Source organism: Fibrella forsythiae (assembly GCF_017353175.1).
Lineage (GTDB): Bacteria > Bacteroidota > Bacteroidia > Cytophagales > Spirosomataceae > Fibrella > Fibrella forsythiae.
Map to the genome: position 1 here is coordinate 57,672 of NZ_JAFMYW010000011.1, position 57,671 is coordinate 115,342.

General features: G+C 53.9%; 44 protein-coding genes (2 of these 44 cut by a window edge). 22 read left to right on the forward strand and 22 right to left on the reverse strand.

What is annotated here, in order from left to right; all coding sequences use genetic code 11:
• Positions 1-130, reverse strand: the start of a protein-coding gene (locus tag J2I46_RS27340) for a tyrosine-protein phosphatase (RefSeq protein WP_207332283.1). 632 nt of this gene lie to the left of the window's left edge; the window shows 130 of its 762 coding nt (coding positions 1-130); it begins with the start codon at positions 128-130; its stop codon lies beyond the left edge, outside the window.
• A 76-nt stretch (positions 131-206) separates the two neighbouring features.
• On the opposite strand from J2I46_RS27340, the gene J2I46_RS27345 reads away from it, so the two are divergent.
• The 4 genes from J2I46_RS27345 (at position 207) to J2I46_RS27360 (ending at position 3,170) form a co-directional block, all read left to right on the forward strand.
• Complete coding sequence (locus tag J2I46_RS27345; RefSeq protein WP_207332284.1) at positions 207-1,157, forward strand: CPBP family intramembrane glutamic endopeptidase; 951 nt, start codon at positions 207-209, stop codon at positions 1,155-1,157.
• An 82-nt stretch (positions 1,158-1,239) separates the two neighbouring features.
• Positions 1,240-1,455, forward strand: a complete 216-nt coding sequence (locus J2I46_RS27350) for a putative signal transducing protein (protein ID WP_207332285.1) — start codon at positions 1,240-1,242, stop codon at positions 1,453-1,455.
• Positions 1,436-2,269: a phosphatidate cytidylyltransferase gene (locus tag J2I46_RS27355; protein WP_207332286.1), complete on the forward strand. Its 834-nt coding sequence runs from the start codon at positions 1,436-1,438 to the stop codon at positions 2,267-2,269. Before J2I46_RS27350 ends, J2I46_RS27355 begins: the two co-directional genes overlap by 20 nt.
• Positions 2,270-2,444: 175 nt before the next feature.
• Positions 2,445-3,170 (forward strand): carboxypeptidase-like regulatory domain-containing protein, encoded by a 726-nt coding sequence (locus tag J2I46_RS27360; RefSeq protein WP_207332287.1) that lies wholly within the window; start codon positions 2,445-2,447, stop codon positions 3,168-3,170.
• Between the two features lie 67 nt (positions 3,171-3,237).
• On the opposite strand, the gene J2I46_RS27365 is transcribed toward J2I46_RS27360, so the two are convergent.
• Entirely contained in the window at positions 3,238-4,491 is a 1,254-nt protein-coding gene (locus tag J2I46_RS27365; RefSeq protein WP_207332288.1) for an MFS transporter, read from the reverse strand.
• Positions 4,492-4,665: 174 nt separating this feature from the next.
• Between J2I46_RS27365 and J2I46_RS27370 the strand changes: the two genes are divergently transcribed.
• The 7 genes from J2I46_RS27370 (at position 4,666) to xrtN (ending at position 12,104) form a co-directional block, all read left to right on the forward strand.
• Positions 4,666-5,769 (forward strand): L-dopachrome tautomerase-related protein, encoded by a 1,104-nt coding sequence (locus J2I46_RS27370; RefSeq protein ID WP_207332289.1) that lies wholly within the window; start codon positions 4,666-4,668, stop codon positions 5,767-5,769.
• A gap of 270 nt (positions 5,770-6,039) precedes the next feature.
• A complete protein-coding gene (locus J2I46_RS27375) occupies positions 6,040-6,750 on the forward strand; it encodes a DUF1361 domain-containing protein (RefSeq protein ID WP_207332290.1) in 711 nt (236 codons plus the stop codon).
• A 3-nt stretch (positions 6,751-6,753) separates the two neighbouring features.
• Positions 6,754-7,125, forward strand: a complete 372-nt coding sequence (locus tag J2I46_RS27380; RefSeq protein ID WP_207332291.1) for a diacylglycerol kinase family protein — start codon at positions 6,754-6,756, stop codon at positions 7,123-7,125.
• 91 nt (positions 7,126-7,216) lie between these two features.
• Complete coding sequence (locus J2I46_RS27385) at positions 7,217-7,897, forward strand: hypothetical protein (RefSeq protein ID WP_207332292.1); 681 nt, start codon at positions 7,217-7,219, stop codon at positions 7,895-7,897.
• An 8-nt stretch (positions 7,898-7,905) separates the two neighbouring features.
• Positions 7,906-8,208 (forward strand): winged helix-turn-helix domain-containing protein, encoded by a 303-nt coding sequence (locus J2I46_RS27390; RefSeq protein WP_207332293.1) that lies wholly within the window; start codon positions 7,906-7,908, stop codon positions 8,206-8,208.
• 93 nt (positions 8,209-8,301) lie between these two features.
• A complete protein-coding gene (locus tag J2I46_RS27395; protein WP_207332294.1) occupies positions 8,302-10,932 on the forward strand; it encodes an XrtN-dependent VIT domain-containing protein in 2,631 nt (876 codons plus the stop codon).
• Between the two features lie 74 nt (positions 10,933-11,006).
• The gene (gene xrtN / locus J2I46_RS27400) at positions 11,007-12,104 is read left to right on the forward strand and encodes an exosortase N (RefSeq protein ID WP_374758107.1); all 1,098 of its coding nucleotides are present in this window, start codon (positions 11,007-11,009) and stop codon (positions 12,102-12,104) included.
• 19 nt (positions 12,105-12,123) lie between these two features.
• Here the strand turns inward: xrtN and J2I46_RS27405 are convergent, their stop codons facing one another.
• On the reverse strand, positions 12,124-16,104 hold the full coding sequence (locus J2I46_RS27405) for an AAA domain-containing protein (protein WP_207332296.1): 3,981 nt from the start codon (positions 16,102-16,104) through the stop codon (positions 12,124-12,126).
• 107 nt (positions 16,105-16,211) lie between these two features.
• Positions 16,212-17,279, reverse strand: coding sequence for a TerC/Alx family metal homeostasis membrane protein (locus tag J2I46_RS27410; RefSeq protein WP_207332297.1), 1,068 nt, complete (start codon positions 17,277-17,279; stop codon positions 16,212-16,214).
• Positions 17,280-17,423: 144 nt separating this feature from the next.
• On the opposite strand from J2I46_RS27410, the gene J2I46_RS27415 reads away from it, so the two are divergent.
• Positions 17,424-18,164 (forward strand): glycosyltransferase family 2 protein, encoded by a 741-nt coding sequence (locus J2I46_RS27415; protein WP_207332298.1) that lies wholly within the window; start codon positions 17,424-17,426, stop codon positions 18,162-18,164.
• Positions 18,165-18,228: 64 nt separating this feature from the next.
• Here the strand turns inward: J2I46_RS27415 and J2I46_RS27420 are convergent, their stop codons facing one another.
• From J2I46_RS27420 to J2I46_RS27430, 3 genes are all read right to left on the reverse strand, one after another.
• Complete coding sequence (locus J2I46_RS27420; RefSeq protein ID WP_207332299.1) at positions 18,229-18,900, reverse strand: alpha/beta fold hydrolase; 672 nt, start codon at positions 18,898-18,900, stop codon at positions 18,229-18,231.
• Positions 18,901-19,399: 499 nt separating this feature from the next.
• The gene (locus J2I46_RS27425) at positions 19,400-19,978 is read right to left on the reverse strand and encodes a Crp/Fnr family transcriptional regulator (protein ID WP_207332300.1); all 579 of its coding nucleotides are present in this window, start codon (positions 19,976-19,978) and stop codon (positions 19,400-19,402) included.
• Positions 19,979-20,017: 39 nt separating this feature from the next.
• Complete coding sequence (locus J2I46_RS27430) at positions 20,018-21,208, reverse strand: type III polyketide synthase (RefSeq protein WP_207332301.1); 1,191 nt, start codon at positions 21,206-21,208, stop codon at positions 20,018-20,020.
• 118 nt (positions 21,209-21,326) lie between these two features.
• Between J2I46_RS27430 and J2I46_RS27435 the strand changes: the two genes are divergently transcribed.
• A complete protein-coding gene (locus J2I46_RS27435; RefSeq protein WP_207332302.1) occupies positions 21,327-22,202 on the forward strand; it encodes a UbiA family prenyltransferase in 876 nt (291 codons plus the stop codon).
• An 88-nt stretch (positions 22,203-22,290) separates the two neighbouring features.
• Here the strand turns inward: J2I46_RS27435 and J2I46_RS27440 are convergent, their stop codons facing one another.
• The 4 genes from J2I46_RS27440 to J2I46_RS27455 form a co-directional block, all read right to left on the reverse strand.
• Entirely contained in the window at positions 22,291-23,625 is a 1,335-nt protein-coding gene (locus J2I46_RS27440; RefSeq protein WP_229379977.1) for an APC family permease, read from the reverse strand.
• A gap of 45 nt (positions 23,626-23,670) precedes the next feature.
• Complete coding sequence (locus tag J2I46_RS27445; protein ID WP_207332304.1) at positions 23,671-24,591, reverse strand: heme-dependent oxidative N-demethylase family protein; 921 nt, start codon at positions 24,589-24,591, stop codon at positions 23,671-23,673.
• A 265-nt stretch (positions 24,592-24,856) separates the two neighbouring features.
• Positions 24,857-25,927, reverse strand: a complete 1,071-nt coding sequence (locus J2I46_RS27450; RefSeq protein WP_207332305.1) for a mandelate racemase/muconate lactonizing enzyme family protein — start codon at positions 25,925-25,927, stop codon at positions 24,857-24,859.
• Positions 25,917-26,981: an N-acetyltransferase DgcN family protein gene (locus J2I46_RS27455; protein WP_207332306.1), complete on the reverse strand. Its 1,065-nt coding sequence runs from the start codon at positions 26,979-26,981 to the stop codon at positions 25,917-25,919. Before J2I46_RS27455 ends, J2I46_RS27450 begins: the two co-directional genes overlap by 11 nt.
• Positions 26,982-27,169: 188 nt before the next feature.
• On the opposite strand from J2I46_RS27455, the gene J2I46_RS27460 reads away from it, so the two are divergent.
• Together J2I46_RS27460 and J2I46_RS27465 are read left to right on the forward strand one after the other, a co-directional pair.
• Positions 27,170-29,608 carry a serine hydrolase gene (locus tag J2I46_RS27460; protein ID WP_229379978.1) on the forward strand — a complete coding sequence of 813 codons (2,439 nt, stop codon included), beginning with the start codon at positions 27,170-27,172 and terminating at the stop codon, positions 29,606-29,608.
• 205 nt (positions 29,609-29,813) lie between these two features.
• The gene (locus J2I46_RS27465; protein WP_207332307.1) at positions 29,814-30,431 is read left to right on the forward strand and encodes a DinB family protein; all 618 of its coding nucleotides are present in this window, start codon (positions 29,814-29,816) and stop codon (positions 30,429-30,431) included.
• An 18-nt stretch (positions 30,432-30,449) separates the two neighbouring features.
• On the opposite strand, the gene J2I46_RS27470 is transcribed toward J2I46_RS27465, so the two are convergent.
• Positions 30,450-31,589, reverse strand: coding sequence for an acetamidase/formamidase family protein (locus J2I46_RS27470; RefSeq protein ID WP_207332308.1), 1,140 nt, complete (start codon positions 31,587-31,589; stop codon positions 30,450-30,452).
• Positions 31,590-31,788: 199 nt separating this feature from the next.
• On the opposite strand from J2I46_RS27470, the gene J2I46_RS27475 reads away from it, so the two are divergent.
• Entirely contained in the window at positions 31,789-33,081 is a 1,293-nt protein-coding gene (locus J2I46_RS27475; RefSeq protein ID WP_207332309.1) for an aminotransferase class V-fold PLP-dependent enzyme, read from the forward strand.
• Between the two features lie 82 nt (positions 33,082-33,163).
• Here the strand turns inward: J2I46_RS27475 and J2I46_RS27480 are convergent, their stop codons facing one another.
• The 3 genes from J2I46_RS27480 to J2I46_RS27490 form a co-directional block, all read right to left on the reverse strand.
• Entirely contained in the window at positions 33,164-37,282 is a 4,119-nt protein-coding gene (locus J2I46_RS27480) for a beta strand repeat-containing protein (protein ID WP_207332310.1), read from the reverse strand.
• Between the two features lie 401 nt (positions 37,283-37,683).
• Positions 37,684-38,250 carry a toxin-antitoxin system YwqK family antitoxin gene (locus J2I46_RS27485; protein WP_229379979.1) on the reverse strand — a complete coding sequence of 189 codons (567 nt, stop codon included), beginning with the start codon at positions 38,248-38,250 and terminating at the stop codon, positions 37,684-37,686.
• An 8-nt stretch (positions 38,251-38,258) separates the two neighbouring features.
• A complete protein-coding gene (locus J2I46_RS27490; protein WP_207332311.1) occupies positions 38,259-39,737 on the reverse strand; it encodes a multicopper oxidase family protein in 1,479 nt (492 codons plus the stop codon).
• Between the two features lie 244 nt (positions 39,738-39,981).
• On the opposite strand from J2I46_RS27490, the gene J2I46_RS27495 reads away from it, so the two are divergent.
• The gene (locus tag J2I46_RS27495; RefSeq protein ID WP_207332312.1) at positions 39,982-41,571 is read left to right on the forward strand and encodes a vanadium-dependent haloperoxidase; all 1,590 of its coding nucleotides are present in this window, start codon (positions 39,982-39,984) and stop codon (positions 41,569-41,571) included.
• Between the two features lie 98 nt (positions 41,572-41,669).
• On the opposite strand, the gene J2I46_RS27500 is transcribed toward J2I46_RS27495, so the two are convergent.
• Positions 41,670-42,074 carry a MaoC family dehydratase gene (locus J2I46_RS27500; RefSeq protein ID WP_207332313.1) on the reverse strand — a complete coding sequence of 135 codons (405 nt, stop codon included), beginning with the start codon at positions 42,072-42,074 and terminating at the stop codon, positions 41,670-41,672.
• A gap of 11 nt (positions 42,075-42,085) precedes the next feature.
• The gene (locus J2I46_RS27505; RefSeq protein WP_207332314.1) at positions 42,086-42,832 is read right to left on the reverse strand and encodes a lysophospholipid acyltransferase family protein; all 747 of its coding nucleotides are present in this window, start codon (positions 42,830-42,832) and stop codon (positions 42,086-42,088) included.
• A gap of 148 nt (positions 42,833-42,980) precedes the next feature.
• Between J2I46_RS27505 and J2I46_RS27510 the strand changes: the two genes are divergently transcribed.
• Positions 42,981-43,946 carry an acyl-ACP desaturase gene (locus tag J2I46_RS27510; RefSeq protein ID WP_229379980.1) on the forward strand — a complete coding sequence of 322 codons (966 nt, stop codon included), beginning with the start codon at positions 42,981-42,983 and terminating at the stop codon, positions 43,944-43,946.
• Between the two features lie 90 nt (positions 43,947-44,036).
• Here J2I46_RS27510 and J2I46_RS27515 read toward each other — a convergent pair whose 3' ends face one another.
• Positions 44,037-44,870: an SDR family NAD(P)-dependent oxidoreductase gene (locus tag J2I46_RS27515; RefSeq protein WP_207332315.1), complete on the reverse strand. Its 834-nt coding sequence runs from the start codon at positions 44,868-44,870 to the stop codon at positions 44,037-44,039.
• Positions 44,871-44,975: 105 nt separating this feature from the next.
• On the reverse strand, positions 44,976-46,559 hold the full coding sequence (locus J2I46_RS27520) for a putative maltokinase (RefSeq protein WP_207332316.1): 1,584 nt from the start codon (positions 46,557-46,559) through the stop codon (positions 44,976-44,978).
• Positions 46,560-46,767: 208 nt separating this feature from the next.
• On the opposite strand from J2I46_RS27520, the gene moaA reads away from it, so the two are divergent.
• Complete coding sequence (moaA, locus tag J2I46_RS27525; RefSeq protein WP_207332317.1) at positions 46,768-47,748, forward strand: GTP 3',8-cyclase MoaA; 981 nt, start codon at positions 46,768-46,770, stop codon at positions 47,746-47,748.
• A 6-nt stretch (positions 47,749-47,754) separates the two neighbouring features.
• On the opposite strand, the gene J2I46_RS27530 is transcribed toward moaA, so the two are convergent.
• The 3 genes from J2I46_RS27530 to ade all read right to left on the reverse strand — a co-directional run bounded on the left by J2I46_RS27530 (position 47,755) and on the right by ade (position 51,303).
• The gene (locus J2I46_RS27530; RefSeq protein WP_207332318.1) at positions 47,755-48,594 is read right to left on the reverse strand and encodes an alpha/beta fold hydrolase; all 840 of its coding nucleotides are present in this window, start codon (positions 48,592-48,594) and stop codon (positions 47,755-47,757) included.
• A gap of 291 nt (positions 48,595-48,885) precedes the next feature.
• Positions 48,886-49,473 carry an RNA polymerase sigma factor gene (locus tag J2I46_RS27535; RefSeq protein ID WP_207332319.1) on the reverse strand — a complete coding sequence of 196 codons (588 nt, stop codon included), beginning with the start codon at positions 49,471-49,473 and terminating at the stop codon, positions 48,886-48,888.
• A 168-nt stretch (positions 49,474-49,641) separates the two neighbouring features.
• Positions 49,642-51,303 (reverse strand): adenine deaminase, encoded by a 1,662-nt coding sequence (gene ade, locus J2I46_RS27540; protein ID WP_207332320.1) that lies wholly within the window; start codon positions 51,301-51,303, stop codon positions 49,642-49,644.
• Between the two features lie 169 nt (positions 51,304-51,472).
• On the opposite strand from ade, the gene J2I46_RS27545 reads away from it, so the two are divergent.
• The 3 genes from J2I46_RS27545 to J2I46_RS27555 form a co-directional block, all read left to right on the forward strand.
• A complete protein-coding gene (locus tag J2I46_RS27545) occupies positions 51,473-53,155 on the forward strand; it encodes a UxaA family hydrolase (RefSeq protein WP_207332321.1) in 1,683 nt (560 codons plus the stop codon).
• A gap of 136 nt (positions 53,156-53,291) precedes the next feature.
• Positions 53,292-54,065 (forward strand): SDR family NAD(P)-dependent oxidoreductase, encoded by a 774-nt coding sequence (locus J2I46_RS27550; RefSeq protein ID WP_207332322.1) that lies wholly within the window; start codon positions 53,292-53,294, stop codon positions 54,063-54,065.
• A 109-nt stretch (positions 54,066-54,174) separates the two neighbouring features.
• Positions 54,175-57,671, forward strand: partial view of a carboxypeptidase regulatory-like domain-containing protein gene (locus J2I46_RS27555; protein ID WP_207332323.1) — the 5' portion only. The gene runs 58 nt beyond the window's last position; the window shows 3,497 of its 3,555 coding nt (coding positions 1-3,497); the start codon lies at positions 54,175-54,177; the stop codon falls past the right edge of the window.

Below are 57,671 nucleotides of genomic sequence, written 5' to 3' on the forward strand. Positions count from 1 at the left end.
TGCGGATGCCATCATCAACATCGGGAAGCAGGTGGCTATGCATGTCTACAACGTATCCGGCCCTGACAGGTTGCGGGGAAGAGGAGCCCGGTTTGAGCCGGTTTGTCAATGTTTGCCAGAAAGATGCCAAGGGTGTGAATGTGTGTCGATGATAGCGCAAATTTGGACCAAATGTCTGGGAAAGCTACCCTATTTTTGTGAAAACTATGAGAGAGCTACAATCGTCTTACCCACTGACACCCGAGCCGCAGCCGCTGCGTTCCATGTTCCTGCTATTTGGCTTTATTATGCTGGGAATGACGGTAGGCGCTCTTGCCGCTGCGCTGGTTGTGGGAGCCGGTGCTCTGGCATCGGGTGGTACGATCAAAAGCGTCACGGAGTTGCTTCAGCATCCGTCGGCAACGCCAAACGGCTGGTGGTGGCTGATGCTTGTTCAGTCGTTGAGTCACGTTTGTACGTTTTTGCTGCCGTCGCTGGTTTACTGGTTTACCGTCGACAAACGAAGGCTGGCTGATTTCAACGGTCAGGCTATTTCTCAGGTTGCGGGGCTGGTGTTGGTAGTGTTTCTGACAACTGCATTTATGCCAGTCAATGGCCTTATTATTGAACTGAACCAGTCGTTAAAATTACCGGAGTCGCTGGCTCCGCTCGAGCGGTGGATGCGGGCTAAGGAAGACGAGATGGCTGAACTTACCAAGTTTCTGACTACATTTCAAACAGTGCCGCAGTTGCTAATGGCCATCCTGACGATCGGGCTGCTGCCTGCCATTGGCGAAGAGGTGTTGTTCAGAGGCATTCTGCAACGAAAATTTATTGTCTGGACGGGTAACATCCATGTAGGTATCTGGCTGTCGGCAGCTCTGTTTAGCGCTATTCACTTCCAGTTCTACGGCTTCTTTCCGCGGATGTTGTTGGGGGCTATGTTTGGCTACCTCTACGTCTGGTCGGGAAATATATGGGTGCCAATTCTGGCCCATTTTGTCAACAATGGCCTACAGGTGCTGCTGATTTTCCTATACCAGCGGCAGTTAACTACGATCGATGTTGACAGTACAGAGTCGGTGCCGCTCCCGGCAGCGTTTTTTGGCGCGGTTGTGTCGGTAGGTGCGCTGTTACTCTTCAAACGAATGAACAAAACAGGGAACAGTTATTCATGAACCGTTATCAGCATTGCTCAGGTACGTTCCTTCTGCAAAGCTGATAACGGTTCATGAATAACTGCTCACTGATAACTGAGATATGACAACAGATTGGGAAAAAGTGCTGGTGACAAAACAGCCGTATCAGGCCGAGCTGGCGAAGGCGCAACTGGTAGAAAATGACATTGACGCCGTTATTATTAACAAGCAAAGTAGCTCCTACCCCGAACTGTTCGGTAACTATGAAGTGTACGTCCCGACGAAAGATGCTATTATTGCCCGTATAATCTTAGATAATGAGACAACGATTAGCTGAGCTGTCGAACCTACAACAGCGCGTTATTGCGGCCATTTTCGGCGTAGCCGTCATCCTTTTTTGCATCAGCTACAGCGTTTACACGTTTGCTCTGTTGTTTCTGGTTATCAGCGCGTTGGCGCAGATTGAATTTTATCGGCTGCTGGGGCTGGATGGCAACCAGCCATTGACCTACTACGGTACGGTGGTGGGTTGCCTGGTGAGTGTACTGACTTTTCTGGTCGAAACGGGAATCGTTGCTGAATCGGCCTATTACCTGATCAGCCCGGCTTCGTCGATGATCTTTCTGATCAAATTGTACAAGAAGAAAGACATGAAACCCTTTACCAACATCGGCTTCACGTTTCTCGGGATCATTTACGTGGGTATTCCCTTCGCGCTGCTGAATGTGCTGGCCCTGCGTACGGGTACGTACCAGCCCAATGTTATTCTGGGTTGCCTCTTCCTGCTGTGGGCCTCTGACATTGGCGCCTACTTTGCCGGTACCAAATTCGGTCGGCGGAAGCTGTTCGAGCGGGTGTCGCCCAAAAAGTCGTGGGAGGGGAGTATCGGCGGAGCAATCGCGGCGGGGCTGGTGGCGTTGGCACTAACCTGGTATGCACCTGAGCTGACGCCCTGGCAGTGGTACTGTATTGGTGCTATTATCGTGGTGACAGGTACGTATGGTGATCTGGTCGAATCGCTGTTCAAACGGAGTATTGCCATCAAAGATTCGGGGACGAGTATTCCCGGTCATGGTGGCTTCCTGGATCGGTTCGACGGTCTGTTGCTGGCGGCTCCGTTTATCCTGACATTCCTGAAGTTGTTTGCCTGATCAACGGCTCATTAATATTCGTTAAATTCTGGGGTTGATCAGCCTGTTGCAACCGCATGGACCATTACTTTGTTAGTAGTTGCAACAACCCCTGCTCGCAATTAGGGGTCTCTTTGCCAACCGCCCGCTGGCAAACTGATTGTTTTGTTGGGTAGGTTGTCTTTTTTCGTCCGATATGACTCGATTGATCAAACGATATAGTGCGTGGCTTGGCCTACTGGCAATACTGTTCAGCCTGACCACTGATGGCCTGGCGCAGGGGCAGGATTCCCAGATTACGTTTACCGGAATTATCACGGGCGGCAAAAGCAATGAACCACTTCCGCTGGCCCGTATCTTCATTCCCCGCGCTGGTAAAGGTGTGCTGTCGGCCACGAACGGGTATTTCGCGCTGCCCGTATTTCCCGGCGATAGTGTGATCTTCAGCTACGTAGGGTACAAAACGCAGTATCATATCATTCCCCGCCGTCTGACTGAGCCAACCTATTCGGCTGTGGTGGCACTGCAGGAAGACGTGAAACTGCTGTCGGAAGTAAAGGTGTATCCGTATCCAACGGAAGAACTCTTCAAGCAGGCGCTGATCAACATGAAACTGCCCGATCAGCGGGATCGTGATGCATTGGCCAGAAATACCGATCCGCAGGCACTGTTAAGAGCTATGGCTGCCACGCCGATGGGGGCAATGTCGAATCACCAGTATTTCATGAATCAGCAGTTCCTGGGTCGCGAGGCCGTTACGAGCCGTGGTTCTGTCACGACGTTTCCTTTCCTAAACCCCTTTGCCTGGGCCAACTTCATCAAATCGGTGAAGCGGGGTGATTTTAAAACGAAGGAATACCGGCAGGGCCTGAACAACGCCCCCCCCGAGAACATCCGCCGCGATCAGATCCTGAACAATTAATAGTTAGGCGTTAAGAATGGCTCCGCTAACAGCACCGTACGCCTGTTAGCGGAGCCATTCTTAACGTTTACCCTTCCACATAATCCAGTTCCTTCCCGTAGGTCTCGCCGATGGCACTTAGTGACCAGGCTCCGAGAGCGAAGAAGATAAGCCCGATAACCGACGCCGCCCCGATTATACCGAGCGAGGGAATGGTTTTCAGGTATTGGTAGGCAGGGATGCTCAGGAGTGTGGTGGCCCGCACATTATTGGCAACTGAGGTTGTGGCCGTAGCGCGCAGGTTGGTACCGAAACTCTCGGCCGTAATGGTCAGGAACATCGCGATGTAGCCGATGCCAAACCCCATACAGCCGCAAACTAGATAGAATACCGGCGCCGAGTTCACTGCACCCGACAGGAAGAGCACGACAAAGACTGCCGTAAAGCTCATCATCCACCCAATGGCAGCTTTGCGAGACTGTAACCACTGACTGAAAAGCCCGCTGAACAAGTCGCCCGCTGCCATGCCAATGTAGGTGTACAGCACGCATTTCCCCGGTACAATGGCCGTTTCGATACCCAGCGCTTTCCCGAATTCATTGCCAAAGGTGGCCAGCATGCCAATGACGAAATACGTTGGGAGCGAGATACCCATACAACGGAGATAGCGCATAAACCGGTCGCGGTTGGTGAAGAAGACGCCGAAGTTCCCCCGCTTTACGGCCTGCTGCGCCACGTCTTTATACAGACCTGATTCCAGCACCCCAATACGTAGCAGTAGCAGGGCTAACCCAAGTCCTCCGCCAATCAGGTACGTCAGCCGCCAGTTGCCTGTGATCTGTACCGTGAGGAAAGCCGCCACAGCACCCAGAAGTCCAACGCTGGCTACTACCGACGAACCATAGCCCCGCAGGTGTTTGGGTAATACTTCGCTCACCAGCGTAATACCAGCGCCCAGTTCACCCGCCAGGCCCAGACCAGCCATGAAGCGCAGCCAGGCGTAGGTTTCTGTTGAGTGTACCATGCCGCAGGCCAGATTAGCCAGTGAGTAGGTAATGATGCTGCCAAACAAAACCGATAGCCGTCCCTGTTTGTCGCCCAGGATTCCCCAAAGCACGCCACCCAGTAGTAGACCGGCCTGCTGAAAATTGTAGATACGCCCGCCAACCAGCGAGATTTCTTTCTCCGATAACCCGAGTTCGGTAAGGCTGGGTACCCGGACAATGTTGAACAGAAGCAGGTCGTATACGTCGACAAAATACCCGAGCGCGGCCACCAGTACGGGCAGCGTAAGGGTAGCGCGAAGAGCAGCAGCGGTTGATAGCGGGGGCGAAGATTGCATGCAGGAAATATAAGAAATAAGTCAGTAGTCATAAGTCAATAGTCGATAGTGGTGTTGCTCTTTTACCTGGGCCAGATAAGCGTAGCTCTTACGACTTACCTAGTTGCCTATTCCCTAACCTTCCCAAACCTTCAACGTACCTGACCCGTTTTGACCTAAACATCTCAACGACTAATGAAAAAGTGGTTTATACATATGGGGCTCGGTCTGGCATTCGCCGGTATAGCCCAAATGGCAACTGCCCAGGCCAAACTGGAACCTGTATTCAAAGACAATACCTATCAGCTGACGGGCGTGGCCGTCTCGAAAAGCGGGCGGATATTCATTAATTACCCCCTCTGGTCTGACACATACAAGTACGCACTGGTTGAAGTAATGAAAGACGGGTCGGTGAAACCATATCCTGACGCGGCCTGGAACAGCTGGAAGATGGGGCAGGACCCAACCAATCGATGGGTGTGCGTTCAATCAGAATTTGTTGATGCCAAAGACCGGTTGTGGGTTATCGATCCGGCCAGCCCTAAACAGACGGGAGTCTATCGGGATGCGCACAAGCTGGTTTGCTTCGATCTGGCGACCAATAAAGTGATCCGGCAATATTCCTTCAAGAACATTGTTGGGCCAGACAGCTACCTCAACGATATCCGGGTCGATACGCAGCGAGAGGTGGTATATGTAACCGAATCGAAGAATGGGGGCGTTGCTGTGATCGACATCAACAGCGGCAAGATCACGATGAAATTACAGGGCGATAAGTCGATGAAAGCAGACCCGTTGTTCAAATTTGTGATTGATGGTCGGGAATTGCGGGACGATAAAGGGCCGGTAAAATTCAATTCGGATGGCCTGGCACTAACGCCTGATGGCGACATGCTGTATTATAAGCCATTGAGTGATAATAGACTTTATCGAATCTCGACGGCGGCCCTGCGCGATGCCAGTTTGAGCGATGCTGATCTAAAGGCAAAAGTAGAGGATATGGGCAACTACACCACCACCGATGGTATGATCATCGACGAAGCCGGAAATCTATATCTGGGTGATATTCAGGGGTATGAGCTCTATAGCCTGCAAACCAGCGGAAACCCGAAGCCACCGCTCAAGCGGACGAATCTGGTAAAAGACATGACCCTTCTGCAATGGCCAGATAGCTACGCCATACACGATGGGTATCTGTACGTGACAACGTCGCAGATTGACCACATGGCCAAAAACAACGGTGGCAAAGACACTCGCAAACGCCCGTATGAATTGTTCCGGGTTAAAATCAGGAATTGATTGGTGGGTCGGTGGATTGGTTGGCTGGTGGATTGGTTAACTGGTTGACTAGTTGGCTGGTGAATTGGTCATCCGGAACTGTAACGCTTTACCAATCAACCAGTTAACCAATTAACTAGCCAACTAGTCAACCAGTTAACCAATCAACTAACCAACCAATCCACCAATCTGCCAGACACCGTTTAATCAATCCTGAAAATTTATTTTCATTTCACTTTGAATTACAAAGTGAAATCGATTTGCTTTGTAATTCAAAGTACTTTCAGCACAATGCTTTATCCGACTAAGTTATTGGTAGAGCGTACTCTACCCACCGTAACGCCATCAAAGGGGAAAGGGCTAACTGCCCTGACCCTGCTGACGGGCGTCTGTTTTATCCTGGTAACCGTCCGTGGGGCACTTACCGGCAATTGGTGGTTCTTCATGTTTCTGATGTGGAACCTGTTTCTGGCCTGGTTTCCGCTGGGTGTCATGCTTGTCCTCCGCGACCTTCGGGTCTCGGGCGTTCTGGGGCGGGGCCGGCGCGATCAAACTGTTTCGTGGCTGATGGTTGGCCTGTGGCTGCTATTCATGCCCAATGCGCCATACATCATCACCGACCTGTTCCATCTTCGCATGACCGATGGGCAGATGGTCTGGTTCGATACGCTGATGATCTTTGTTGGGGCCGTAACAGGCTTGCTGGCGGGACTTTATAGTACCCTGCTTGCTCACCGCACCGTACGAACCCTCACCGGATCGCTGCCATCCTGGGTGTTCATTATGGCGTGTCAGGGGCTGGCGGGCTTTGGTATCTACCTGGGGCGGTACATTCGCTGGAACAGCTGGAGCATTCTGACACAGCCTATGATTCTGACGCGCAGTTTATGGACGTCGCTTCATGATCCGTTGGCGCAAAAAGTAGCGTTAACGTATGGCTTCGGGCTGGCAACACTGTATGTTGCCTTCTACATTTACGTCGAAAAAGAATTGACGAGCTGATACATGATCAACATCCCCAAGTTTCTCCGAAGTTTTCAGTTTGCCGCACGGGGAATTGTTGATCTGTTCCGGTTCGAAAACAACGCCAAAATACATTTGCTGGCGGCCATACTGGTGATAGGAGCGGGGTTCTGGCTACACCTTTCAACCACAGAATGGGTGCTGATCATTACCCAGATTGGGCTTGTCATGGCTACCGAGAGCGTCAATACGGCCCTCGAAAAACTAGCCGATCGGGTTACTACCCAACACGATCCACTGATTGGGGCTGCCAAAGATTTATCGTCAGGGGCGGTACTGATCGTTGCTGTTGTGGCGCTGCTGGTCGGGTTGCTTATCTTCGCGCCCAAGCTACTTGCCCTAATTTCCCTCTAACCGTTTTGTTTCGAACATCCCACCAGTTCACTACTCAACGTTCCATGTCAATTGGCTTATTCCCTACATCAGCGTACCCCTTTTCAACAATATGACCGAATCTCGCGAACATCTACAAACTCTGACCGAGATCCGTGGGCTCATGGAACGGTCGACCAAGTTTCTGTCGTTGAGCGGCCTCTCAGGCGTATCGGCAGGGCTGATTGCGATGGGCGGCGCTTTGGCGGCTTACCTACGGCTGCGTAAGGGCTGGTTCACATTTTTCGATTCCGCTCATTATGACACGTTTACGCCTATGTCGCGCCGGCAGTTGATGGAATTCCTGTTTATCGACGCCAGTATCGTCTTAACGCTGGCACTACTTGCGGCCTGGTATTTTACCTCGCGAAAGGCCCGGCGGCAGGGACTCAGCGTATGGACATCAGCCTCTCGCCGACTGATTGGTGCCCTGGCGGTGCCGTTACTGGCGGCCGGTATCTTCTGCCTGGGGCTGGTTTATCACCAGTTGCTCTGGCTTGTTTGCCCCACCATGCTCACGTTTTACGGCCTCACCTTGCTAAACGCCAGCCGCTACACCTACCGCGATCTGGAGTACCTTGGCCTGTGCGAAATTGTGTTGGGGCTGCTGTCGCTTTTCCTGACGGGCTACAGCCTGCTTGCCTGGACCATTGGTTTTGGTGTATTGCACGTGGTATATGGCACGGTGATGTGGCTTAAGTATGATCGCCCCACGCATGGGCGCCCCACGAACGGGCTGCTCACGAATGATTGACTCACCGCATGACAAACGACGTACTGTCCCGCTTCAATAAGGCCTTTGAAAGCAAGGCTCGCCTCAGCATCATGTCGGTGCTGATGGTAAACGATGCGGTCAGTTTTAACGAATTGAAAGAACTGCTCAATCTCACCGATGGGAACCTGGCCACGCACCTCCGGGCGCTGGAAGAGCAGCGTTATGTGCTGGTTCAGAAACAGTTTGTTGGCCGAAAACCCAATACAACGTACCTGGCTACCGACACCGGCAAGCAGGCATTTACCGACCACCTCAATGCGCTGGAGGCATTTATCCGAGGCGCTATTTAAAGATTATCACCCCGTTACTGCACTTCTTTTAAGCTGATCTTTCCGTTTATCCACACCGTTTTTATCTTTTCACTTTGAAAAACAAAGTACTTTATGTTAGCGAACCGTGTCGTTGAGAACGTACCCGAAGCGCAGGCGCGACCTGCGCTGTTGAGCCCCGCCCCTCGCACTGAGAACGAAGCCCTTACAAACTGGCGATCTCCTTTCGATGATCCGATTTTTCGAACAGCAAGCTGGTTGCTTACTTTTTCGGCCGGGTTATTTATAGCGCATGGTCCGTTGCTGAACGTACTGACAGATGACGGCTTCCTCTTTTTTAACCTTCATTATATCATTGCGTTTGTTTTCAGTCTGATCGTGCTCCCGCGTAGTCGGTTCGGCTATTTACTGAGAAACGACCGTCGGCAGCAGGCATCGGTCTGGCTATCGCTTGTGCTTTGGTATATCAGTGCGTTCGCGCTGAACCGGCATGTAGCTATTTTCGAGCAATCGGCTCCCTGGCTTTGCTGGATAATTGCGGGTAGCGGTGCCCTAATGGTGCTCCATACCTGGGCCGACAAACTACCGGCCTGGGGGCAACAACTGCTATACGCGGGCTTGGCGGGAGCGTTCTTACTGTTTCTCTATCAGGCTATATACGTTGGCCCTTTTTACGCCATAAGCGTTCCGGCATTGTTAGTGCTGGGCATCTCGTTCCATACGTTTGTACCTGCCCTACTGGCGTTTGTGGTGGGGCGGCAACTGGTTGTAGCAGTGCGGCAACGAACGTACCTGCGCGGCGCCGTGGCGGCGGGTCTGCTGATTCCGGTATCGCTGCTTCTCCTTTTTCTGGCCAACTGGTACCGCACCGTCGACAGGCTCGATCAGGTACGTATGGATGCCGCCCTACGCCATACCAGTGATTTGCCCGACTGGGTTCAGATGGCACAGCAACTCCATTCGGGGCCAGTTACTGACCGAATTCTGAAAGAGGGTATTGTGTACAGCACATCGCCCTGGAGCCGTTCGCTGGGCGGGCAAATGGGCCTGAATGACGTTCGGATTCACGACCCACTCGTAGTAATAGCCCATAGTCTGTTTCCCGTTCCGGCGTTTGCCGCCGACGAACAGACTAAACTGTTACGCGCGGTAAGCCAACAGCACTATGGCACCGAGCGAAAACTCTGGAGTGGGAGCAACCTGACCACGTCGCAGGTAGCTACGCAGGTACGTGTCTGGCCGCAGTACCGGTTAAGCTATACCGAAAAAACCATCTGGGTGCAGAACAGCGGGCAGTGGGAGAGCCGTGAAGCCCTGTACACGTTTCATCTGCCCGAAGGCTCGGCCGTGTCGGCCCTGTCGCTGTGGATAAACGGACGGGAAGAACCCGCCCGGCTCACTACGCAGGCGAAAGCCGATTCGGCCTATAAACAAATTGTTGGCGTTGAGAGTCGGGTGGCCGAGCGCGATCCGTCGGTGGTGACCTGGCAGGAAGGCAACCGGGTAACGATCCGGGTATTTCCGGTGCCGGCAAAGCAGGATCGACAGGTGAAAATTGGCATCACCTCGCCACTACGCCTTAACGGAAAAACACTGACCTACCAGAACCCGTGGTTTGAAGGGCCCTCTGCCAGCCAGGCAAAAGAAACGCTGAAACTAACCGTTGATGGTGACCCGGCAAACCTGGAACTGAATGGTATCTCGGGGGCGCCAGTCAATCGCGAATTGATTCTGCATGGCCGGTATCAGCCCGATTGGTCGGTACAAATGAACGCGCCGACATTATCGCCCGAGCCATTCCAGCTGGATGGGAAAGCGTATCAACTAGCCAGCTATGTACCTGTGAAACAGCCTTTCACACCGACTGATCTCTACCTGGATATAAACGAAACCTGGACCAGTTCAGACGTTGACAAACTCATTGAACTGGCTGATAAACAACATATAGCTCATGTATGGGTGTTTCGCGACGGGCTGGTATCCATGACAAAAACCAATCGGCAACAACTGGTTGAATCGTTGACGAAACAGCCATTTAGCCTCTTCCCGATCTATCGGATTGCCAAGCCTGAAACCTCTCTTTTTATCACAAAAGGAACGCCCAATGGCCCAACCCTGACTGACCTTGACAGTAGCGCGTTTGCCAATCGATTAGCCGCTCAGGCAACGTACCTGACGGCACCCATACGTACCTACAGCCTGACCAGCGAGTTACCACCTTACCTGAGAACACTGACTGAACTACGCGTGCTACATACCGTAACTGGCGATCTGAATAATCTGGAACAGCTCTTGACGAAGCATCAATTCAACGCTGATGCAGTTACGGATAATCAGGTTGTGATAGCCGGTTCAGGCTTGGTTATCAGGCAAATAGTGGCCGACTCGGCAGGGCAATCCAGGCAAAAGGCAAACCTGGCTCCCGACCATCTGCTGCGGCTATTTACGTATAATCAACTCATGCAGCGTGTAGGGCGAAGCTACTTCGACAAAACATACCGAGCCGATGAAACCCTGGCTGCCATTGCGCAGCGGGGGCACGTTGTCTCGCCCGTTTCCAGCCTGGTAGTGCTGGAAACGCCGAAAGACTACGATCGGTTTGGCATCAAGGCTGACAAGAAGGGGCTCGACAATGCTACTCTGAATCAGGACGGGGCCGTTCCTGAGCCGCACGAATGGGCCATGATGGTGCTAATTGCCCTACTGGTTGGCTGGTTCTACGTGCGCCCAAGGCTGCTTGTTTGACGGACACATTGCGTCGCGCTTGTTGAAAGACAACATAGCGTGACGTAACCCAACCTCCAGGCAAAGCGCTACTTATCCACGCGTCAACCGTAAACGCAACTACACATCTTCCCATGCCCGATCTGCTGATTTTATTGACGATGGCCCTGATTGGCTTCGCTAGTATGCCCGGTCAGCCTGGCCGGCATAGGTGGCTGACTCGATTAGTGGCGTTACTAGCGTTGTCGCCCCTACTCAGGTACGTTGACGGTGTGTTTGGTTTTGCGGTTAGGCTGCGCCTCAGCGCCTGGGCCGGGCTGCTGCTACGGCAAGTAGGCATACCCGTGCAGGTTGACGGGAATATATTGCTGCTCTACGGACAGGAAATGGCCGTCGACCCCGCCTGTATGGGCCTGCGGATGACGGGCATTACCTTGTTGCTGGCCCTTTTCTGGCTACTCGCCTACGAGCGGCGTTGGGTACGTTCGCTGCCATTGGGTTGGGTGCTGGCACACGGTGGCGTAGCACTGGGTCTCACGATGGTTGCCAATCTGCTCAGGATTATCCTGCTGGTTTTGTTCAGGCTCCTGCCCGATAATCCGCTTCATGAAGCCGTTGGGCTGATGTGTATACTAGCGTATGCCTGGTTGCCAATTTGGGTGTTGGCCCGCTGGCTGGTTGGCCGGTATGGTACGGTCACATTCAACGAATCAGGCCAGACGCTGGTACTTCGCTCGTGTGTAGGTACGTTGGGCATTGCTGCGCTCTGTCTGGCTGCTAGTCGCCCAACAACGCAACTTTACTCAACCGATCAACGCGCTGGGTACGTTCGGCAAACCATTCAGTTGGGCTTTGTTCAATACAGCCGCCCCGGCGAATTGATCTATGTGAAACCGTTGCCCGACTGGTATAGCGCCGAACATAGCCCAACTGTTTGCTGGAAAGGACAGGGGTACACGCTCTGCCACCTGCGCGAGGTGACGATGAACGGACGACGGGTGTATACGGGGCAACTGAAGAAAGGCCGACATACACTGAACACTGCCTGGTGGTTTACCAATGGCCTGCACCAAAGTATTGGTCAACTGGATGTTCGATTGCGCATGCTGAGGGGCGAACCCGGCTTTGCGCTGCTGAACGTTACCGTTGCCACACCCGGTGAATTAGCTGTTGCGGTTAAGCGCTGGCAATGACAAGGAGAGTGTTGCGAAGCTACTGGCCCGCTTGCCGCCATATTTCGCGGCTCCATTTGCGCTGGAATGGCCAGTGGCGATCGGCCAGTGCAAAGGGGCGGTAAGCGTGGGCTTCTTTGGGCGTTTGCTGGAAATACTGATCGTCGTCGGTCATAACAAGGCCTTGATACGTTTTTCCTGCACGAATGGTTAAATCGGCGAAGGGAAGTTCGGGGCGCCAGTCGGGGTGGTTTGCCGTCAGCGTATTCTTCAGCAGGCCACTCGCCTGAATGCCCACAATGGGCCTCGGCTGTGGGGTGAAGTTGCCCTGCGCTACCTCAAGAGCGTAGGTCAGGTACGCTTTCAGAACCTTCGGCCCCTCGTTGGCCGTGTTCTCAACCGATAATTGGTCGGGATAAACACTCGTAATGACGTAGGTACGTTCCCGCGCCCGGGTGACGGCCACATTCAGGCGATTTTCCCCACCCGACATATTCAGGCTCCCAAACTGAGCAGCCACCTTACCACGCTCATCTGGCGCGTAGCCCACCGAGAAGATGATCACATCGCACTCATCGCCCTGTACATTCTCGATATTCTTCACGAAGCGAACCTCTGCCAACCGCGGAACCGGGCCAGTTTCAACGTTGACCGGGGTGGATTGATGTTCCAACAGGTCCTGGATCAACTGCTGCTGCTGAAAATTGAAGGTCACCACGCCGATCGAACGGCCGGGCAGGTCGGTTTGAAGCTGACCGATAAGAGCCAGCACGGCGTCGGCTTCGATGGGGTTGGTGTTATTGACCCACTTGCCCTTGACGTTCATGTACCGAATGCCGGGCTCGGGATTATTGATCTCCGCAAAGTCGGGGAGGAGCGTAAGTGTATTGTTGTAGAAATGTTCGTTCGAGAAAGCGATCAGGTCGAGGCTCCGGCTGCGGTAATGGCCCGTCAGCGACACCTGAGGCAGGTATTGCGCGGCCAGATCGAGCAGCGATTCCACCTCCAGCATCACGGTTTCGGTGGCGTCTGACTCCGATGCGTCGTCTGTGTCGAAACGGGCGCGGTAAAGGTCGCTGGGGCGAAGTTGTTTACTGTCGCCGGTTACCACCACCTGTTGTCCGCGCAACATGGCGGGCAACCCGTTTTCGGCAAAACACTGCGACGCTTCATCAAAAATGACCAGGTCGAACAGCCCCTCCTGCATCGGGAACAGCGTCGACACCGATTCGGGCGAGGCCATCCAGCAGGGCACAAGCCGGAACACTTCGTCGGTATGTTGTTCCATCAGTTTCCGGATGGGCCAGATGCTCCGCTTTTTCGTTACCTGATGCCGTAACTCGCGGTAACTGACCGTGTTGTTGAGCCGGTTCACTACCAGCGCCTGGTACGTCTGCTCGCGGAGTTTCAGGCCCAGAATGGCCTGGGTAAGTGCCTGTTTCTGCCGAATACTTTGCTGAAGCGCGGCCTCGTTTTGCCCCATTTTCAGCGACGATACGCTGCGAAGCTCGGGGTGTTGCTGCTCAATGTCGTCGATCCAGGCCAGGCGCAGGGCGTTATCGAACGCAGGTACGTTGTTGACCCGTGCGGCGGCTTTTTGTTCTGCCGATGTAAATGTGGTCCAGAGCCGATCCATCTCAATCAGGTTATCGGCATCTGTGCGAAGGGCTGTTAGCAGGGCCGCTGCCTGAACGGTCGGGTTAGTAGACATAACCGATAGTTGGCTGGCGGTCAGGTACGTTTGCCAGCGCGTTTGCCGGGCTACTACATCGGCCAGCAGAAAGCGAACGTCCATCAGCTGCTGCCCGAATGACGCGCCCGATGCTTCATTGACGATAAACTGACGCAACGTTGGAAACAGATTGCCGAGGGTTACCCACACGGCTTCGGCGCGAGCTACAGCTGCTTCCAGCGTTAGTAAGGCTTGTCTGGATTGGTCCGGCGTTGCGCCCACCACTGAAATGCCCGCAAATTGCCGCCCCGTTTCGTCGGCTCTCGCCTCCCACGATTGCCGGTTTACCCAACGGGCGTCGAGTTGCTGCAACTCAGCCAGCGACGTACCCAGCCTGTGTTCCTGCGCCAGCGCAGTCAGGTAGGCTTTATCGCTATAAAACAGCCAGTTGAACATCGACTGTCGAGCGGTAATGCCTTGCCGAAGCCGATCAGCAAGCCCGTTCGTATTCATCGTCTGGAGCAATCCCCGCGATTCGATGGCGTTCAGGTCAGTCTTATCTTTCGCGAACGTTGCCACCGCGTTTTCGGGCAGTGATCCTGCTGCGATGCGGGTCAGCACGGCCCAGACCAGCGGATCACTAACGGCCTGTGCCAGTGAGTCAAGCTCGAGCCGTTGTGGCGCAATCTGTTCGGTCAGGCTTGTCCAGGACATTGCCTGCCCGAACAGCGTTTCGGCGCGGCTGAGCAGAGCCGATAGTTCGTTCGCTGCTTCGTTGATGGTACTTCGTAAACCGGCCAGTTCCTGCCCCGTGAAGGTGGCAAAGCTGACCCGATCAGCAAAGGGGTGCCCCGGTCCGATACGGTTGCGATAGGTGAGGTAATTGCCCAATTGCTCCCGAAACGGCCCAACGGTATCGAGCCGGAAATGACGGTACAGGTCGCTCAGGTTAGGGCCGGACGTACCGCCATCGCCCGACAGGCTGTTTGGGTTGCTGTTGAGATATAACTCCTTTACCGACACGCCGCAGATCGACAGGTCGAACAAGGCGTTTTTGAAGGTCTGTAACTCACCAACCAGGGTATCGATCCGGCGACTTTCAACGTCAAATTCGCGTTCGAGCAATACCGCGTCGAGGCCGTTGTTTTGCTGCTTATAACTGTCTACGGCGTCGATCTGAGCCGCCAGTTGCGCATACAGGGGTTTTCTATCGTCCTGAAAATCATGCACCAGTGCGGCAAAGGGTTCCATGCCAACCTGTTTAAGTCGCTGATGCACTACGTCGAGTGCGGCGCGTTTCTGGCAAACAAGCAATACGCGTTTACCCTGGGCAGCGGCATCGGCCATGAGGTTGGCAATCAACTGCGATTTGCCCGTTCCCGGTGGCCCCTGCACCACCAGCGAATGGCCGGCTTTCACGGCCCGTACGGCTGCTTCCTGCGAGGCATCGACCGCCAATGGAAGTAGAAGGGAGGATTCTTTTAAAGGAGAAAAGGAGGAAGGAGGAATGGAGGAAAGGGAGAATGGAGAAACGGACGCGTCAGCCTCCTCTTCCTCCATTTCTCCGTTCCTTCCTTCTTCCAACAGTTTATCGTAATCAGGCACTAAAAAAGATCCGGCCTGCGGAAAGATGCCCAAAACTGCCTCAGGCATCAGGGTCAATTCGCCAGCTTTCTCCAACTGCGTCAACGATTTCGCCGACTGCCTGTCGAACGGCTGAAGCAGGTTGGTGAAGTTCCTGGTGTTAAAGTTCAGTTCAAAGGGGCTGCTTTTCAGCCAGTCGTACAACTGCATTCTGAACGTGAGCGGGTCTTTGTCGAGGCCGTCGAAATCAGGATCGAGCCATTCGTCGGCCAGTTTAATGCCGTTGAAGTAGCTATAGGCCAGGCCCATCGACTGGTTGAACTGCACAGGTACGTCGCCCCGCCGTTCCAGGCGCCATTCGTTGCCTTCGGTAGTCAGGTGAACCGGGAAAAAGAGCAGCGGGCCATGAACGGGCGTACCGTCGTTGAATCGGCCGCGTACAAATGGCCATCCCACGTAGAGGTCTTCGGTGCCGCGTTCTTCTTCAATGAATCGTTCGGTGCGCGAGAGGCGGCGGAGGCGTTTACTAAGGGTGTTGGTCCGTTCGTCGCGCGGATCAGAGATGGCGCAGAGCGGCACGTGCGGCTTCCGGGCCATCAGGCCTGCCAGTAGTTCAAACGATGATTTATTGAGCCGGAAATCCGCGTCGTGCAAATCCACAAACTGATCAACGGGCAGACTGCTCAATAGCAGCGACCGGTTGCGGCTGCTCAGGTTGGTGAGGCGGCGACGGTACGTTTTAAGAACGGTGGCAGAAAAATGCATTATAATGTACGATTTACGAGGTACGATTCACGGTGTAGAGCTGCTGGATTATAGTTGCTTATCGGGCAGAGCCACATCGTAAATCGTACCTCGTACATCGTAATTAATTACGCTTCTTTCTTTTCGGGAATCAGGTACGAGGCGATGATGCTGGTTGCCAGAATGCCGATGATGACGTAGAGCGAGTAAGCCGGTTTGAAGCCCAGATGCTCTAATTGAGACTCAAACAGCATTTTCAGGCCAATAAACGTCAGCAGTACGGCCAGACCGGTTTTCAGGAAGCGGAACTGACTCATGATGCTCGACAGGAAGAAGAACATCGACCGCAGCCCCATGATCGCGAACACGTTCGAGAAAAAGACGATGTAGGGGTCTTTCGTGATCGAGAAAATAGCCGGGATCGAGTCGACCGCAAATACCAGATCGGTGAAGGCTACCACCACTACTACGATAAACAACGGCGTTACGAACAGCTTATTATCGCTTTTGCGGCGGATGAAGAAATTGTCGGTCACGTTTCGTTTATACACGTTCATGTACTTCGACACGAACTTGACGACCGGGTGATTCTTCGTATCGATCTGCTCATCTTCATCGCCCTGGAAGAACAGGCTGGCGCCCGTGTAGACCAGGAACGCGCCGAATACATACATGATCCAGTCGAAGCGCTCAAGCAGGGCCGCGCCCAGGAAGATGAACCCGAACCGCAGGATGATGGCGCCCAGAATTCCCCACACCAGGATCTTCTTGTAGTAGCGTTCGCGAACGCCGAATGAGCTGAAAATCAGGATAAAGACAAAGATATTGTCGGCAGAGAGCGAATACTCGACGAGGTAGCCGGTAATGTATTCGAGCGACATGTTCTTCTGGAAGATGGTCAGGTTTTCAGCGAATGAGCGGCCTGTTAGCTGCACATGGTCGGCGTACCGGTCGCGTACTTCCTGAAGTTTCGCCATATCGTCGATGCCATGAACGAGGTAGCCGTAATTGCGCAGAAACAGGTAGAAACCAACCGATAGCGCTACCCAGATCGCACTCCAGATGGCGGCCTCTTTAAAGCCAACAACGTGACTCTGACGCGCTTTTTTAGAGGAAAAGACGCCCAGATCGAGCGACATGACAAAGAGAACAAAGACGGCAAAGCCGAGGAAAAACAACGATTCGCTGGTGAACATACGTGATGGATAACTGCTGGAATAACGCGCCCCGGATGGAAAAGTTGACGCTTATTCGCAAATCAGGCTGCAATATCGGGCTTACTGCCGTAACCGATGGCACGAAATTCGCAGTTGCCAGTTAGCTTACGTAATTTTGTACTCATGTATAATGGTAAAAAAGTAGTGGTGGTGATGCCAGCCTATCGCGCCGCCCTAACCCTTGAACGTACCTACCGCGAAATTCCCTTCGATCTGGTCGATGATGTTATTCTGGTCGATGACCACAGCCCCGATAATACTGTTGAGGTGGCGAAGGGCCTGGGTATTCGGCACGTCATCCGGCACGATGTCAACAAAGGCTACGGCGGCAACCAGAAAACCTGCTACAGCAAAGCTCTTGAAATCGGCGGCGACATCGTGATCATGCTGCACCCCGACTACCAGTACACGCCACTGCTGCTCACGGCTATGATCTCGATCATCGGCAACGGCCTCTACCCGGTTGTGTTCGCCTCGCGGATTCTGGGAAAGGGTGCTCTGAAAGGGGGGATGCCCATGTACAAGTACGTAGCCAACCGCTTCCTGACCCTGACGCAGAACATTCTGATGAACCAGAAACTGTCGGAATACCACACGGGCTACCGGGCGTTTTCGGGCGAGGTGCTACGGGCGCTTGATTTTACCCACAACGACGACGATTTCATCTTCGACAACGAGATGATCGCGCAGATTTTCTACAAAGGCTTCGAGATCGCCGAAGTGACCTGCCCCACCAAATACTTTGAAGAAGCATCATCCATCAATTTCAAACGCAGCTCCATCTACGGACTCGGCGTATTGAAAGTATCGCTCATGTACCGCCTCACCCGCTGGGGACTCATCGACTGGAAAGTGCTGAAATAGAGAAACTTCCAGTGCTGCGTGTGCTGACGAGATTACAGGCTCGCGCCAGCACACGGAGACGAAACTACATACCCAGAAACCCCCTAATCGCCTCGGCTACCCCCGCTGCGTTTGTCGCGTGGATCTTATGATTGCCAGGTACGTTGATAAACGGCTCATCCGGAAACCTGATGACCATATCGTGGCGATCGTGGATACGTAGGTCCGGTAAGATTGTAAGCGGTGGAACAGTGCTGAAAATCAGCTCGTATTGCCAGATCATATACGCCGGATTCATGCGCTGTACCCGGTCGAGTGCAGCGTGGATGCGGGCGCGAGACTGTCGAAAGGGATACAGTCGCTTGGCCATGCTGATGCAGGCCGGGTGTTGCGCCACTCCGCTGCTGACAATGGCCCGAATCAGGCCGAGTTGACGGATGGGGGCTCGTACTTTGCGCGGGTCGGTCCAGGAACTGAGCTGAATCACGGTAGCTCCGGTCAGCTCTTTCACATGAGCGGCAATCCAGCCGCCCATTGAATGCCCAATTAGTAGATCGTCGGGACCAATATTGTAGGCTTTAACCACCCGCTCAGCTACCGTTCTGACTGTTACGGGTATTGTGGCATCCCAGGCATTAAAATCATCTTCCAGATCGATGCATTGCATGTCCCAGGGTAGTAACAGCGGCAGCAGGGAATCAAACGAAGCCGGTACGTCGAGGTTACCGTGGATGAAAAGGATTCGTTTTGAAGACATGGCACCAAGTTACAACAGGTTTAATTCGGCAACGGCTTGGGTTCCGAGCCAATAGGGTGGCTATTAACAGGTAGCGTATCAGGCCGACTGTTGTACGGAAGTTGCCAGCGTGGATGTGTAACGTAATCATACCACCGCCAGCATTTTAACGGATTGATGGCGTCGACGCGATAGAGTACTGAATCTTTTTTGTAGTAAGGTGACGTCAGTATTCGTCAAAAGCTTCAATTCTGTCTTCATACCGCCAGCCAAAGAACTGCCACTCTTCAATCCACTGACCATATCTGGTTACATAGAGAAAGTGGTTGCCAACTAAGAGTATGATATTGCCAACAGGGTATACGTTGACGATAGGAATGAGCCATAAACTGACTATGACCAGTCGCTTAAGTCTGGCTTTTGTGGCTCGTTGTTTCATACCTCTGTCTATCTATTGAATTAGACAGAGCACGATCCGTACTCCCACGTTTCTCTTAACATATTTCAAGAAAGTACCTGGCTATTTCCTTTTGCGCAATCGGCTGACGGTTTCGGGCGTAACGCCGATGTAGGAGGCAATCTGTTTCAACGATGCCTGATGGAAAATGGCTGGGTGCGTGGTCAACAATAGGTCATAGCGTTCTGCGGCAGTGTTCATGCGCAGGTGAAACAGGCGCTCTTCGCTTAGGGCATAGTATTTTTCAACGAGCTGACGCCCAACGGAGTTGAACGTGGGGTGTTTCTGATACAACTGCTGTAGCTGGCTATACGAAATACTGACCAGCGTGCAGTCGGTCAGGGTCTGAATGTATTCGTAGCTGGGCTTTTGTTCAATGAAACTACGGACCGAAATAATGAAGTCGTGCTGCCCCATAAACCAGGCCGTTGCCTCTTTCCCGTCTTTGTAGTAAAAAGCGCGAGCAGCGCCGTCAGCAATAAACCATACATGCTGACAAACACGGTTCGCTTCGAGTAACATCGTTCCTTTCGGAACAGACTGCACCATAATAGCCTGCGCTACATCAGCGAGAATATCAGTAGCTAAAGGAGCTATTGCTGATATGTAACGAATAAGCAGTTCTTTGGGCGAAATGATCATAGCTGTACCAACCAGCCGTCAATATAGCCAGCAACGTACCTACACCGTAACCAGATCGGCGTTGGTTGTCTCTTTTGCTTCCGAAACCGGCGTGTAGTTCGCTTCCAGAATCATGGATTCGAGGGTAAGGCCGGGGCCAAACGCACAACTGAGGATATTGAATGAACCGTCGCTGTTTTTGTCGGGGTCGGTGGCGGCGTTTTCCAGGTCGTTCCAGATCGCTTTCAGCACGAACAGCACCGTGGCCGACGACATATTGCCGAACTCCTTCAAGACCTGATACGCATAGCGATTATCGGTCTGGTCGAGGCCCAACTGTCCTTCAATCACTTCCAGAATCCGCTTGCCGCCGGGGTGCAGGGCGTACGTGCCAATATCGCCGATAGTAAGGCCGCTCCGTTCGAGCAGTCGTGACAGCATGTGACCAATTCCCTGCTGAATAAACGAGGGCACCTCAGACGTCAGCGTCATTTCGAAGCCGAAGTCGGTGACGTGCCAGGCCATTGCCTCTTTGCCGGCGGGAAGCAGATCACAATAAAATGACCGTAACCGTAGTGATCGATCAGTACGCGCTTTTCCTTCGATGAGTACCGCAGCAGCCCCGTCGGAAAAGAGCGCATTGGAGAGCAGGTTATCCAGGTCGTTTTTTTTCTGGAAATGAAGCGTGCACAGTTCCACACAAACCACCAATACTACGGCGTCGGGTGTGGAACGCACAATGGCGTCGGCGGCTTTCAGTCCGTTGAAGGCACCGTAGCAACCCATAAAGTTGATGGCCATGCGCTGGGTAGTGCCCGGCAAGCCCATTGCTTCGATGATTTCGATATCGGGGCCAGGCGCATACAAGCCGGTGCAACTAACGGTTACAATGTGCGTAATGCGCTGTTTATCAAAGCTGGGGTAACTGTTCAGGCAATCGTCGATGGCAAGCAACGCAAGCGGAACGGCCTCCTGTCGGTACATTTTCATGCGTTGGCCAACCGTTGGAAAGGGTTCAAGTCCTTCGGTGTTGGGGTAGAACGTATATTCACCCCGTGAACGACTGTAATCGGAAAGTACTGAATGCCGTTGATCGATCCGGGTTTGGCGATACAACGCTGACAGCCGACGCTGGTCCCGTTCATCCATTTCCAGTGCCTCTGCCATAAAGCGGGCAATCTGACTTTGCGGAATTGCAGTTCCGGGTACGGCAGTACCGAGCGATGTGATAAAACTGGCAGGTACGTTCATTAGGAGTGTTGTTGATGGGTTGGCTGACGCCTGATTGCTTATATACGTGCCTTGACGGGAACACGATGTTTTACATATAACTGCCTACTCAGTATAAGGTTGTTTTCTACTCACAATTATGACGCTGCGCGCAATCTGGCTACATCTACGGCTACCCTTCTCCATTTACTTACTTCCCGTTTGCCTGTTTGCCATGACCCTAAGGCCGGGCATTACCGACTGGTGGCGAGCGATTTGGGTACTGCTGATCATTCATGTGCTGGTGTACCCGGCGGCCAATACGTTCAACAGTTATTACGACAAAGACGAAGGCAGCGTAAACGGACTCGAAGCCCCGCCACCTGTCGATAGAACGTTATTCTGGGTATCGATGGGCCTCGAAGCGCTGGCTTTACTGGCGGGCGCGTTCATCAACGTGCAGTTCGTAGTGTTCATTCTGGTCTATGGCGCGTTCATGAAATGCTACAGCCACACAAGCATACGCATCAAGAAACGGCCCATTGCCAGTTGGCTGCTGATCAGTACGTTTCAGGGTGGATTCGTTTTCCTGATGACCTACATGATTCTGCAAAACGTGACATTCTATGATCTATTTGTCACGTCGAGCCAGATTGGGCTGGGGCTGGGTACGTTGATTTCGACGCTGAATATCCTGGCGTTGTACCCCGTTACGCAGGTGTATCAGCACGCCGAAGATGCCAGCCGGGGTGACCTCACCATTAGCCGACTGATGGGCGTTCGGGGTACGTTCATCAATGCATGGGTGTGTTTGCTGGCGTCGGGCGTTGGTTTTTTGATCTTCTATGAAGGCACCTGGCCGTTCTTCCTGATGATTGCGCTCACTACGCCCGGCGTCGTATACCTGGCTGCGCTGACCTACCGCGTGTGGCAAAACCCTGCTGCGGCCGATTACCGCGCTGCCATGTGGATGACCCGCCTCACCGGTTGGGGTATGAATATTTTCTTCCTGATCATGCTGGCGTACAAGTCGTAACTAGTTCTTAGCAGGCGCTTGTTTGGCCTATCCGCTGGTCATTGTCTGGAAAACAATGCGCCGATCCGTATCGCCACGTCTCGATTGATCAGGTACGTTGCCGCCAAAACCAGTAAAACGGAACGCCTGTTGCCATCAGGGCGAGGCCGGTCAGGGCTTCGCGGGGTTGGTTGATCAGGGTTAGGCTAACCAGACCCGCGCAGAAAAGAGCGAACAGGGCTGGCACAACTGGGTAGCCAACAACCCGATAGGGGCGGGGTAACTCGGGATGTTTCCGGCGAAGAATCAGTACGCCCAACGCGGTGGATCCGTAGAAGAGAAACGACGCAAAAATCAGCATATCCGTTAGCTGATCGAACGTACCTGACCACACCAGCGCCACCGACCAGATGCCTTGCAGAAAAATGGCGACAGACGGCGTCTGGTACTGGTCGTGGATACGGGCGGCTGAACGGAAGAACACCCCGTCGCGCGCCATGGCGTAAAAAATCCGGGCCGACATCAGAATCGACGCATTGGTGGAATTGAAGGTCGTTACCAGAATCAGGCACGAAATGAACGCCGCGCCAACCCAGCCCCCCGCCTGCCGTACCACTTCGACCGCCGCAATTTTATTCGGCAACTGGGCAAGTTGAGCCAGCCTATCAATGGGTAATACGTAGAGGTAAATGGTGTTGAGCAACAGGTAAATGCCCATGACAATACCCGTACCGATGCCCAGAGCGAGCGGAATTGTCCGTTGCGGATTTTTGACCTCCTCGCCGATGAAGCCGATGTAATTCCAGCCTTCGTAGCCCCAGAAAGCGCCCAGCATGGCCAGGGTAATAGCGTTGAGCAAATCGGGGTTTGAGCTGGTCAGGTGGCCCGGCTGAATCAGATGGGCCACGTCTCCGGTTTGCGCCCGAAAGCCGATCAGGAGAATCACGGCTACGGCACCAAACATCAGGTACGTTAGCGTTCGACTTAGCCCTTCGGCAAACGAAACGCCCCGGTAATTGATCCAGCTTAGCCCCAGAATCAGTCCGGAAGCAATGGCTTTAATAGCCCAGCCAGCCGACTCGTCAGACAGGCCCATTACAGGCACCAGCGATTGACCGAAGACGTAAGCCAGCGCCGCAATGGTAGCCGTTTTCATGACGGCGAAACTGCCCCAGCCGTAGAGGAACGCGAAAAAACGACCGTACACTTTCTGGTAATACACATACTCACCCCCTGATTCAGGAAACATACCAGCCATTTCGGCATTGCTCAGTGCACCGGCCAGACTAATGATGCCCGCCCCGACCCAGCAGCCCAGCACCAGCAGAGGTGAACCCAGTTCAGCCGCCATCGGAGCCACTTTCTTGAATGCCCCGGAGCCAACGATACCACTCACTACCAGTAAAATAGCTGACCGAAGAGTAATAGTGCGGGCGAGTTTCATCATTGAGGGAGTTGTAGCGCCGAAGCTCCAGCTCGGCGCTACAGGCTAAGCGCTTTTCAGGTACGTTAGTAAGGGCCGCATGAACGGCGTCATGCCTTTATAATCGAGCATGGCGGGGGGCGTGGTGCTGAACACTTGTAAGAGCCGGGTTGCGGCGTCGGGGCGGGCGGCTATTTCGGCGGCTAGTATATTCTGGTAGGTGTGAATGCCGAATAAAATAGCACCCGATGTTGGAAGCCGTGTCAGCGTTTGCCGTTCAAGCCGGAGGTATAGTTGGTTGCCAATCGTTTCAGGGGTTAAGGTTGGTATGAGGTCGGCTATAAGTTGGTCGAGGGCGGGTGTCTGTCGGCTGGTCATGTCGAGCTGGTCGGTGATTTTTACGCTCCAGTTCATGCGCCACACCGGGCGACCAACGGGCAGGCGTTCCATGAGTTTCTGTGCGGCCTGTATCATCGGCGATACAATCGGTACAATCGGCGCGTGAATCTGCCAGAAAGGAAGCCCTACTTTCTCGTCGAGGCACCAGCCATTACCAAAGCAAAGCTGTCCACCAATCAGCGTCGATTCCGGCCCCGTCAGAAGCACCAGATCTTCCTGCACCTGCCGCCCGACCCAATCAAGGGGGGCGTTGGGTAACGTACCTGAATCTCCAATCGTAAACGTCGCTTCTTCGTTGAGCAGGTGGTTCGCCCAGTGCCAGTGGTTGCCCTCCTGCCGTAGCGTAAACTGATCGGGATGAAAACGGGCGAGATTCTGGAGCACTAGTTCCAGCACCTCCCATTGCGCCGTTTCGTGGCCCGGCAGCATCTGGAAATAATAGTCTTGTAACTCAGCTAGTAGCTCCTTCTTCAGCGCGATTTCGGTCTGGTAATGGCCATCTACCTCAATCAGCCGGTCGCTTTCGAGCAGCGGAACCGTCCCCATCTTGTCATTAAAGCGTTGCCCGAAAGGAAAGTAGGGAAGCATGTGTGGTTGACTGGTTGATTGGTTAATTGGTTGATTGGTTAATTGGTTGACTGGTTGACTGGTTGTTGGTTGACTGGTTAGTTGGTTGGCTGGTTAGTCGGCTAATTACTCGCTGCGGGCTTAGGGCCGCCGATTAACCAGTCAACTAACCAGTCAACCGATTAACCAGTCAACCGATTAACCAATCAACCGATTAACCAGTCAACCGATTAACCAATCAACCGATTAACCAGTCAACCGATTAACCAGCCAACCAGTCAACCAGTCAACCAATCCTAACAAGCCCCAGCCCGGCAGCGCCCGTTGGCCGCATTACGCCGTTCTCGACGGTAAACCCACCCGAAACCACATCTTCGGCGAGATCGAAACTGCCGTCGAGGTCGAGGTAGCGGGTGTTGGGGCAGGCAAACGCCGCGTGGAGCGCCGCCGTGATGCTGACACGGCTTTCGTCGTTACAGCCCCAGAATGCCGAAATGTGGGCTGTCCGGGCAATGTTGGCCATGGTCAGTGCGGCTCGGATACCCCCGCATTTCATCAGCTTGATGTTGTAAATACCGAAAGGCTGTGGCTCGTGCGTCAGGTTTACAGCCGCTTCCAGGTTTTTCAGCGATTCGTCGGCGGCAAACAGGCGGCGGAAGTCGGCAGGTAAGGCCAGTAACGTTTGTTCGCGCCCCACCACCATTGGCTGTTCAATGAGTTCGACATTGGCCAGTCTGGTTTTAGTCAGGAAAAGCCGGAGGTCTGCTAGTGAATACCCCTGGTTGGCGTCGACCCGAATGGTCACCTGATTGCCATAGGCTTCGCGCAGTTTGAGTACCCGTTCCACATCTTCCGACACGTCCAGCCCTGTTTTCACTTTGAGCACCCGAAAGCCCAGTTGCACGTATGCAGCGGCTTCGATCAATGTGTCGGTTACGTCCATAATACCGATCGTGACCGAGGTAGGGAGTGCCTGATGCCGCTGCCCGAAGAAGGCGACCACCGGCACGCCCAGAAACTGCCCAAAAGCATCGTGGAGGGCAATATCGATGGCGGCTAACGTACCTGGCAGATTCGGGAAACGTCCGCTGGCTTCGTCGATGAGGGCGTTAAAAAGCCGGATATCACGGCCAACGAAGCTGTTTATCCAGTCGCTTTGCAGATTCTGCATTGTCTGCTCAGGTGATTCACCCACGACATCGGGGTCTGGATTGGCCGCGCCCAGACCAATCATACCATTGTCAAGCTCGATTTCCAGGAAGACATTGTCAACGTCCGTTGTGGTCTGGTAGGCAATGGTGTATGGCTTGGTCAGGGCCAGGTTGCGGCGGTACGACCGAACAGCTTTAATGCGCATGAACTGTGGTAATTAATTGCTGAATAAGGGGTAAAATCGGCTCCACACCTTCTTCGAGCGGAAGCAAAACGGGGATGCCAAGGCGCTCCGTGTATTCTTTTTGATAAGCGAACACTTCATCGCGACTACACCCTTCTGTGTTCAGCGCCAACGCCATAACCGTGGCACCATACGCCTGAATCAGGGTGATTTCCGTTTCTACGGGTGGAATCTTTCCCCAGTCTGGATTATGATCGTAATAGGTACGTTTGGGGGCGTGAACCAGCACAACCTGCCGCGCATGGCCCGATACCAGAAATTCGGAGCCGCACGGCCCACTCGGGTTTCGCAGCGATGCCTGCCCTTCAATGAGTAGCAGATCGGCACCCGTTTCGCGCCAGCAGGAGACCAGCGCATGTTCCAGCTCGCCCGATACGAAATCGTTCAGCGTTGAGTCGAACACGAAACCGTGCGTCACGCCCTGAAGCCAGCCAGTCTGGCCCGTATAGATCATCTGAGCGTTTACACCCTTTTGGGCGCAGGCTTCGCGAATCAACCGGGCGGTGGTGCGTTTACCCAGGGCGCAATCGGTGCCCAGCACGGCAATGATCGGTGCGGTAATCTGATTGATCTCACCCGTCCAGAAGTGCAGTTCGTGGCGTGGTTTAGGCCGGCGAACGTCAATCAGATGCCCACCGTATTGCGTCGATAGCGCGACTAATTCCGGCTTGTCGTTCAGAAATTCGTGCAACCCGTTGACGATCGACAGGCCCCGTTCAAGACAGTGCCTGATGTCATGGAGCATGTTTGGCGGCAGTACCCCACCAACGGTTGCTACGGCAACAATGGCGTAATCGACTGCGCCAAGCTGAGCCAGTGCCCCGTCAACGGAGTCGAAAATGGGCATGTTTCGGGCGTGTCCGTCGAGCAGCGTACCTGCGTCCTGTCCGGCGGTGGGTACGTCAACAACGCCGACAACCTGGTAGCGGTCTGTACTCCGAATCAGGCCGTGTGCCGTTTTGGCGTCGGAGGTGGTCAGTAAGCCATCAGTGAGCAGAATAGCTCTATTTGCCATTTTAAGGATAGTTGATAAGGGGATCGATTGATCAAGTGGTTTCTGTTTTGTACGTAGCGCGAAACCAAGTCAACGCTAAAGCATTTACACCAAATACGATGTAAAACTGGTTTTCTGGGGTAATATGGCCATTTTGCCTAAATAAATCGATAGTGATTTTTACGGTCATCCGATTAATCCCATCCATCATGAACCGCCGTCGTATCTGTTTACCGTTTCTATCCTTTCTACTTACCTGGGTTGGTACGCAGGCGCAGTCCACGAATCAACCCCTGTCGAAACAACTGAAAACGGTTGACTCTGTGCTGACGATACTGCACAATCAGGCGATGTTCAACGGGGTTGTTCTGGTGGCAGAGGGTGGCAAGGTGGTGTACAAGAAGGCGCTCGGTACGATGAATATCACCACGAACGAGCCGTTGACGACCAGTTCGGCATTCAATCTGGCATCCGTGTCGAAGCAGTTTATCGCGATGCTGATCATGCAGTTACAGGAAAAAGGCAAGCTGCGGTACGACGACCCCGTACAGACGTACCTGCCCGATTTCCCTTACCCGGCCATCACGGTACGACACCTGCTGACCCACACGTCCGGCCTGCCCGAGTACTTCGATCTGGCCCAGCAGTACACCGGTCCGCTCGATACGCTGACCAATGCTGGTATGCTCAAACTGCTCCACGACCATAAACCGGCCCTTATCTTTCAACCCGGCGACCGCTGGGAGTACTGCAATACGGGGTACGTGCTGCTAGGGTCAATCATCAAAAAGCTGGCGGGAATGCCCGTTGAGCGTTTTTTCGAGCAGCAGATTGTTCGGCCGCTGAACCTCAAAAACACATACATCTACTACCTCAACAGCGGCACAATGCCCCATAACCGGGTGCATGGGTTTAGGCGTGGAGATGGTAAAAACCGGCCGAATGATCTGATCCGGATTGACGGCGTTATCGGTGATGGCAATGTGTATTCGTCGGCCGACGATTTATTGGCCTGGGATCAGGCGTTATATGCCGGGAAACTACTGAAAGCCAGCACGCTTCGTGAAGCCTTTTTGCCTGTTAAGCTCAATAACGGCACAACGTACCCGTACGGATTTGGCTGGTTCATTAACGAAGGCGGGAACGTGCTGGCGCATACGGGTAGCTGGGTAGGATTTCGGAACCTGATTGTCCGGTATGTCCAAAAAAAGCAGACGCTGATCGTGCTGACCAGCGGTACCAATGAGTTGGCGCGTGGTGTCGTTCGTGACATACTGGATGGGAAAAGGCCAGTCCTCTCCAAAACGCAGTTGATTGCCAACGTCCGGCTGGTCGATGGTACAGGTACGCCATCGAGAAAAGCGTCTGTCCGTCTCCAAAACGACCGGATTCGGGAAGTGGGTGACCTCACAGCTTTTCCTGATGAACCTGTTACCGACGGACGTGGGTTGGTACTGGCCCCCGGCTTTATCGACAGCCACAGTCACCACGGTTCTGGCCTGAAGCCCGATGCCCTGGCCGTAGTCAGTCAGGGAATCACCACCATCGTGGTAGGGCAGGATGGCAGCAGCACACCGATGGATACGTTGCAGGCCCGCCTGAACCAGCAGCCTGTGGCCGTGAACATGGCGAGCTATACCGGTCATGCTACGCTACGCCAACAGGCGATGGGCATCAATGGGCTGTACCGAACCGCTAAACCCGATGAGTTGACGCGCATGAAAACGCTGCTCCGCGCCGACCTGGCTAGTGGTTCGCTGGGCCTGTCGACGGGCCTGGAATATGAATCGGCCTTTTTCTCGAGTCGGGACGAAGTGATTCAACTGGCTCAGGTAGCAGCCGACTCGGGCGGACGGTACATGAGCCACATCCGGAGTGAAGACATCACGATGGATGAGGCCATCGATGAGATCATTCAGATCGGTCGTATTACGAAAATGCCCGTCCTGATTTCGCACCTTAAAATTGCCCTGCGCGACCAATGGGGACAGTCGACCCGGCTACTGGCCCGGTTGGAGCAGGCCCGCTCCGAAGGCGTGAACATCACCGCCGATTGCTACCCGTACGATTACTGGATGTCGACCCTGCGCGTGCTCTTCCCGAAGCGCGATTATACCAACCCGGCCAGCGCTGAATTTGCCGTGAACCAACTGTTCGATCCGTCGAAATCCGTTTTGCTGCGCTTTGCCGCAAACCCGGCCTATGCTGGTAAAACGGTTGGCGATATTGCCGCGATTCGACAGGAGAACCCCGCCAGAACGTTGATGGGGCTGGTGGCAGAAGCGGCGGCGTTTTCAGAGAAAAACCCGGATGCCAGTGGCATTGAAGGCATCATGGGTAAGTCGATGGATGAGCCCGATGTGGCGAATTTTCTGGCCTGGCCGCACACCAATATCTGTTCGGATGGCTCGAATGACGGTCACCCACGTGGCTATGGTGCGTTTACGCGGGTACTGGGCCGGTACGTTCGCGATCAGAAGTTGATGCCCCTCGAAACCGCGATCCAGAAGATGACGAGCCTCACCGCCGAACACCTGGGTTTGCGTGAGCGCGGCCTGATCACCCCCGGCTACTACGCCGATCTGGTGCTGTTCAACCCCGATACCGTTCAGGACAACGCCCGTATCGGCAATAACAAAGCCATTTAGACCGGTATCGAGGCGGTGTGGGTAGCTGGGCAACTGGTCTACCAGAACCAGAAGCCAACGGGTGCTTATCCAGGTACGTTGATAAAACGAACCGCGAAATAAGTCAGGTTACAACGTAACAGTATATAAGATGGATCTTGTAAGACGAACGGCACCTGATTTTTTCCGTACTTGAAAACCAGATATATACTTAAACCAGCACCCTATGTATAACCGCAGGAAGTTTGTCAGTGAATTGGCCCTATTTAGCGCTGGAGCCGGTGCATTCATAATGCCTCATAACGGGGTAGCTTCTACGCTCGTAGATGAGGCTAACATCAATCATATCGGGCCTAAAACGGGTTTTACACCACAGATAGGTACGTTACTCTCCATGCTGGACTGGGTGAGCGACTCCGTGATTAGATACAATTCGAAGTTAAGCGTAGAACAACTGGATTTCCTTTTCGATAAAGAGTCAAATACCATTGGCTCGTTGATGCTGCATTTGGCTGCCACCGAGGTCATTTATCAGGATATTACGTTTCACGGTCTCCAGGACTTTTCGGCAGCCAACAAACCCAAATGGGGGGCGGCTATGGAATTGGGTGAAAATGCCAGAAACCAGATCAAGGGAAACCCATTGAGCTACTACAAAGATGCCTTTGACGAAGTGAGGGCAGTCACCAAAGCGGAAATGAAAAAACGCGATGATGCCTGGCTTTTAGCTGGCGAAACCAAAGACTGGGACTGGAACAACTACTGCAAATGGTTTCACGTTACGGAGCACTACGCCAACCACCGTGGGCAGATGACGTGGTACGCTAAGCGGCTGCCGAAGTAGGTGTAGACTCTCAACGGCTTACCAGTACCCAAATTTCTTTTTCGGAAAGATCGATTTCGGGATCATCGCGTGAACGCCCAGCACCTGATCGACCACCTGACTGATTTCGAGATCGACGCCGGTGCTGGCAATCGACAGTGCCTGATTGAAGGTGAAGCCTAGTTCGGTCTGTATGAATTGAACGGCTTCAGCAAGGGCCTGTTTCATGGCTTTGTTCAGGTCTTTATCCAGGCCGACGGCGATGAAATGGGTGGGTGTTTCGGCGCGCGGCATTTTCAGCCCGCTGCCTTTATGCACAATAAACTGGGCGGTCAGGTTCACGGCGGTTTCAATGGCCACGCCGCTCACCTCACCGTTCCCCTGCGCTGCATGTCCATCGCCGGTTGTGAACAACCCGCCCGGTACCGACACAGGCAGGTGTAAGGTTGAGTGTTTAGTCAGGTGCTTGATGTCCAGATTACCGCCGAAGAACCCCGGCGGAATAGAGCTGACGCGCCCTGTTTCGGCGGGGGGCGACAGGGCCATAACGCCCATGAACGGTTTTAGGGGTATTTCGACCCCGTCGATGAACGTACCTGTGCGACGTTTGGCATCGTAGCGATACACGAACGTTTCGCGTTGCTTCACGAGGTCGGGAATACCGCCACCACCCGGCCACACGCTGTTTACACCAAAGTCGGCGGGCAGCGTCAGGTCGAGAATGCGAATTTCAATATGGTCGCCGGGTTGGGCGTTTTCGATGTAAATCGGCCCGGTAAGCATATGGCCGCGAATGCCCGATGGTTCGGGTTTTACATTCTTCATGATGGCAATAACCTCCTTCGCATGCTCGTCGATGGGCAGGTTATTGGTCTTGTAGAACGCCTCCGGGTCTGTGCGGCTCACGCCCGATGGGTTTACAGTTTGAATCTCAACAATATCGCCGTCTTTGATGCGACTCACTGGCGCAACGTCGGCCCCGAAATAGCCCCAGACCATATTTTCGGGTACTGACCGAACCACGCTATCTGGCTTGATGCGTTCTGGTTTGGCTGGTTCAATCGTCGTTGCGGCCTGTGCCGTTTCAGTCGATAAGGCCTGAAGGATGGTCGGGAGCGTCAGTGCGGCCGCACCCCGCTGGGCCGATTGCCGAAAAAAACGGCGTCGTGAGTGATGCATAATTTGTTGATGATTGGTTGTATCTGGATGATTTGCTTGCTTCGTCAGTAATCTGGATCGTGAAGCAGCTTATAAGCATGGCACTTTTGCAATGCACGAAAATAGCTCGTTAATGCCGAAGAAATTGATTGTGATGGATTCCGTTTGCCTAATTTAATTTCGTTATTTTACGGATGACTTCGCAATCAACGAACTAGGTATGGCTTCTCGCAGACATTTCCTTCGCCAAACTGCCGCCGCTGCTACGGGGGCGCTTACACTGCCACCGTTTTTGCCTCAAGTGGTAGGCCAATCGTTGCCTAGCGCTGACCTGAAGTCGCCGTTGGAATGGGCGCAGGATGAAGATTTCTGGGCGCGTATCAAGTCGGAATACACGGTGTCGCCCAACATCCTGAACCTGAACAATGGCGGCGTTTGTCCGCAACCCAAAGTGGTGCAGGATGCGCACATCCGATTTTATCAGTACTGCAATGAAGCGCCGTCGTATTATATGTGGCGCATTCTGGATCAGGGTCGTGAGGCACTGCGCGATAAACTGGCCGAGCTGGGGGGCTGTTCGTCGGAAGAAATTGCCATCAACCGGAACGCCACCGAAGGTCTGAATACCGTGATCTTCGGTCTGAACCTGAAAGCGGGTGATGAAGTAGTGCTGACCAAACAGGACTACCCCAACATGCTGAACGCCTGGAAACAGCGCGAAAAACGGGATGGCATCAAACTGGTTTTTCTGAATCTGGAGTTGCCGAGTGAGAATGAAGCGGCACTGGTTGATCAATATGTCAAGGCATTTACGTCGAAGACGAAGGTGGTGCATATCACGCACATGATCAACTGGATTGGCCAGGTCATGCCCGTTCGGAAGATCGCCGATGAAGCACACAAACGCGGTATCGACGTCATTGCCGACGGCGCCCACTCGTTCGCCCTGTTCGATTTTAAAATCCCTGATCTGGGTTGCGATTATTACGCTACCAGTCTCCACAAATGGCTGGGCGCTCCGTTTGGCAGTGGCATGTTGTATGTAAAGCAAAACAAGATCAAATATGTGTGGGCGCTACTCTCGAATAACGAACCCGATGGCCCCGATATCCGCAAATTTGAGAGCCTGGGAACGCGGTCATTCGCCTCAGAAATGGCCATCGGAACGGCCGTTGATTTTCATAACGGCATCGGCTCAGCGCGCAAGTTTGCCCGGGCTCATTATTTGAAAAACTACTGGATGGAACGCGTTCGGGACGTACCTGGCGTGAAAATTCACACCTCGCTCAAACCAGAATGGGCGGGTGCCGTGGGGCTGGTGTCCATCGACGGCATGAAGGCAACGGAGGTCGACAGTCAGTTGATGGGCAAGTACAAAATTCACACCGTCGGTATCGATTGGGAAAACATCCACGGCGTTCGGGTGACGCCCCATATCTACCATTCGCCCAAAGACCTCGACCGGCTTGTAGCAGCCATAACGACCATTGCCGGTAAATCACGGAAGAGTTAATCGTGGACTCGCGCTACAGCTCAGGTACGTTGTTCACCCGTTGACCATATCCGCGTGTTTGCTGCGTCGGGAGCGGGCAAGCTCATTTCCCCATTTGTAGCATGATGTTTGGACAACCCGAACAGCGACAATCGGTGCTCAACAGCGTCAGCGGCACGTCGACCGTGCAGAGGCCTCCCGCACTGAACAACCGAACGGTATACGCCTGGCTTGAAGCAGGATTCGCCAGACCCGCGAATGTTACGGCGCCACCTGCAACCAGCCGATTACTGGCAGCTCCGTAAGCAGGGCCACCCGTGTAGCTACTGGCCGCCAAAAAATCGGCGCGTTCGGTATTCTGTAAGGTTGTAAAACGGATGCTGGCATCCTGATTTGCCGTGCCCCCGCGGCAGGTGGCCAGCGTTACGGTTGGCTGCTGGGTGTAAGCAGGCGTAGGCCTGACAACGACCGTCTGCGAAGTTGTAGCAGAGCACCCACTGGCTGCCAGACACGTCACCGAATAGCGGGTCGTCACTAGCGGAGTTACCATAATTGATGAGGAGGTGCTTCCTGTGCTCCATTGCAGCGTTCCTCCGGTGCAACCCGTTACGGTCAGAGTCGCAGACTGGCCAGCACAAAGCGTGGCTGAGTTAAGCGTCAAGGTAGGCGTAGAAGGTTGCGCGTTGACGGTCACGGAGGTAGGCGCTGAGGTGCACCCGCTGCTATTGCGTACCGTGACCGAGTAGGACCCCGGTGCCACCCCGGTGAAAACGCCGGTGGTGTTGCTATACGTGGTTCCGTCAATGCTGTACGTCAAGCCTGAGCCAACGGGTGCAGAAATGGTGATGGTACCGGTTGCCAGTGTGCAACTGGGTTGAGTGCTCACGGTAGCCGTTGGCGCTACCGGGGTAGGGGGCTGGGCATTGACGGTTACGGCAGTAGGCGCTGAGGTACACCCGCTGCTATTGCGCACGGTAACCGAGTAAGAGCCGGGAGCCACACCTGTAAACGTACCCGTGGTGTTGGTATAATCTGTTCCGTTGATACTGTAGGTCAGGCCCGTGCCTGTGGGTGCAGTAATGGTAATAGTGCCTGTAGATAGCGTACAGCTAGGTTGGGCGGTTACGGTAGCCGTTGGTGCCACCGGAGTAGGGGGCTGAGCCGTGACCGTGACGGAGGTAGCCGCCGACGTACACCCGCTGCTATTGCGCACAGTAACCGAGTACGATCCGGGAGCTACACCTGTAAACGTACCCGTGGTGTTGGTATAGCTTGTGCCGTCTATGCTATACGTTAAGCCTGGCCCTACAGGAGCCGTAATAGTGATTGTGCCTGTGGCCATCGTGCAACTGGGTTGAGCGGAGACACTTACGGTTGGGGCGATAGGGGTGGCCGGTTGCGCATTTACGGTTACTGACGTAGCAGACGATATGCAGCCGCTGCTGTTGCGAACGGTGACTGAATACGACCCGGGCGCCACGCCGCTGAAAACACCGGTGGTGTTTGTGTATGTCGTTCCGTCTATGCTGTAGGTTAAGCCAGTCCCCGTAGGAGCTGTGATGGTGATCGTGCCTGTCGCTAACGTGCAACTGGGTTGAACAGTTACGGTAGCCGTTGGTGCTAGCGGGGTAGGGGGTTGCGTGTTGATAGTCACAGCAGTAGGGGCTGAGGTACACCCGCTGCTGTTGCGCACGGTAACCGAGTAAGAGCCGGGAGCTACGCTGGTGAAGATGCCGGTAGTATTGGTGTATGTCGTTCCATTGATGCTGTAGGTCAGGCCTGTTCCTGTTGGCGCGGTAACAGAAATCGTTCCGGTTGCCAGTGTACAACCAGGCTGTAGCAGGCTGATGCCTGGAGCCACCGGGGTGGGAGGTTGGGCTGTAACCGTCACGGAGGTAGCCGCTGAAATGCAGCCCACCAAGTTTCGGTCGGTGACCGCGTAGATACCAGGCGCTACGCCGGTGAATACGCCCGTCGTGTTGGTATACGTCGTTCCATCAATACTATACGAAAACCCCAATCCTGTAGGGGCTGTGATGGTGATGGTACCGGTTGCCAGCGTACAGTTTGGTTGGGCTGTAACGGTAGCCGTTGGCGCTGCAGAAGCAAGTAAGGCCTGGTTGACAGTGACGACTGTAGCGGCAGACGTACAGCCACTACTATTACGAACCGTTACGGAGTATGACCCCGGCGCCACACCCGAAAAAACGGTTGTGCCTGAGTAAGTTGTTCCGTCGATACTGTAAGTCAGGCCTGTACCCGTAGGGGCCGTGATCGTAATTGTTCCGGCAGGGTTTGTACAGGTTGGCTGTGAAGTCACGCTTGCCGTTGGTGCCGCTGGGGTTGGGGGCTGTGCGTTGACCGTCACTGATGTAGCTGGCGAAATACACCCACTGACCGTATTGCGGACGGTGACCGAATAACTGCCCGGTGCCACGCCGGTAAATACGCCGGTTGTATTGGTGTACGTCGCTCCGTCGATACTGTAGGCTAACTGGCTTCCTGTGGGAGCAGAAACGGTAATGGTACCGGTTGCCAGTGTACAATTGGGCTGAGCCGTTACGGCGGCCGTCGGTGCAAGGGGTGTGGTTGTATTACTGGAAACAGTTGTCGTGGCTACCGCCGTACAACCACTGGCCGTGGTAACAAGAACCGTATACGTACCTGCCTGCGTAACCACAGCCGTGTTGGCAGCGCTTGTCTGGTTAAGTCCCGGCCCTGAAAAAGCATAGCTGGTGCCAGACGTACTACTGGTGGCGGTTAGTGTATTGCTGGTTACCGAACAAGTTAGCGTTCCCGAATTGGACAGGGTAACGGTAGGGGGGGCGTCAACGGTAACCGACGTGGTGGCTGTACTGGTACAGGCCGAGCTTGAGTTAAGGCTATTGGTCGTTGTCACGCTGAATGTGTACACACCGGCCGTAAGCCCGCTGACCGTAACCGTGCTGCTGGTGCTAGGCGAGCCAATGACACCACTTGGTCCCCTGAAGGTGTAGGTCGTCACCCCAGATGCACTTGTGCCGGGTGTCGCCGTTAGACTGATGGTATTGCCAACGCAAACGGCTGGTGATCTGGCAGTTAAGATAGGTTGGATCACCCGAAATGTGACGGAGGTTATCGTCTGGTTCCCTACGTTATCCTGCGCAAAAAAAGACGTGACCGACGTACCCTCGGTGGTCGGCGTAAAAGTGAACGCAGACGTTACCGTATTGGAACCCGTGACGGGAGAGAACGATGCGCCCGACGGAAGCCCCACCCCCTGCAGGGTAATGGTGTTGCTGGTTGGGTCGGTGTCGGTAGCCCTAACGGTGAAGTTTATCGGACAGCCGACGTAAGTCTGGATCGTTGAATTGTTGGCGGGCGTAATACCCCCATACACAAAAACGGGTGGGTCACTGGCCGCCACGATCTTGATGAGGAAATCAATGACAACGAACGATTTGCCATCCGATATCTTGATGATGGCATTGTATAGCTGGTTAACCGCTTTGGGCGACCGGGTATCGAAAGTAGCAACACCAGCTGATGTTATAGAAAAGCCAGTTGGCTGCGTGAAGGCATATGTTGCACCCAGATCGGCCGCCGTGGCCAGACTGAAGGTGAGTGGGTTACCATCCGGATCGGTAGCGGGCACCGTAAACGTTGCCGCCGACTGACTCACGGGCAAGTTGACAATTGGGGGCAGGGTCGACGAGGGAGGCAGATTGGCATTGTTAATACCCAAATTCACCAGCGAGGTGATCCGGTAACGGCCATTTGAATTATTCTGTAACGAAGCAAGCCGTGCACTCGATTCAATGAAGGCAGTTACGGCGGCGGCGGTGACTGTTGTGCTGTAGGTATGAGTGAGCGTAGCTTCACCATACAGATAATCGTCGGCTGCGTTAATGGTCGTTACCGTGAAATCAAATACAGAGATTGAGGTTCCATCGCCGTAGTTGAACGCTGCTCCGGAATTGGCGCTGGTATTAGTCACCGTTGAGCCGACGGTTGGGGTCGGCGTGAAAAAACCCAGCCTGAACCCCATGGTGAGTTTAAACTCAATGGTACGGCCCGATGCATCAGAAGGTAATTGTCGCCAGGTAAGGTTGCCATACCGAAAATGAGTGGCCTGTGCGGCAGATAGGGATATGAACTGGCCAACCAGCACGAGTAGAATAACCAGCCAGCGCCTCCCTATGCCATACTGCTCAGGCCCCCAAGAACTATATCCATTCATCATATCTACTCCTGGTGTGCCCTGACTGGTTTCATCAGGCAGTATGTCGTGGCCAGTATTAGATTGTTAACTCATTAGAGAGTTAGTCCATAGAATCAGTAGCCATTTTTGTGCCAGTACTGCCCCGTCCGGCATAAATGTTTTGCTGAAATAGGGCACTCGCTGCCTCATCGGGTTGTAAGCTCCTCGTAGCGAGACAGCTGCAAAAGAGGCCGTTCGATCAATTTCAACTTCACGGCAGCAGGGGCCATCTGTCTTGAGCGCGCACCCTTATCGCATTATTATCTGGAGATCTGGCAGGGGGTAGCTCAAAAATCATGCAACACTTCGAGGGGCTGTGTAAGGCGCATCTGGAAGATAGGCAGGCATGTAGCGTAGACTATTTGCATGGCCTGCCGCGAGGTTTACAAATGACTCACCGGCATGCAGCTTTTTACGGATACGATGCCGTAGGTTCTCTTATATCGGATCGTATAGTTCGACACAAGCTGTCCCGATTCATTCCAAACGCGCTGAGGGCCTTCCTGTTCACCGGCCAGGTACGTGCTTTCTTCCCGCTTTTTGCCGGTTGGAAAGTAAACACGTTGAAGGCCGTCGTACTCGTCGTCCTTGTATTGAAACGCGTAACGGAGCTTGCCGTTGGGCCACCACTGTCTGAACTGTCCTTCCTTTTTACCATCGATAAACAAACGGACCAGTAGTTTTTCGCCCGTGTTATACCAACCTGTTGCCACGCCGTTCTCTCGCCCGTCAAGAATTGGTAGCCGGTAAACGATCCGGCCATCGCGCTCTTTCTCGACCATATAGCCAGAAAATAGCTGGCCCTCGTAGAGCCAGCCGTCGTCGGTTTTCCGCAGGAGCGTATCGTAGTTGACCACCTCAACATTAGGCGGCGTTCCGGGCCGGTCTGAATTGACCTGCAAACACCCAAACACCATGAATAAGAGGGCAACAGCCAGTAAATACCTCATAGGGCGAGTTACTGAGTAACCAGGAACTGTCCCATCATGCCGCCGTCTTCGTGGTTCGAGAAGTGACAGTGGTACATGAACGCGTTGGTGCTGCTGGCGAAATCATCGAACTTAGCAATGACCGACACACTTTCGCCTACAGGTACGTATACGGTGTCTTTCCAGCCCGATTCATGCGTGCCCACTGTTCCCGAACTGCGCGAAATGATCTTAAATTGAATATCGTGGATGTGGAACGAGTGGCCGAAGATGTTGTTGTTGGTAATCGTCCACTTCTCAACGGCGTTCAGTTTCACGGTCTGGTTAATCTTCGTATCACCGTAGAGGTTGTTGTCGAACGAAAACGCCGTAGCGCCCTGTCCACCGGTGATGGTGATCGTCCGGCTGTTGGTTACGTCGGTGTTGGTCCAGTAGGTGTTGGTGGTGAGTTTGGCGGGCAGGGCGGTGATGGCCGATGCGGTTGCCGCTTTCACATTGATATGCAACACCGGGAAATCTTTGTTGTTCAGCAGACTCCCAAAGTCGCCGCTACTGTTGGACTCGCCACCGGGAAAACCAAACGCCTGCCCCGAATTGTATGCTTTTAAATCAAGGCTCGACCCTACGGCATCAGCGCCCAGGTTGACCAGAATCTCAACCCGTTCGCCAACCATCATTTTTACGCGGGTAACCGGAACGGGCGCGTCGAGCAGGCCGCCGTCGTTGGTGATGACGTAGAACGTCCGGTTGTCGCTGAAACCCAGGTTATAGCCCCGCTCAATTTCTGCGTTCAGAATACGGAGACGCACAAACTGTTTGGGCAGGCTTATCTGTGCGTTCGATGTTCCGTTGGTCAGCTGGTAATCGCCATACGCCCGGGCCGACAGATCAAACGCGTTTGACGTACCGTAGCTCCGGCTGGTCAGAATAAGCGGGATGTCATCTTCGCCGTAGGTACGTGGTAAGGCCAGCGCCGACTCGACCGGATCTTTGATGATGATCAGCCCACCTGTGCCGTAGGTCAGTTGTTCCTTTGTTTTCTCGTGTAAATGCGGGTGATACCAATACGTACCTGCATTGTTCCTGATCTCGAACGAGGGCGTCCAGGTGGTGCCTGCGTCGATCATCTGGTGCGGTCCACCGTCCATAATAGCCGGGATATGAAAACCGTGCCAGTGCGTCGTTGTTGCTTCCGGCAAGTTATTGGTTACGTTCATCTTCACAAAGTCACCCTTGTTCATGATCAGCGTTGGCCCCCAGAAACCGGTGCTGTTGTAGCTGTAGGTGTTGGTGACCGAGCCCGTCCGCATCTGCTTCGTTGTTTTGGCCAGCGTCAGGTTGAAGGTAGTGCCGGTAATCGTTGGCGGAATCCAGAGGTCGTTGTAGGTGCCGCTGACGGTTGTGGCCGATGAAGTGCCGTCGGGTGTGACGGTCGTGTCGCTCGATTTACTACAGCCGATCATCAACGCGAACGCAACACTCAGAGCCAGAATACTTGCTTTAGTCATATAGGTGAATGGTTTGCATCAAGGGGGGGGTAGGGTAATTAATTCGTTAGACGACATCATACGGCTATTCCTATGCACAGACCGTAATTTTCTTCGGGAAAATACCCTGTAAATGCGACTTATACGCTGGTATGATGTTGCGTATTATTGCCTTGATAAACAGGTATATATGTCTGATTAATAAAGCGATAGCTTATAGATCTTTGTCTCGTATTCTACACCTTATTAAGTAACCCTTACCAGCATGGATAATTTACTGATTTGGAACGCCGTTGCGCTGGAAGCGAACCGCGTTAGCCACACAAATGGCAAAAATGAGCAGACCGGCCCAACATTGAGTTCAAGGGCGCTGGCAATCGTACATCTGGCGCTTCATGATACCTACGTGGCCATAAAAAATCCGGCTACTTGGGCACCCTACCTTCCAGAACCTGCCGGAGCACCTGCCAATACGGCGGCAAATCTGCAACTCGCTATGGCTGGAGCGGCTTTCACCACTCTGAATACCCTTTACCCTGCCCAGAAAGTGTATTTCGATGAGCAATTACACGTGCTGAAAGGAGACAGGACTACCGTGGCGCATAAGTATGGCGAAAAAGTAGCCAGAGCTATATGGCAAGACCGTAAATTCGACCCGGGTGCGTCGGCCGGTAGTTACGTACCTAAATCGGCTCGTAATGCTCACCAACCCGATCCTGACAACCCCACGCAGGGTTACCATGGCCCCATCTACGGAGCTGCCGCCAAGGGCTTTGCCATTACTGAGCGGCATGAACTAGCTGCCCCGCACAATGATGATGCTGCTTATTTGGCTGCCCTGAAACAGGTGCGTTACAAGGGCGCCAAACCTGACCGGATGGGCACCCTGCCCGACTCCGATACGGTAGAGCCATATGCCTTGCCTATGACCAAACGCACGCCGGAAGAAACACTGATTGGCCTGTTCTGGGGCTACGATGGGGCACCGGAACTGGGAACTCCGCCCAGGCTCTATAATCAGATCATTCGAAAGATAGCCGTGGCAAAAGGTAATACAGAGGCCGAAAACGTACAGCTGTTTACGCTGGTGAACGTAGCCATGGCCGACGCGGGCATTCTGGCCTGGGACCAGAAATATGTTCACGAGTTTTGCCGCCCTGTTATTGGTATTCGGCATTATGACAAATCGAGCGACCCTGGTTCCGGGCATGCAAATGGCGCAATTAGCCCTGAAGCTGATCCGTTCTGGTTACCATTGGGTGCCCCTGCATCTAACACGGCCAATGCCACGGTGACAGTACCGCAAACAACGTTTCCGTATTCGGTGACCCAGACTGCCTATACCAAGAACTTTACGCCTAATTTCCCGGCTTATCCCTCGGGGCACGCTACGTTTGGTGCCGCTGCATTGCATATGACCCGCCTTTTTTATGGTCCGGCAGAGGGAGGGGTAAGCCTTCCGGCAGCAGGCACCGGTAATGCAGTAGCACAGGATACGCTGCTGAACGCGCTGATGGACCCTGATATGCCAACTGAGCCGATCTACTTTGTTTCAGAGGAGATGAACGGCGCAACAAAGAATAACGACGGTGAGGTGAGGCCGTTACACCGGCGGCAGTTCAATAGCTTGTGGGACATGATTCTTGAAAACGGAATCAGCCGAGTCTATCTAGGAGTTCATTGGGTGTTTGATGCATTCGATATCGACGAAAATAACCCCGGGCAGCCAGTGTTTAGCAACGACCCCACCCAACGAATTGGCGGTATTCCGCTCGGGCTGACAATTGCCGAAGATATTTATCGGCATCGAGACGGGAAAGGCGTTCGGAAATCGACGGTTGGCCGGCGAATCTGACTAGCTCATCGTTGCAATGGGAAAAGCCCGCCGAGCAACTCACCAGAGTTGCTCGGCGGGCTTTTCCCATTGATATTGTCTCAACTCAGGGGGGTGAACTAGCCGATCTTTTCTTTGTGCATCAGCGTGGCCACCCCGCGTGTGGTGACCTTTTTCGTCTGCACATCACGAATTTCGCCAAGAATTTGAGCCGTATGCTTCGCCGCATCAATCGACTGCACGGTAAACGTTACTTCATAGTCGGTATCTACGAACATGGGCCGCAGAAAATCGAGCGTTTGCGCCAGGTATACTGAACCGGAGCCGGGAAATTCGGTACCCAGTACTTTCGTGAAAATACAGGCGCCCAGCATGCCGTGAATGATTGGGCGTTTGAAAGGCGTTTGGGCTGCAAACTCGGCGTCGAGATGGAGCGGGTTATTATCGCCGGTAACACGGGCAAAATCAATCACGTCGTTCTGCGAAAAACGAAAGGCGTGCTGGTGGGTATCGTTAACTTGCATAGCAGTGGGTCTCAAACGGGTTTGTTGCTGGATACGTAGGTCATAATCGCTTCCTGAGTTTGACGAGCTACTTGCTCGCCGGTCAGGCCGGTGGGTTCGATAGGCGGCAGAACGGTCCAGGTCATGTGGCTGAAGGGACGTAGCGGGAAAAGACCTTCCGGGTTGAATTTACCCGTGCCGGTAATCGCAATGGGTACGATCAGGGCGTTGGGGCACTTCCGAAGCAGGATAGCCAACCCCGCTCCGGCAAAGGGCTTCGGTTGCCCATCACGGCTGCGTGTGCCTTCGGGGAAAATCACCGCCGAGCAAACACCCTCCTTCACGCGTTGGCCCAGTCGGCCAATTTCACTCAATGCCTGCCGGGGATCATTCCGGTCAACCAGCGCCGCCCCGCTTTTCCGCAGGTTGTACGAGACGCTGGGTGTTCCCCGGCCCAACTCAATCTTAGAGACAAACACGGGTGTATAGCGCCGCAGATACCAGCCGATGGGCGAGATGTCGAACATGCTCTGATGATTAGCCACGAAGATCAGCGGCCGGTCGGTTGGCGGGGTGTACTCGAGGCGGAACTGGTGAGTCGATCCGGTCAGTAGCCAGCCTTGCATAATGGAGAAATTCAACCAGTCGGCAACTGGTTTTTGCGCAGCTCTGCCCCCCAGTTTGAAAGCGATAAACTGTGCCGCATGGAACAGCAGCAGGATCAGGGAGAAATAAATCAGATAAACTGCACTAAGCAGGTATTCAGCAGCCCGTTTCAAACGTTGGTACTAATAATAACTTATCATTAACTGCGCAAAATTAAGTAATAAGCCCGTTCTTGCTTCTTTTTTTCGTAAAGTAGCTTGCTCACAGGTCCGTAGCCTCACAGTTTGGCAGTCTACACTTACCGTAACGCGATACAACTCAATGAATTCTCGAATCGAAGTCATGCAGTTTATTGGTACCAGGATCGACACGATCATGACCGATTATCTGAAGCCAATTGAGAGCAATTGGCAGCCTACCGATTTTCTGCCCGACTCAACCAAGCCAACGTTCTTTGACGAGGTGCGTGACCTGCGCGAACAGGCTGCAGCTCTACCATATGATTACATTGCCGTGCTGATTGGTGATACAATCACCGAAGAGGCGCTGCCTACCTACGAGTCGTGGCTGATGGACGTAGATGGCATTGACCAGACCGATCAGAAAGGCTGGTCGCGCTGGGTACGTGCCTGGACGGCCGAGGAAAACCGCCACGGCGATCTGCTGAATAAATTTCTGTACCTCTCTGGCCGGGTAGACATGCGGGCGATGGAAACATCAACACAGTACCTTATCGCCGACGGGTTCGATATCCAGACCGGTCGTGACCCGTACCGTAATTTCGTATATACGTCGTTTCAGGAACTGGCCACGAATATTTCGCACCGCCGCACGGCAACGCTGGCCAAACAGGCGGGCAATAATCTGCTGTCGCAGATGTGTGGCGTTATCGCGGCCGATGAAATGCGCCACGCCAAGGCCTATAAATCATTCGTGCAGGAGATTCTGGAGCTCGACCCAACCGGCATGATGCTGGCCTTCGAGGATATGATGCGGAAGAAGATCGTGATGCCCGCTCACTTCCTGCGCGAATCAGGTTTCAAAATCGGTGAAACTTACAGTCATTTCTCCGATGCCGCCCAGCGCCTTGGCGTGTATACCGTTCACGACTATATCGCCATTATGCAGTCGTTGCTGAAAGACTGGAAAATCGATGCGGTGACTGGCCTGAGCGACGAAGCCCAGAAAGCCCGCGATTACCTGATGGCCCTGCCGGCCCGCCTTGCCCGCGTAGCCGAACGGACCAAAACGCCTGAACTGGCCTACGAATTCAGTTGGATAGCTTAAGTAGTTAAGAGTGTAGAGTTAAGAAGTAAGAGTTGCTTCGCTCAGGGACGTTCTTAAGCAGCGCAACTCTTACTTCTTAACTCTACCCCCTTAACTCGTTGCAAACGCCTCGTGAATACGCTGGCGGAGCAGGGCAACGTACCTGGTTGGAAATAAGCGCGTGACCCATTCGATCTGGCGGGCGTCGTTTCCGATCAGTATCCGCGCTTTGTGGCGCGCTACCCCGTTTAGAATAACGCGTGCTGCTTCCTGCGGGGGTGTTTTGGCCGCTTTGGCGAAGCTGACGGTGCTTTGCCTGTGCATGTCGTCGGTGACGAAACCACCCTGGCCCCGGCGTGCCGCCGCCGCAATATTGGTGCTGATGCCGCCCGGATGCACACAGGAAACCCGTACGTCACTATCCATCAACTCCATCCGGAGTACATCAGAGAATCCCCTGACTCCGAATTTGGCTGTGCAGTAGGCCGACTGATTTTCTACACCCGCCAATCCGAACACACTGCTGAGGTTCACAACATGGCCCCGGTTGTGGTCGAGCATGAACGGCAGAAATGCTTTGGTCATTCGGATGACACCCCATAAGTTTATGTTCAGCAGCCACTCGAAATCGTCGAGGTGCGTTTGCACGAATGGCCCGCTGCCCAGCGCCACCCCCGCATTATTGATCAGAATAAGCCTACGTGCCGGATCGAGCGACGGAATCAGGTGATTGGCGAACTGCCGAATCGCGACGGCGTCTGACACGTCAAACTGGTAGGTGCGTAGCATTCCTCCCGCCAACTGGTTTGTTTCAGACAGTGTTGCCGCGTTTACATCGGTAGCAACAACCTGTGCTCCCTGCTGCAGCGCCTGTAGGGCCAATTCGCGCCCAATTCCCGACCCCGCGCCGGTGATTAGAATGGTGGTGTTATGGAAGTAGGACATGGGGGTGAGTTAAGAGTGAAGAATTAAGAGTTAAGAGTTGCTCCGCTAGGCCAATATGCACGATAAGAGAAGAGCAACTCTTAACTCTTAATTCTTCACTATCTGCTACACCAGATGCAACGGGGCTGAGGCCATCTGGCGGTGGTGGCCACCGGGTTGAAGCTTTTCGATTTCGCGGATGACGTCGACGATGCCTTTCAGCGGAATCTTCACCCAGGTGGGGCGATAGCTGATCTCATAGCCCAGTTCGTACACCGCTTTTTCGAGCAGGTAGATCAACAGCAGGTAGTTGATCTCGCCGTTGTCGTAAAACATCGGATGGGGCGAGCCGAACGTACCCAGATAGGCATCCAGGTACGTATCGCGGATCAACTTATACCACCGATCAGATACCACCTGCAGCTTGTCGGGGGCGATTCCTTCCGTTTCCGAGGCGTTGAACAGTTTGGCCGAAACGGCGTAGTGATACGACCGGATCATGCCAGCTACATCTTTCAGCGGCGAATGCTTGATCTTACGTTCGGCGATAGTGCTTTCGGGTTCGCCCTCAAAATCGATGATGACATAATCGTTCTGCGTGGCCAGCACCTGACCGAGGTGGTAGTCGCCGTGAATACGCGTACGGCATGAGCCCAACTCGCGCGTTTTGAAGTCGGCCACGAAATCGTCGATCATCTCTTTGGCTTCCATAAATACCCATGCCAGCCGCTGCGCCTGCTCGTCGAGCCGGCCATAGTTATTGACCAGCAGGTCGTAGCGACGTTCAAGCAGATCGGTGAATCGGCCCGCCAGGAACGTGCGGTACTCATCGGTAAATGGTTCTGATTGGAATGCCGGGTCGTCGGTTTTGCTGTAAAGGGCCAGGTGCATCTCGGCGGTCCGTTGGCCGAGCAGGGCGACTTTCTCAAACACATCTTCTTTCACCATAAATACCCGATTGGGCACAGCATACAGGAAATCGTTGAGGTAATCACCAGTCATGGCCCAACTGTCTTTATCATTGGCTACCATCCGCTGCATCATACCGAGCGTAACGTCTGCCTGCCCCGGCTGCTGCCAGGTGAAGCTACCTGCATAGGCCGGAATCGCCTCAAAGCCACCGGTTTCGGTCAGGAAAGCTACCATCTCCACTTCCGGATTCGTCAGCGAAAACAGCTTCCTGTATAACTTCATGAAATACATCTCGTTGAAAACCAGCGCCGAATTGCTGGAATCGACGGGCAGCACACGCGACAAAACCGTGTCACTGGCCAGTAAGCCCTTCCCTTTCTGGAAACTGATATCGCCCTCAATCCGGTTGGCCAACAGGTTGTGGTATAGGGCCTCGCGGAAATCCGCATCGTAAATGGCGTCGACCAACTGACCAGTTGCGTTGCCAAACGTAACCTCGGTAAGCCACCCTTTTTCAGGAACGTTGCTTAATACTGACGCATCGGTGATAAACGATAGCGGTAATAGATATTGCTCCGGCTCCCCATCCGAATAGCGAGCTTCGATAATGGCCAGGTAAAAGATTGATTCGCTGGCGGGGAGCGGCAGGATCGTTGAGAAGCTGAAGCCAGCCTGCTGACGGGCTTTGCCGGCAAACCAGCGGCAGGTGTTTATGTAAGCGGGTAACACTGTTTCGCTCAGCAACTGCTGACTATCAGTGTCGATCAGAAAGCTGGTCCAGGGTTGGGTCGTAATCATAGGCTGACGAATGCATAATGCGGTACCTCAAATAAACGGTATACAGGGCATAAATTGGAAGCAAAGGTGGTTTTCTTAGCTTAATCGTAGATTGAGTGTCGTAGAAAAAGGACACACCGGCAACGGCATCAGTGAACACAGCCTAGTTTTATTAGTTTGCAGGCGCATACCCGGCAACCTTCCTGCCTTATCTACTGTTTTCTGGCTGATGCTCTTCGATAATCACAACCGCCCAATAACGTACCTGCGGCTTGCCGTAACTGATCGCTGTAACCTGCGTTGCTTTTACTGTATGCCCGAAAGTGGTATAAAGTATTTGCCTAAAAATCAGTTACTTACGTACGAGGAGATGGAACGGGTTGTGGCTGTGCTGGCTCGGATGGGCGTATCCAAACTTCGGCTGACAGGCGGCGAGCCGTTTGTCAGAGCGGGGCTAATGCCGTTTATGGAACGGCTGTCAGTAATTCCGGGCCTGTCAGAAATTCACATGACAACCAATGGCGTGCTGACGGCACCACACGTAGCCGAAATGGCGCGCCTTGGGGTGAAGTCGGTGAACCTCAGCCTGGATAGCCTCGATCGTGCCCGGTTTCACCAGATCACCCGCCGCGACGAATTACCGGCTGTGCTGGGTACGTTGGATGAACTGCTGGCGCATAACATCCGCGTGAAAATCAACGCGGTCGTGATGGATGGGCAGAATATTGAAGATCTTTACGCCCTGTCTGAACTGGCACGTACCCAGCCCATTGATGTGCGTTTCATTGAAGAAATGCCCTTCAACGGTGAAGGGAATCATTACCCGGTGCTCACCTGGACACACCAGCGGATCTTGCAGGAGCTACGGTCTTTTTATCCAGCACTCGAACAACGTCCTGCTGCGCCTCATGCCACCGCCGCCACCTGGCAGGTGCCTGGTTATGTAGGTACGCTGGGTATCATTGCCGCCTATACGCGCACGTTCTGCGGAAGCTGCAACCGCATCAGAATGACCGCTCAGGGCATGTTGAAAACCTGCCTGTACGATGATGGCGTGCTCGATATTCGTGCGCTGATCCGGAGCGGCGCGTCTGATACTGAGTTGACGGCTGCATTCCTGAAAGCGTTCGCGCATCGACCTCTAAATGGATTCGAAGCCGAAAAACACCGCCAGCCCGTCACCGAATCGATGTCGACAATTGGAGGGTAAAGGGAATTAATTCTTAATTCCCTTTACTAACCGTTCAGCAACGGCTTTGTCATGCTCGTTGCCTGTCGCTGGTGCATCAACAACCTGAATGTTGGCCGGCAGCCCCAGTTCTACAAGCGCATCAGTTTGAGGCTGTGAGGGACTGCCTTCTCCGCGAAACAGGGTGGTTGGCACGGTGAGGCGCTGTACGTTTTCGGCACGTTCGTGATCAAACGCTGCCTGGTAACCATGACTATACCCTGCACCGGCGTTCAACAACTCCATAGCTGCCTGATGTGTCTGCTCGGGTGTTGGCACCGGACCGATCCGGTGTGTCTCGCTCGTGGTAAACCAGGGGAAATACTGGTTGAGTCCGGAAGCTAGTTGCCAGGCCGTTTTCAGATGGCCACCATCGGGGCGGGGAGTCAAATCGGGAAAAGGGTTGGCTGGTATGGCTTCTTTATCCGTTTGGCTTAACTGAAAGGCATTGTCTAGCACAACGTTGGCAACCTTATCGGGGTAGGCGTTGGCGTAGGCTATGGCCAACTGTGCGCCCATTCCTGTTCCGTACAGGATTACCTGTCTGAGGCCCATCTCGCGAAAGAAAGCTCGAAACGAAGGCAGGTAATCCTGTAACGACGTTGCCGGCCGGAGTAGGGCATCCGTACCACCGTAGCCGGGCATGTCGGGCGCCAAAATACGCATTTTAGGCCTTAGACCAGTTATTTCGGCAAATAACGGAGCAAGCATGGCCGAATTACCCGGTAATGTATGAAGCAGCACAATAGCCGTTTCGGCCGTGGCATCGCCTTGTTGGCGGTAATGCCAGTAACGGTTTTCAACGGCAAGCAAGTGGCGTGTAAGCATGAATGAGGGTCAACGGAGTGGTCAAGATGTCGCAGCGTGCGTAATAGCCCAGAACGACTATAGAATTAACGAATTTACCCTGTATTTAGCCTTTTCCTTGAGCCAATATCGAGAATATGGAACATTGATCATGTAATCCCTGTGATCGTGAAGCAATTGGCCGAATTTTATCTCGAAGCCGTTGACAAGGTGCCGGGATGAGGCGGTATAAAAAACGGCGGCTTCAGTTCATAAACTGAAGCCGCCGACTAGGTAAAGGGGAAGGGTAGGAGTAGTCTGGAAAGTTACTTGTCAGATGGCGAAACGCTCAATAGAAACGTGTTTCTTGAGGTTGCCCAGGGCACCGAAAATCAGGTTATACACTGATTGGATGTTGATATCCATGAGTTTCGAAATTTCTTCGTTGCCCATGTTCTGGTAAAATTTCAGGTAAACAGCTTCACGCTGACGGCGGGGCAGGCGATCCAGCGCGCGGGTAAGGCAACTGTTCAGATGGGTGTCTTCTTCGTTCTGAATCAGGGCCATTTCATACGAACGGTCACTATCGGTAAATCCTTCACCTGGACGCAGATCATCGGGGTTGCAGAATTTCTGTTCGGCAGTGATATGGCGAACCAGCTTGCGCTTGATGGAGGCCATTAAGTAGAACCGGACAGACGTAGTTGGGCCAATGTTTTGCCGGTGCCGCCAAAGTTCCACGAACAAATCGTGGATACAATCTTTGATCAACGCCCGATCCTGCGAAAAGTGGCTGCAGTAATGAAACAGAACATTGACGTACTCCTGATAGAGTGTTGCGAACGCCGGTTGATTGCCAGACCGGAATTCGTCCCACAACTTAACTTCATCAATTTTGGGAGACGTGCGCTGCCGAGCCATATGGTTAGTAGATTAGTTAAGAGGACTACCGTAAACTTATAAATCTTTCCCTAATTATTATCGGCATAATCCTAAAAAAAAGGCTCAACTGCAAGAAAAGTATCGTAGATGGGTAAAATAGTACACCCTATGTGCCTACGGCGTGTCTTGTCACAAATTATGTTATGATCATTTTACAACTTCCAAGCCGGTGAATCGAAAAGTGCGGCCATCGAAAAGTCCTTTGTCACTTAGCTTGAGTGATGGTATAACAAGCAGCGCCATAAAGCTGAGGGTCATGAAAGGGGCTGCAAGCGTACTCCCCAGCTCATCTTTCACAAACCGGTCGAGTTCGGTATACTGCTCAGCAACAACGTACCCATCCACGTCGGTCATCAGGCCAGCCACGGGCAGTGGCAGAAGCTTACGTATATAGAGCGGCCCTGCTTCCTGCGCCAGCACACCCACGGCCGACAAGCCCCCCCTGGCCTGAATCACTGCGTTAACCGCCTGACATAAGCTTTCGTCGTCGCACCCAACGGCAGTGATGTTGTGTGAATCGTGCCCAACCGACGAAGCGATTGCTCCCTGCCTGAGCCCAAAGTTTTTGATGAACGCGATGGCTACCGGTGCATCTGCGTATCGGTTCACGACCACAATTTTGAGGATGTCGCGGTCAGGGTCGGCCACCCAGGCACCTTTCGATACGCTGCCTTCCAGATGTAGCTCGTTGGTGATTAGCTGTCCGTCAATGGCTTCGATCACCCGTAGCTGACCGTATGGCCGGTGGGCCTGGAGCCAGAAATCGGCGGGGTCTTTGGGGGGGCAGTTGAATTGGTTGACATGCTCACTCCGCTGATCGGGCAACAGCGTTTGGCCATCTTTGGCTACGGTCACGCCATTGATCACGGTTTCGAGTACCTTAAAACCGATCAGGTCACTTACCAGGATATAATCGGCCGGGTCGCCTTCGCGCAATAGGCCCACGGGCAGCCGGTAATGCAGAACAGGGTTAATACAGGCAGCCCGGAGTACGTTCCAGCGGTTATAGCCCGCCCGAATGGCCCGCACCACCAACTGATTGATGTGCCCTTCGGCCAGCGTATCCGGGTGTTTATCGTCGGAACAGAACATGACAAGCTGCGGAAACTCATCGACCAGCGGAATCAGGTCATCGAAATTCCGGGCGGCGCTGCCTTCCCGAATCAGGATATTCATACCCCGTCGGGCTTTGTCGAGGCCTTCGTCGTAGGTCGTGCATTCGTGATCGGTTTCAATGCCCGCGTCGATGTAGCGCTGCGCGTCGTTACCACGCAGGCCGGGGGCGTGCCCGTCAACGGGCTTGCTGAAGGCTTTGGCGTAGGCGATCTTCATCATCACATCGGGGTCTTCATTCAGTACGCCGGGGAAATTCATCATCTCGGCCAGATAGCCAATGTCGCGGCGGCCAAGCAGGTCCTTCACATCCTTCACACCAATGGTAGCCCCGGCAGTTTCAAAGGGAGTGGCCGGCACGCAGGATGGGGCACCGAAACAGAATTTGAACGGGGTGCGTTCGGCGTCATCGAGCATGTATTCTACGCCCGCTACGCCTAATACGTTACCAATCTCATGCGGATCTGAAACCGTTGATACGGTACCATGTACTACGGCCATTCGCCCAAACTGAACGGGAGTCAGCAGCGAGCTTTCTACATGTACGTGCGCATCAACAAATCCAGGGAGCACATAGGGTTCGCCAACCCGTTCGGGGCCGAGACGGTCAATCTGCGCAATTCGGCCATGATCGAGATGGATGGTGCCGTAATAAATCGATTTGTCGAACAGATTCAGAATATTGGCAGTCAGCATAAAACAGTTGGACACCCGAAAGCGGCGGGACGATTAGTAAAGATCAAATGTTGGCAAAAGGTATGAGGAATGGTAACGCTGAGCGGAAAGTTTTCGCTTACTTAGTTAAGGGTATATAGCCCGATAAGGCTACTTTTTCTCTTACTTACCGATTGAGTAACCAACTAACATGTCAGATTCCCTCCTGAAAATTCATCCCGACGATAACGTCATTGTGGCATTGACTGATTTGCCTGCGGGGGCAACAGTCAGTTACAACGGCCATACGTATACCCTGCCCAATGGGGTTGCGGCCAAGCATAAGTTTGTGACCGAGTCGCGCCAGATCGGCGATCCGGTTTATATGTATGGCGTAACGGTAGGCCGGGCCACGCAGCCAATCGGGCAGGGTGAGGTCATTACCACGTTTAACCTCCGCCATGAGGCCGACCCGTATGGCCTGGCCCAGCGCCAGCCATACACCTATCAGGCTCCCGATGCATCCGCCTTTGCCAACCGCACGTTCATGGGGTATCACCGGGCCGACGGGCGCGTAGGAACCCGTAATTACTGGCTGGTGATTCCGCTGGTGTTCTGCGAAAACCGGAATGTACTGACGCTTAAAGACGCTTTCGAGCGTGAGCTTGGCTACGCTCAGTCTGATCAGTACCGCGATCAGGTACGTGAGTTGCTCCACCTGTATCAGCATGGGCAGATCGACGTGATCAGAAAAATGGAACCGTTTGTAGCGCCTGAACAGAACAAGACCATTCATTCGGGAGACTCCATTTCGGGTGCGTTGCGCCGCCCGTTCCAGAACGTGGATGGTATCAAGTTTCTGACCCACGAGATGGGTTGCGGCGGCACCCGGCAAGATTCGGCGGCGCTTTGTTCGCTGCTGGCCGGCTACATCAACAACCCCAACGTGGCGGGTGCAACAGTATTGAGCCTGGGTTGCCAGCATTTACAGACCGATATGCTCGAAAAAGAGGTTCGGCGACAGAATCCGCACGGTAAAAAGACCTTGCTGATGTATGAGCAGCAGGTTGGTACGGAATACGAGTTGATGACGCAGGCTATCAAAGACACGTTCCTGCGTTTGATCGAGGTAAACAAGGTAGAGCGGCAACCGGCCCCCCTCAGCGAATTGTGTGTGGGCCTGAAATGCGGCGGGTCTGATGGGTTCTCCGGTATTTCGGCCAACCCGGCTATCGGTTATCTATCAGATCTGCTGGGTACGTTGGGTGGGCGAACCGTACTGGCCGAATTTCCGGAACTGTGTGGTGCCGAGCAAAACCTGATCGACCGGATGCCCGACGATCAACGCGCCGAGAAGTTCATAAACCTGATGGAAACCTACGCCGCGCAGGCTGAAGCCGCCGGGTCTGGTTTTGATATGAACCCCTCGCCGGGAAATATCAAGGACGGGCTCATCACCGACGCCATCAAATCGGCGGGGGCAGCGCGGAAAGGTGGCCTCGCCTACGTGGCCGACGTACTCGATTACACCGAACCCATTACGGCACCAGGGCTGAATCTGCTTTGTACGCCCGGCAATGACGTAGAGGCTACTACAGGCATGGCGGGGTCGGGAGCAAACCTGATTCTGTTCACGACTGGTCTGGGTACACCAACAGGGAACCCGATCAGCCCGGTTGTGAAGATTTCGACCAACACGAAACTAAAAAACAGAATGCCCGACGTCATCGATTTCGACAGCGGCCCGGTAATCGACGGTCAGCAGACCATCGAACAGAACGGTGCCGCCCTGCTCGACTGGCTAGTAGGCCTGGCCTCAGGCACGTACCTGACCAAAGCCGAGCACCTCGGTCAGGATGATTTCATTCCCTGGAAACGGGGCGTATCACTTTAAAGGAGTAAAGGGAGAATGGAGGAAAGGGAGAATGGGGGAGAGGGAGCTTCGCGTGAGAAAGCCTTTTTCTTCCCTTTCCCCCATTCTCCCTTTCCTCCATTCTCCCTTTCCTCCTTTCTCCCTTTCCTCCTTTCTCATGTTTTCACTCAAAAACAAAACAACCCTCATTACGGGCGGCGCCAGCGGCATTGGGCTGGCTATATCAGAAACGTTCGCTCAGGCCGGGGCTACGGTACACATTCTGGAACTAAACCTGGCGGCGGCAGAAGCCGCCGCCGCCAACATTCGGGCGGCAGGTGGCCAGGCAAAGGCCTACGGGGTCGATGTGTCGGTGCAGGCAGCGGTGCAATCTGCGGTTGAGCAGATTGCCGCCGCCGGGCCTATTCATATACTGGTAAACAACGCGGGTATCGCCCATATCGGAAATGCCGAAACAACGTCTGAAACAGACTTCGACCGGGTTTTTTCGGTCAACGTCAAGGGCGTCTATAATTGCCTTCATGCCGTACTGCCCCTGATGAAAGCCAACGGCGGCGGGGTGGTGCTGAACATGGCTTCCATTGCGGCTACGCTTGGGCTGAATGACCGGTTTGCCTACTCGATGAGCAAAGGGGCAGTGCTGAGCATGACGCTGTCGGTGGCCAAAGATTACCTGCCGCATAACATTCGCTGCAATTGCATTTCTCCCGCGCGGGTGCATACGCCGTTTGTCGATGGGTTTCTGGCAAAAAATTACCCCGACCAGCAGGCCGAAATGTTTGCCAAGCTATCAGCAGCGCAACCGATTGGCCGGATGGGCACACCCGCCGAAGTGGCCGCGCTGGCGCTGTACCTCTGTTCCGAGGAAGCCGGTTTCCTGACGGGCTGTGATTACCCCATCGACGGTGGTGTGGTCCGGCTGAGTACGTAGTAGATGGTACGTATGTATGCCACTCGTAGGGCAGAACGACTCGTACAACCAATGTTTTGCCGATACGAAGTGAAGTGCGTTAGCCTGCCTTTCTCACCTTTCTCACACTATGAACCTCAAAGGCTTATTTATGTTGGTAATAAGCCAGTTTGTGCTGGCTGGGTTAGCGCGGGCGCAGGCACCCATCGCAATTGCCGGGCGGGTGACTGATGGGGTGACTCAGAAGCCCGTGCCATTTGCCAGTGTGTATATCAACGCCTCTACCCGGGGCACAACCGCCGACGGAGAGGGCCAGTATAAGTTGCCGGGCGTACCGTCGGGAACAATCGAAATTGTGGCGTCGGCGGTGGGATACGAAACCGTTAAGCAACTGATTCGGCTGGGAGATGTGAAGAATCGACGGATCAGTTTTATGCTCACGCCCGATGCAAAAGCCTTAAAGGCCGTTACGGTTAAGGCTAAGCGCCCGGCAGCCTACAACCGCATGCTCAAACAGTTCAAACGGGAGTTGCTTGGCGAAAACGCCGCCGCCGACAAATGTGTGATCACCAATATCGAAGCGGTATCGCTGTCGATGGCCGATGGCCGGCTGGAGGCCAGTGCCTCTGAACCGCTGATCATCGAAAATAACTATTCGGGCTACCGGCTCATCTACCAGCTGTTCCATTTTGATAGCTACCGAGCTGCGACCTATTATGGCGGAACCAGCCGGTTTGAAGCGTTGACATCGGCAAATACCGAACAGGCTGAGCGCTGGGAACGTAACCGGCAGCGGGTCTATCTTGGGTCGAGCCGCCACCTGCTGACCAGTCTGCTTGCGGGCACCCATGAACAGGACGGCTTTCTGGTGTATGAATCGCGGTACAACGTTGCCGATGATCCGTCGGTACCCATTTTGGGGTTTGGAAAAGAGCCACCTTCCAAATTCGTTAAGGCAGACAGTCTTTTTACGCCCGCCGAGTTACCTTCTGAACGGTATTTTTATTCGCCCAAGCCACTCGAGGTATTTTATACCCGGCAACGGGCCGCATCACCCTACCGCGATTTACCCTACGCCTATTCGCTTGTGCACATGCCAAAGGGGGCAGCCACCGTAACTGTCGATGGGTGGGTGGTGCACCCAAACGGTATGGAAATGCGGGGTACGTTAGGATCTGACCGGCTGGCTACCCTGTTGCCTGCTGATTGGCAACCGGCCTCAAAAAACGTGAAGCTCCAGACTGCAACACCTGATCAGGGTGTTGCGTTGCCAGCCGATGCGGTGATTGATTCGCTGGCCGCAAATTGGTTATCGGCGCAAAAAAACACGGCTCCTGCGCTGTTTTTGCACCCGGATAAAGGCGTATACGCCACTGGCGACCGGTTGTTTTTTAGTGGATATGCGCTTGACCCCGCCACAAACCTGCCTACTGATAAAGCGCTTGCTGGCGAAGAACCATCGGTTCATGTTGAACTGATCGCACCTGGCGGTCGTCAGGTTGTTCATCAGTGGGTACGTATCAGTGCGGGGCGCACAAGCGGACATTTCCGGCTGTCTGACTCGCTTGCATCGGGGATATATCAGTTGCGCGCCTATACTGAAGGAGACAGCTATAACCTGCGGCCGGCTTTTGCGCGCAGTGTGACGATTATCAACGGGCTGCTACTGGGAAACGACGTACCCAAACCGGCAGGTACGCCAGCCGGACCCCTGCCGGTCGATGTGCAGTTTTTGCCCGAAGGTGGTCGCTGGGTGGCGGGATTGCCGTCGCGGATAGGTGTCAAAGCGGTTGATCGTCGTGGGCGGGGTATTCCGGTTTCTGGACGTATTTTGCTGGAACGAAGTGGCAAGGTGCTGCAATTTACTACCAATTCGGTGGGCATGTGTAGCGTTGAACTGGTGCCAATAGCCAACCAGACCTATACGGCTCAGGTACGTTGGGGCGCTGATTCCTCGACCATTGCCCTGCCCCGCGCCGACTCTGTGGGGCTGGTTCTGGCGGCAGATGTGGTCAGTGATAGCACCCGGCTGACCATTCGGGTACATGCCTCGCCACAACTGGCCGACCAACCGGTGTATCTGACCGTGCAAAGCAAAGGTCAGCTTGTACAGCGAACCAAACTTCAGTTACAGAATGGGAAGGCAACTCTGTCGATTCTGGCGGCAAAACTGCCCGTTGGTGTGGCGCAGGTAACATTGTTTGATGCGAAGGGGCACCCGCAGGCCGAGCGATTGGTGTTTATTCCCGAACGATTCCTGCCCGTTGTGGCCGAAATAGCTACCGACAAGCCGGCCTACGGCCCGCGCGAGATGGTAATGGTGTCGATTCGGGTGGCTGATGGGTTTGGCGATCAGCTGTCAATGATCGGATCGGCGGTGGTGACGGATGCGCAGCAGGTGCCCGACGATAGTACGGAAGCGAACATACGAACGCACCTGCTCCTGACAGGCGAACTGCGAGGGAGCGTTGAGCAGCCTAATGAGTACCTGACTAATACGGACGTTGGCATTCGACGGGCGCTCGATGATTTATTGTTAACCCAGGGCTGGCGGCGTATCAACTGGCGGTTTTCGGCCGAAAAGCTACCAGAAGCCCCTCCACTGATGCCTGGCCTGGTTGTAGAAGGCACCCTGTTCGATAAAAAGGACCGGCCCCTCCCCGAGGCTAACCTGTTGATCACCTTTGCCGGAAATCCTGAAAATTCGTTCGCCCGCACGGCCCGCAGCGATAAGCAGGGACGCTTTACGCTCAACAGCCTGATGTTAACTGATACGGCAACCATACAGATCAGGGCGATGGACACTGCTTTCAAAACCATTAAAAATACGCGCTTCACACTCAACGTACCCGGCCATTCTTTCGCCGTTACTGATTCGGCCAAAGCGCCGGATATGGCTACGTTGAAGCCCGTTCTTGCCGCCATTCAACAGCGGCAGGCGAGTGACCCCGGCCAGTATCGGAACAAGGATGTTCGGCAGTTGAACGAAATTGTGGTGCGAACAAAACGACCCGACGATGATCGGGAAGCCCGGCGGGTGAGCCTGCACGGAACCCCGGACGCAACGGTTCTCTTCGACGAAAACGCCCGCATTTATAACAACGCTTACGAGATGCTGCGAGGCAGGGTGCCAGGCGTTCAGGTTACTAGCCGACGAGATGGCATCGGCTACACGGTTACCGTACGTGGCCCCAGCACACTTGGTACAAACACCGCACCCCTGTACCTGATCGACGGCATGGCAATGCCTGAAAATGGAGAAGGAACGGCCCTGTTAACACTCAACCCAACTGAAATTGAACGGATCGAAGTGGTCAAAAATGGAGGTGGGGCCATCTATGGGGCGCGGGGCGGGGCAGGTATCATTGCCTTCTTCTCGCAAAAGGGCCCATCAGCCAGTAAACTGTTAGCAGAACCAGAAACCTTTCAGCTGACCCTCTACGGTCTTCAGACCGACCGCCAGTTCTACACGCCGCTGTATGCCAGCCAGCCGGATAGTTCGGTAAGCGTGCCTGACCGCCGCGACGTATTGCTCTGGAAACCATTAATTATGCTAAGCCAGTCGGGCTTTTCAACCCTGAAATTTCCGTTGTCAGATAACGTCCGTACCATACGGCTACGGTTGCA

Bases quoted from the DNA above. Each gene is read 5' to 3' on its own strand.
- J2I46_RS27345 (WP_207332284.1), top strand. From the start codon at position 207: ATGAGAGAGCTACAATCGTCTTACCCACTGACACCCGAGCCGCAGCCG.
- J2I46_RS27350 (WP_207332285.1), top strand. From the start codon at position 1,240: ATGACAACAGATTGGGAAAAAGTGCTGGTGACAAAACAGCCGTATCAG.
- J2I46_RS27355 (WP_207332286.1), top strand. From the start codon at position 1,436: ATGAGACAACGATTAGCTGAGCTGTCGAACCTACAACAGCGCGTTATT.
- J2I46_RS27360 (WP_207332287.1), top strand. From the start codon at position 2,445: ATGACTCGATTGATCAAACGATATAGTGCGTGGCTTGGCCTACTGGCA.
- J2I46_RS27365 (WP_207332288.1), bottom strand. From the start codon at position 4,491: ATGCAATCTTCGCCCCCGCTATCAACCGCTGCTGCTCTTCGCGCTACC.
- J2I46_RS27370 (WP_207332289.1), top strand. From the start codon at position 4,666: ATGAAAAAGTGGTTTATACATATGGGGCTCGGTCTGGCATTCGCCGGT.
- J2I46_RS27375 (WP_207332290.1), top strand. From the start codon at position 6,040: ATGCTTTATCCGACTAAGTTATTGGTAGAGCGTACTCTACCCACCGTA.
- J2I46_RS27380 (WP_207332291.1), top strand. From the start codon at position 6,754: ATGATCAACATCCCCAAGTTTCTCCGAAGTTTTCAGTTTGCCGCACGG.
- J2I46_RS27385 (WP_207332292.1), top strand. From the start codon at position 7,217: ATGACCGAATCTCGCGAACATCTACAAACTCTGACCGAGATCCGTGGG.
- J2I46_RS27390 (WP_207332293.1), top strand. From the start codon at position 7,906: ATGACAAACGACGTACTGTCCCGCTTCAATAAGGCCTTTGAAAGCAAG.
- J2I46_RS27395 (WP_207332294.1), top strand. From the start codon at position 8,302: ATGTTAGCGAACCGTGTCGTTGAGAACGTACCCGAAGCGCAGGCGCGA.
- J2I46_RS27405 (WP_207332296.1), bottom strand. From the start codon at position 16,104: ATGCATTTTTCTGCCACCGTTCTTAAAACGTACCGTCGCCGCCTCACC.
- J2I46_RS27410 (WP_207332297.1), bottom strand. From the start codon at position 17,279: ATGTTCACCAGCGAATCGTTGTTTTTCCTCGGCTTTGCCGTCTTTGTT.
- J2I46_RS27415 (WP_207332298.1), top strand. From the start codon at position 17,424: ATGTATAATGGTAAAAAAGTAGTGGTGGTGATGCCAGCCTATCGCGCC.
- J2I46_RS27420 (WP_207332299.1), bottom strand. From the start codon at position 18,900: ATGTCTTCAAAACGAATCCTTTTCATCCACGGTAACCTCGACGTACCG.
- J2I46_RS27425 (WP_207332300.1), bottom strand. From the start codon at position 19,978: ATGATCATTTCGCCCAAAGAACTGCTTATTCGTTACATATCAGCAATA.
- J2I46_RS27430 (WP_207332301.1), bottom strand. From the start codon at position 21,208: ATGAACGTACCTGCCAGTTTTATCACATCGCTCGGTACTGCCGTACCC.
- J2I46_RS27435 (WP_207332302.1), top strand. From the start codon at position 21,327: ATGACGCTGCGCGCAATCTGGCTACATCTACGGCTACCCTTCTCCATT.
- J2I46_RS27440 (WP_229379977.1), bottom strand. From the start codon at position 23,625: ATGAAACTCGCCCGCACTATTACTCTTCGGTCAGCTATTTTACTGGTA.
- J2I46_RS27445 (WP_207332304.1), bottom strand. From the start codon at position 24,591: ATGCTTCCCTACTTTCCTTTCGGGCAACGCTTTAATGACAAGATGGGG.
- J2I46_RS27450 (WP_207332305.1), bottom strand. From the start codon at position 25,927: ATGCGCATTAAAGCTGTTCGGTCGTACCGCCGCAACCTGGCCCTGACC.
- J2I46_RS27455 (WP_207332306.1), bottom strand. From the start codon at position 26,981: ATGGCAAATAGAGCTATTCTGCTCACTGATGGCTTACTGACCACCTCC.
- J2I46_RS27460 (WP_229379978.1), top strand. From the start codon at position 27,170: ATGAACCGCCGTCGTATCTGTTTACCGTTTCTATCCTTTCTACTTACC.
- J2I46_RS27465 (WP_207332307.1), top strand. From the start codon at position 29,814: ATGTATAACCGCAGGAAGTTTGTCAGTGAATTGGCCCTATTTAGCGCT.
- J2I46_RS27470 (WP_207332308.1), bottom strand. From the start codon at position 31,589: ATGCATCACTCACGACGCCGTTTTTTTCGGCAATCGGCCCAGCGGGGT.
- J2I46_RS27475 (WP_207332309.1), top strand. From the start codon at position 31,789: ATGGCTTCTCGCAGACATTTCCTTCGCCAAACTGCCGCCGCTGCTACG.
- J2I46_RS27480 (WP_207332310.1), bottom strand. From the start codon at position 37,282: ATGATGAATGGATATAGTTCTTGGGGGCCTGAGCAGTATGGCATAGGG.
- J2I46_RS27485 (WP_229379979.1), bottom strand. From the start codon at position 38,250: ATGAGGTATTTACTGGCTGTTGCCCTCTTATTCATGGTGTTTGGGTGT.
- J2I46_RS27490 (WP_207332311.1), bottom strand. From the start codon at position 39,737: ATGACTAAAGCAAGTATTCTGGCTCTGAGTGTTGCGTTCGCGTTGATG.
- J2I46_RS27495 (WP_207332312.1), top strand. From the start codon at position 39,982: ATGGATAATTTACTGATTTGGAACGCCGTTGCGCTGGAAGCGAACCGC.
- J2I46_RS27500 (WP_207332313.1), bottom strand. From the start codon at position 42,074: ATGCAAGTTAACGATACCCACCAGCACGCCTTTCGTTTTTCGCAGAAC.
- J2I46_RS27510 (WP_229379980.1), top strand. From the start codon at position 42,981: ATGAATTCTCGAATCGAAGTCATGCAGTTTATTGGTACCAGGATCGAC.
- J2I46_RS27515 (WP_207332315.1), bottom strand. From the start codon at position 44,870: ATGTCCTACTTCCATAACACCACCATTCTAATCACCGGCGCGGGGTCG.
- J2I46_RS27520 (WP_207332316.1), bottom strand. From the start codon at position 46,559: ATGATTACGACCCAACCCTGGACCAGCTTTCTGATCGACACTGATAGT.
- moaA (WP_207332317.1), top strand. From the start codon at position 46,768: ATGCTCTTCGATAATCACAACCGCCCAATAACGTACCTGCGGCTTGCC.
- J2I46_RS27530 (WP_207332318.1), bottom strand. From the start codon at position 48,594: ATGCTTACACGCCACTTGCTTGCCGTTGAAAACCGTTACTGGCATTAC.
- J2I46_RS27535 (WP_207332319.1), bottom strand. From the start codon at position 49,473: ATGGCTCGGCAGCGCACGTCTCCCAAAATTGATGAAGTTAAGTTGTGG.
- ade (WP_207332320.1), bottom strand. From the start codon at position 51,303: ATGCTGACTGCCAATATTCTGAATCTGTTCGACAAATCGATTTATTAC.
- J2I46_RS27545 (WP_207332321.1), top strand. From the start codon at position 51,473: ATGTCAGATTCCCTCCTGAAAATTCATCCCGACGATAACGTCATTGTG.
- J2I46_RS27550 (WP_207332322.1), top strand. From the start codon at position 53,292: ATGTTTTCACTCAAAAACAAAACAACCCTCATTACGGGCGGCGCCAGC.